42 protein-coding genes (1 of these 42 running past the window's edge) are annotated in these 50,842 nt (G+C 45.1%); 7 read left to right on the top strand and 35 right to left on the bottom strand.

All coding sequences use genetic code 11. From position 1 onward, the window contains the following. Window positions 1-186 precede the first annotated feature (186 nt). The 8 genes from M72_RS00525 to M72_RS00490 form a co-directional block, all read right to left on the bottom strand. On the bottom strand, window positions 187-1,482 hold the full coding sequence (locus M72_RS00525; protein WP_055066797.1) for an ATP-binding protein: 1,296 nt from the start codon (window positions 1,480-1,482) through the stop codon (window positions 187-189). 205 nt (window positions 1,483-1,687) lie between these two features. Further along, complete coding sequence (glgB, locus tag M72_RS00520; RefSeq protein WP_055066796.1) at window positions 1,688-3,601, bottom strand: 1,4-alpha-glucan branching protein GlgB; 1,914 nt, start codon at window positions 3,599-3,601, stop codon at window positions 1,688-1,690. A 30-nt stretch (window positions 3,602-3,631) separates the two neighbouring features. After that, window positions 3,632-6,142: a tetratricopeptide repeat protein gene (locus M72_RS00515; protein ID WP_055066795.1), complete on the bottom strand. Its 2,511-nt coding sequence runs from the start codon at window positions 6,140-6,142 to the stop codon at window positions 3,632-3,634. Between the two features lie 128 nt (window positions 6,143-6,270). Next, window positions 6,271-7,626 (bottom strand): AI-2E family transporter, encoded by a 1,356-nt coding sequence (locus tag M72_RS00510; protein ID WP_055066794.1) that lies wholly within the window; start codon window positions 7,624-7,626, stop codon window positions 6,271-6,273. Window positions 7,627-7,636: 10 nt separating this feature from the next. After that, window positions 7,637-9,922, bottom strand: a complete 2,286-nt coding sequence (locus tag M72_RS00505) for a hydratase (protein WP_055066793.1) — start codon at window positions 9,920-9,922, stop codon at window positions 7,637-7,639. 58 nt (window positions 9,923-9,980) lie between these two features. Further along, complete coding sequence (locus M72_RS00500) at window positions 9,981-11,363, bottom strand: sensor histidine kinase (RefSeq protein ID WP_055066792.1); 1,383 nt, start codon at window positions 11,361-11,363, stop codon at window positions 9,981-9,983. Window positions 11,364-11,369: 6 nt separating this feature from the next. Continuing rightward, entirely contained in the window at window positions 11,370-12,059 is a 690-nt protein-coding gene (locus M72_RS00495) for a response regulator transcription factor (RefSeq protein WP_022045940.1), read from the bottom strand. After that, window positions 12,040-12,963: a hypothetical protein gene (locus M72_RS00490; RefSeq protein WP_055066791.1), complete on the bottom strand. Its 924-nt coding sequence runs from the start codon at window positions 12,961-12,963 to the stop codon at window positions 12,040-12,042. Before M72_RS00490 ends, M72_RS00495 begins: the two co-directional genes overlap by 20 nt. A gap of 183 nt (window positions 12,964-13,146) precedes the next feature. Between M72_RS00490 and M72_RS00485 the strand changes: the two genes are divergently transcribed. From M72_RS00485 to M72_RS00475, 3 genes are all read left to right on the top strand, one after another. Continuing rightward, window positions 13,147-14,424 carry a 2-hydroxyacyl-CoA dehydratase family protein gene (locus M72_RS00485; protein ID WP_055066790.1) on the top strand — a complete coding sequence of 426 codons (1,278 nt, stop codon included), beginning with the start codon at window positions 13,147-13,149 and terminating at the stop codon, window positions 14,422-14,424. Beyond that, entirely contained in the window at window positions 14,418-16,133 is a 1,716-nt protein-coding gene (locus M72_RS00480; RefSeq protein ID WP_055066789.1) for an acyl-CoA dehydratase activase, read from the top strand. The genes M72_RS00485 and M72_RS00480 overlap by 7 nt, the downstream gene beginning before the upstream one ends. A 334-nt stretch (window positions 16,134-16,467) precedes the next feature. Then, on the top strand, window positions 16,468-17,433 hold the full coding sequence (locus M72_RS00475; protein ID WP_206541792.1) for an RpnC/YadD family protein: 966 nt from the start codon (window positions 16,468-16,470) through the stop codon (window positions 17,431-17,433). Window positions 17,434-17,490: 57 nt separating this feature from the next. Here M72_RS00475 and M72_RS00470 read toward each other — a convergent pair whose 3' ends face one another. Together M72_RS00470 and M72_RS00465 are read right to left on the bottom strand one after the other, a co-directional pair. After that, window positions 17,491-18,975 carry a flagellin N-terminal helical domain-containing protein gene (locus M72_RS00470; RefSeq protein WP_055066800.1) on the bottom strand — a complete coding sequence of 495 codons (1,485 nt, stop codon included), beginning with the start codon at window positions 18,973-18,975 and terminating at the stop codon, window positions 17,491-17,493. A 198-nt stretch (window positions 18,976-19,173) separates the two neighbouring features. Continuing rightward, a complete protein-coding gene (locus M72_RS00465; RefSeq protein ID WP_022046776.1) occupies window positions 19,174-19,470 on the bottom strand; it encodes a carbon storage regulator in 297 nt (98 codons plus the stop codon). Between the two features lie 320 nt (window positions 19,471-19,790). Here M72_RS00465 and M72_RS00460 point away from each other — a divergent pair, with 320 nt between their 5' ends. Beyond that, window positions 19,791-20,219, top strand: coding sequence for a helix-turn-helix domain-containing protein (locus M72_RS00460; protein ID WP_055066787.1), 429 nt, complete (start codon window positions 19,791-19,793; stop codon window positions 20,217-20,219). Window positions 20,220-20,310: 91 nt separating this feature from the next. Here M72_RS00460 and M72_RS00455 read toward each other — a convergent pair whose 3' ends face one another. The 5 genes from M72_RS00455 to M72_RS00435 all read right to left on the bottom strand — a co-directional run bounded on the left by M72_RS00455 (window position 20,311) and on the right by M72_RS00435 (window position 23,770). Next, window positions 20,311-20,502: a DUF951 domain-containing protein gene (locus tag M72_RS00455; protein WP_022046778.1), complete on the bottom strand. Its 192-nt coding sequence runs from the start codon at window positions 20,500-20,502 to the stop codon at window positions 20,311-20,313. An 85-nt stretch (window positions 20,503-20,587) separates the two neighbouring features. Then, on the bottom strand, window positions 20,588-21,310 hold the full coding sequence (locus tag M72_RS00450; RefSeq protein ID WP_055066786.1) for an NAD-dependent protein deacylase: 723 nt from the start codon (window positions 21,308-21,310) through the stop codon (window positions 20,588-20,590). A gap of 127 nt (window positions 21,311-21,437) precedes the next feature. Further along, window positions 21,438-22,493: a methyl-accepting chemotaxis protein gene (locus M72_RS00445; RefSeq protein WP_055066785.1), complete on the bottom strand. Its 1,056-nt coding sequence runs from the start codon at window positions 22,491-22,493 to the stop codon at window positions 21,438-21,440. Between the two features lie 171 nt (window positions 22,494-22,664). Continuing rightward, window positions 22,665-23,189 (bottom strand): spore maturation protein, encoded by a 525-nt coding sequence (locus M72_RS00440; protein WP_022046781.1) that lies wholly within the window; start codon window positions 23,187-23,189, stop codon window positions 22,665-22,667. Next, window positions 23,186-23,770 (bottom strand): hypothetical protein, encoded by a 585-nt coding sequence (locus tag M72_RS00435; protein WP_055066784.1) that lies wholly within the window; start codon window positions 23,768-23,770, stop codon window positions 23,186-23,188. Before M72_RS00435 ends, M72_RS00440 begins: the two co-directional genes overlap by 4 nt. Window positions 23,771-23,920: 150 nt before the next feature. Here M72_RS00435 and M72_RS00430 point away from each other — a divergent pair, with 150 nt between their 5' ends. Further along, the gene (locus tag M72_RS00430) at window positions 23,921-25,666 is read left to right on the top strand and encodes a DUF885 domain-containing protein (protein ID WP_055066783.1); all 1,746 of its coding nucleotides are present in this window, start codon (window positions 23,921-23,923) and stop codon (window positions 25,664-25,666) included. 16 nt (window positions 25,667-25,682) lie between these two features. Here M72_RS00430 and rsmI read toward each other — a convergent pair whose 3' ends face one another. Beyond that, window positions 25,683-26,537, bottom strand: a complete 855-nt coding sequence (gene rsmI / locus M72_RS00425) for a 16S rRNA (cytidine(1402)-2'-O)-methyltransferase (protein ID WP_055066782.1) — start codon at window positions 26,535-26,537, stop codon at window positions 25,683-25,685. Between the two features lie 247 nt (window positions 26,538-26,784). Here rsmI and M72_RS00420 point away from each other — a divergent pair, with 247 nt between their 5' ends. Further along, complete coding sequence (locus tag M72_RS00420) at window positions 26,785-28,137, top strand: MATE family efflux transporter (protein WP_055066781.1); 1,353 nt, start codon at window positions 26,785-26,787, stop codon at window positions 28,135-28,137. Here the strand turns inward: M72_RS00420 and M72_RS00415 are convergent. The 14 genes from M72_RS00415 to M72_RS00350 all read right to left on the bottom strand — a co-directional run bounded on the left by M72_RS00415 (window position 28,116) and on the right by M72_RS00350 (window position 42,512). Next, window positions 28,116-28,919 carry a DUF6033 family protein gene (locus tag M72_RS00415; protein WP_055066780.1) on the bottom strand — a complete coding sequence of 268 codons (804 nt, stop codon included), beginning with the start codon at window positions 28,917-28,919 and terminating at the stop codon, window positions 28,116-28,118. The genes M72_RS00420 and M72_RS00415 overlap by 22 nt on opposite strands. 32 nt (window positions 28,920-28,951) lie before the next feature. Next, entirely contained in the window at window positions 28,952-29,734 is a 783-nt protein-coding gene (locus M72_RS00410; protein ID WP_055066779.1) for a hypothetical protein, read from the bottom strand. Further along, window positions 29,715-30,431 carry a hypothetical protein gene (locus M72_RS00405; RefSeq protein ID WP_055066778.1) on the bottom strand — a complete coding sequence of 239 codons (717 nt, stop codon included), beginning with the start codon at window positions 30,429-30,431 and terminating at the stop codon, window positions 29,715-29,717. Before M72_RS00405 ends, M72_RS00410 begins: the two co-directional genes overlap by 20 nt. A gap of 219 nt (window positions 30,432-30,650) precedes the next feature. Continuing rightward, the gene (locus tag M72_RS00400; protein ID WP_022046786.1) at window positions 30,651-31,013 is read right to left on the bottom strand and encodes a type II toxin-antitoxin system HicB family antitoxin; all 363 of its coding nucleotides are present in this window, start codon (window positions 31,011-31,013) and stop codon (window positions 30,651-30,653) included. After that, window positions 30,997-31,254, bottom strand: coding sequence for a type II toxin-antitoxin system HicA family toxin (locus tag M72_RS00395; protein ID WP_055066777.1), 258 nt, complete (start codon window positions 31,252-31,254; stop codon window positions 30,997-30,999). Before M72_RS00395 ends, M72_RS00400 begins: the two co-directional genes overlap by 17 nt. A 49-nt stretch (window positions 31,255-31,303) precedes the next feature. Then, window positions 31,304-32,767 (bottom strand): sensor histidine kinase, encoded by a 1,464-nt coding sequence (locus M72_RS00390; RefSeq protein WP_055066776.1) that lies wholly within the window; start codon window positions 32,765-32,767, stop codon window positions 31,304-31,306. Between the two features lie 6 nt (window positions 32,768-32,773). Next, the gene (locus tag M72_RS00385) at window positions 32,774-33,487 is read right to left on the bottom strand and encodes a LytR/AlgR family response regulator transcription factor (RefSeq protein WP_070103622.1); all 714 of its coding nucleotides are present in this window, start codon (window positions 33,485-33,487) and stop codon (window positions 32,774-32,776) included. A 32-nt stretch (window positions 33,488-33,519) separates the two neighbouring features. Next, window positions 33,520-33,831 carry a hypothetical protein gene (locus M72_RS00380; RefSeq protein ID WP_055066774.1) on the bottom strand — a complete coding sequence of 104 codons (312 nt, stop codon included), beginning with the start codon at window positions 33,829-33,831 and terminating at the stop codon, window positions 33,520-33,522. A gap of 295 nt (window positions 33,832-34,126) precedes the next feature. Next, a complete protein-coding gene (locus M72_RS00375; RefSeq protein ID WP_055066799.1) occupies window positions 34,127-36,622 on the bottom strand; it encodes an excinuclease ABC subunit UvrA in 2,496 nt (831 codons plus the stop codon). Between the two features lie 193 nt (window positions 36,623-36,815). Continuing rightward, complete coding sequence (gene ptsP, locus M72_RS00370) at window positions 36,816-38,435, bottom strand: phosphoenolpyruvate--protein phosphotransferase (RefSeq protein WP_055066773.1); 1,620 nt, start codon at window positions 38,433-38,435, stop codon at window positions 36,816-36,818. 58 nt (window positions 38,436-38,493) lie between these two features. After that, window positions 38,494-38,751 (bottom strand): HPr family phosphocarrier protein, encoded by a 258-nt coding sequence (locus tag M72_RS00365; RefSeq protein WP_055066772.1) that lies wholly within the window; start codon window positions 38,749-38,751, stop codon window positions 38,494-38,496. A 54-nt stretch (window positions 38,752-38,805) separates the two neighbouring features. Continuing rightward, window positions 38,806-40,839, bottom strand: a complete 2,034-nt coding sequence (locus M72_RS00360; RefSeq protein ID WP_055066771.1) for a PTS fructose transporter subunit IIABC — start codon at window positions 40,837-40,839, stop codon at window positions 38,806-38,808. Between the two features lie 12 nt (window positions 40,840-40,851). Continuing rightward, complete coding sequence (pfkB, locus tag M72_RS00355; RefSeq protein ID WP_055066770.1) at window positions 40,852-41,766, bottom strand: 1-phosphofructokinase; 915 nt, start codon at window positions 41,764-41,766, stop codon at window positions 40,852-40,854. Further along, window positions 41,763-42,512, bottom strand: a complete 750-nt coding sequence (locus tag M72_RS00350; protein ID WP_055066769.1) for a DeoR/GlpR family DNA-binding transcription regulator — start codon at window positions 42,510-42,512, stop codon at window positions 41,763-41,765. Before M72_RS00350 ends, pfkB begins: the two co-directional genes overlap by 4 nt. A 655-nt stretch (window positions 42,513-43,167) precedes the next feature. Here M72_RS00350 and M72_RS00345 point away from each other — a divergent pair. Further along, on the top strand, window positions 43,168-44,691 hold the full coding sequence (locus M72_RS00345) for a 4Fe-4S dicluster domain-containing protein (RefSeq protein WP_055066768.1): 1,524 nt from the start codon (window positions 43,168-43,170) through the stop codon (window positions 44,689-44,691). Between the two features lie 69 nt (window positions 44,692-44,760). Here the strand turns inward: M72_RS00345 and M72_RS00340 are convergent, their stop codons facing one another. The 5 genes from M72_RS00340 to M72_RS00320 all read right to left on the bottom strand — a co-directional run. After that, a complete protein-coding gene (locus M72_RS00340; protein WP_055066767.1) occupies window positions 44,761-45,519 on the bottom strand; it encodes an NlpC/P60 family protein in 759 nt (252 codons plus the stop codon). 123 nt (window positions 45,520-45,642) lie between these two features. Further along, window positions 45,643-47,658 (bottom strand): beta-propeller domain-containing protein, encoded by a 2,016-nt coding sequence (locus M72_RS00335; protein WP_055066766.1) that lies wholly within the window; start codon window positions 47,656-47,658, stop codon window positions 45,643-45,645. Between the two features lie 4 nt (window positions 47,659-47,662). Then, window positions 47,663-48,184 (bottom strand): RNA polymerase sigma factor, encoded by a 522-nt coding sequence (locus tag M72_RS00330; protein WP_022046796.1) that lies wholly within the window; start codon window positions 48,182-48,184, stop codon window positions 47,663-47,665. 101 nt (window positions 48,185-48,285) lie between these two features. Next, the gene (locus M72_RS00325; protein WP_055066765.1) at window positions 48,286-49,101 is read right to left on the bottom strand and encodes an RNA polymerase sigma factor RpoD; all 816 of its coding nucleotides are present in this window, start codon (window positions 49,099-49,101) and stop codon (window positions 48,286-48,288) included. 1 nt (window position 49,102) lies between these two features. Further along, on the bottom strand, window positions 49,103-50,842 hold the 3' portion of the coding sequence (locus M72_RS00320; protein ID WP_055066764.1) for a diguanylate cyclase domain-containing protein. It continues 234 nt past the right edge of the window; the window shows 1,740 of its 1,974 coding nt (coding positions 235-1,974); its start codon lies off the right edge, out of view; it ends in the stop codon at window positions 49,103-49,105.

Below are 50,842 nucleotides of genomic sequence, written 5' to 3'. Positions count from 1 at the left end.
TTGGTTTCCACTGCTTTTTTATTTAGGAAAAGAAAAACTGCGTCACAGCCTTGGCAGGCCATCGCGCAGCGATTTTGTTCAACCGTAATTTATACATCCAATGATCTATGGAAAAGTTGGAGCAAGGTGCAAAATTCTGTACAGAAAGCGACATAATTTTTATCATTTTTTCATAATAATTGCATATCAGATACAAAACGCTGCATATAATGGCACAATTTTTTTACGATCTTCAAATGCAAAATTCTTTGCAGAAAGTTTGATCGCATAATCCGGCTCATAAGTATCCATATAAACCTTTAAACTTTTCGCTCTTGTATTGTCGGCAGATTTTACTTCAATCGGAATCAGTTTTCCCTCCCGCTGAATCACAAAATCAATTTCCGCACCGCGCGCAGATTCCCAATAATATGTGTGGTATCCATTGATGGATAACTGTACATTGACATAATTTTCTGCCATACCGCCTTTAAAATCATCCAGTTCTTTCACCATATAGAGTATATCGTTTGCCAACAATTCTTTTTTTGCACAGAGCAGTCCCAGATCCGACACATAAATTTTAAATGCATCAATATCCCGATAGTTTTCCAATGGCTTTTTTACCTGTTCTACCTTGTATACCTGTGATACAATCCCCGACAGGCAGAGCCACTCAATTGCATTCTCAAATTCGGAAGCCCGCCCGCCTTTTTTGATCAGCTTATATTGAAATCTTGTATTTTTCTTTGAAAGCTGAACGGTAATATTATCATAAGCCAGACGTGTTTTTTTTATTTCGCTCAGGTTATTATATTTACTCATATCATTGAGGTAACTTGCCAGAATTGTATTTTGTGTATTCCGTACAAGAATATAATCCTTTGTCTGTATAAATTGCATAACACATTCCGGCATTCCCCCCACAACCAGATACTGCCGATAAAGCTGCATGGCTGCATCATGTAGAGCTGCAGGCATCGGAGTGTCTGTCTGAAAACACTTTTTAATCAATTCCACAAGCTGCTCTTCACCCATGGCAAGCATAAATTCTTCCATATCCATAGGATACAACGTTTTCATATCTACCTTGCCGACCGGAAAAGAAAACCTGGTCCTGTTGACTGCCACACCGAGCAGACTTCCTGCCACAATAATGTGATATTCCGGAGCATCCTCACAAAAATATTTCAATGAAGTCAGGGCTCTTTCACAAAGCTGTACCTCATCAAATACAATCAATGTTTTTTCTCTTATAATCGTCTGTCCAGCAATATGGGATAAAATCGGAATCAAATAATCCGGACTGATATTTTCTGCAAAAGTTTCATTTAATTTTGGATTGGTTTCAAAATTAAAATACGCTACATTTTCATAACAGGTACGTCCAAACTCCAGAATGGAATATGTTTTTCCCACCTGTCTTGCCCCCTGCAAAATAAGAGGTTTGCGATGTTCACTACTCTTCCATTTCTTCAAATAATCCATTATTTTTCTATACATCACTTCACCTCCATGAAATGTTTACCTTTAGCATATCAATTATTCGTGTAAAAATCAACGTATTTTTCATTTGTTTTTACACTAAATCGCATGAATTATTTCTAAAATTATACATTATTTAACATGAATCCCGTATTACGATCAAATAATTAAAAAAGAAGCCGGACATCCACTTCCATGAATCTCCGGCTTCCACCATTTCTGTTTAAAATTTAAATACTGCTACTCCGTAAGGCGGCAGCTTATATCCGATCGAATAATCCCGTCCATCACAAGGCTTCTTTTCTGCCTTGTAAGACAGCGGACGCTTCGTATCTTCTGTGTCGGTTCCACCAAACTGCGGATCTGCACTGTTTAATACCAGCTTATAGGTATGTCTGCCCGGCACACCTACCCGATAATCGTCACGCTCTACTGGTGTGAAACTGATCACGAAGAGCAGGTTATTCTTTCCATCCTTACTCTTTCGCACAAAGCTGAAAATACTGCGTTCATAGTCGTTGGCATTCATCCACTCAAATCCTGCCCAGGTCGTATCCTGCTCGTACAGGCATGGATTCTTACGGTACAAATGAAGCAATGCCTTTACCCAATCCTGCATATGTTTGTGTTTCGGATCATCCAGCAGGAACCAGTCCAGTTCGCGCTTCTCGCTCCACTCACGCTCCTGCGCGAATTCCTGTCCCATAAACAGAAGTTTTTTGCCGGAATGTCCCATCATGAATGCATAGCCAGCCATAAGGTTTTTAAACTTATCCCCTTCGAGTCCGGGCATCTTGTTGAGCATGGAACATTTCAGATGTACGACCTCATCATGGGATAATACCAGAATGTACTTCTCACTCTCATTGTAACTCATGGCAAAGGTCATCTTATTGTGATTGTCCTTTCGGAAATATGGGTCAAGCTTCATATAGTCAAGGAAATCATGCATCCAGCCCATGTTCCACTTGTAGCTGAAATTAAGTCCGTCATCCTCTACCGTACCCGTCACTTTCGGCCATGCCGTTGATTCCTCTGCAATCATCACAGAACCCGGATTTCTTCCGAGAATCAGCGTATTGATGTGCTTGAAAAACTCAATGGCTTCCAGATTTTTATTTCCACCATAAATATTCGGAACCCACTGTCCATCTTCCTTCCCGTAATCCAGATACAGCATGGATGCAACTGCATCCACACGAAGTCCGTCTACGTGATAATTCTCAATCCACATCAGCGCACTTCCGATCAGGAAGTTCTTGACCTCATTCTTTCCGTAATCAAAGATTTTGGTTCCCCAGTCCGGATGCTCTCCTTTGCGCGGGTCTGCATATTCATAAGTTGCAGTACCATCAAACTCTGCCAATCCATGTGCATCTTTTGGGAAATGTGCCGGCACCCAGTCAAGGATCACGCCAATCTTGTTCTTATGGCATTCGTTGACCAGATGTGCAAAATCCTCCGGTGTTCCATAACGGGAAGTCGGTGCATAATATCCCGTTACCTGATATCCCCAGGAACCATCATACGGATACTCGGAAATCCCCATCAGCTCAATGTGGGTATACCCCATCTCCCTGACATAAGGAATCAATGTCTTTGCCAGATCGCGGTAGGAATAAAATCCATCATCGTCCCGCCCCGGATGGCGCATCCAGGAACCCGGATGTACCTCATAAATCGCCATCGGCTGCTCATATACTTCCTCTTTGGAAAGTTTTTTTCTGGCATTCATCCATTCCGTATCGGACCAGAGAAAATTGGAAATATCTGTGACAATGGAAGCGGTCTCCGGACGCAGCTGTGCATAGTTTGCATAAGGATCTGCTTTGTACAGCTTTCTTCCGTCCTGTGCGATAATCAGGAACTTATACATACAGCCAATCTGGACACCCGGTACGAACAGTTCGTATACCCCCATCGTCTCCGGTGTCACACGTTTCATCTCATGGGACGTTTCATTCCAGCCGTTAAATTCCCCAATCACGTATACACGGTCCGCATGCGGTGCCCAGACATCGAAGCATACTCCCTCTTCTCCTTCAATTGTCATTTTGTGAGCACCCATTTTGCGATAAATATCATAATGTGTTGCCTGTCCAAACAGGTAACAATCCATCTCTGTAAAATTACTCATAAATACCCTCCCTGTCTTCTCTTATCTATCTTACTCGAAATCCTTTTCCGTTAGTACAATTCTGTCATCATCCGTATAACGGCTGGCGGTCAGAATACTGATAGCTTTCTTTAACCCTCCATGTGCCTCCCGATGAATTGCTTCATCCACAATGTCTTTCACCTCTGTCAGGGTTGTAGCCTGATCCAGTCTCTGAATATTGCTGATCCGGTTATACAATGCCAGAACCGCCATATCATCAATTTTGTATCCAAGTTCCCTGGAATAAGAACGTGCAAACGTGACCAGCTCATCATTTGTAAAAATCGGAACTGAGATCTGTTCACTGAATTTTTTGGCAAATGTTTCATTCTGCGCAAATAATCTCTTGATGCCCTTGGATGTGTCTTCGAGTATAACGAAAAGACCACTCTCATCTGCGTCCAGCAATCCGGATAACTCCGACACGGTCTTTTTCTCCATATCTCCTGCCTGTTCAATAATCAGGCATCCTCCTGCCACCTTATCCAGCAGCCCGCCGACATTTTTCTGGTTCAATGCTTCCGCATGGATCTTTCCAATCTTTCCATCCAAAACCCCGGTCTCCTGCTGCAGGACTTTGATCATGCTGGTGGCAAGTGTTGTTTTTCCACTTCCCTGTCCGCCTTTAATTACGAGATTCCCCCTCGATGCAGTTTCCTTATTTTTCAGATGGGACGAAGCAACTGTCAACGCTTTGCAGAGCTGATCCTCCATGCCCTTCACCGGCATAAAATACGAAAAAATCGCTTTCTGTTCATCGGTCAGTTCTACAAGCGGGATATTCTGTTTTTCCTCTTTTCCCAGATCCACCGGTGTGTCTACCTGTGGAATATGTACTGTTTTTCCTTTCCAGGAAGAGCGATCTGTTTTTCTTCTTACAAAAGCAAACTCTTCTTCCCTCTCCTGTGCAAGTGTTGGTTTCTGTGGCAGATCCTCGATCGGAACCTCCTCAAAATCCTTTTTCTTTGTTGTATCTGATTCTGTCTTTGTTTCCATTTCTTCTACACCACGATTCTCATTTAAGTTTTTGTCATCTTCTGTCACATCGGATGTCTCTTCTGCCGGTTTCTGTGCGGCAGCTTCCGTCTTTTTTTTCTGCTGGGAACGTACCATTTCTTCTAAAGATACTCCCTCTGGCCAAAGTTCTTCGGCATCTGTATCCCTGGCAGGCTGTTCCTCTTTTTTGTTCTCTTCCTCTTCTTCCTTTCGTTCTTCCGGCTCATTCGTTGCCGGCGGTGTTTCCCTTTCCGGCGTCTGTGGCGGTGTTTCCGTCGTTTCCTCCACAATATCCGCCTTCTCTGCCAGTACCGCATCCAGTTTTGGCAATACTCCTGTCAGGCGGTCCATAATATCGCCTGCCTCCTGCAGTGCACGCGCTTTGGCGGATTCGAGTTTCCGCTTTCTGGCATCTTCTAATGCAGCTTCCGCAGCCTTGCGCATTTTCTCCCACTCACTCAGCACTTCCTCAATTGTCATCTGGCCTGTGATCTGATGCTCAATCATGTTTTTCTCATTTGTCATCATGCTCATCTGACCATCGGAGTCTTCTCCCAACAACTCTTTGAAATTTGTCTTGAGTGAACCATCAATCTCCTCATCTGTCTCAATGTGCCGTGTATTCTGTTCCGGCTGTGCCTCAGGCTTTTCTTCCTCCATCTGCATTTTCAGATAAGGAACATCTTCCACCATACGATTGATATTGTCCAGCGTATCCGTGACCGTCTCTTTTTCGGTTGCATCCATGATCTGCTGCATACCCTTTGCAATTTCCGCCTGAAGATTGACGGTATTAAACCGTTCTGTGTTTACTTCTACTTTTGGAATTGCGACCGGATCATGCACGGTCTCCCCGGCACGCGCCATCTCCTCCACATCAATGTGTGTCAAACCTGCTCTGTCATCTTTTGCCTGACAAAACGACCGATACTTTTCTTCCTGTGTTTTCGTCAATGGCTGATACAGCATTTTCAGTTCCAATGCACGCTCTACATATGGCCCATCTCCAAACCAGAGAACCAGCTCATCACATGCATCAATACACTTCTCACTCATCCCTGCTTTGTGATACAGATAAGCAAGCTCATATGCCCACTCTTCCGTATATTCCTGCTCCTTGAGTTCTTCAAGAATCGGTATCAGTTCTTCATAAGAAGCCCCCTGTGCTTTCTGTATATCATAGCGAAGTACATATTTAAGGGTGTCATGAGGCGCAATCTCCACAAACTCATCATAATAATCCTGTGCCGCCTGAAAATCTTTCATCTTGACCGCCACTTCCGCAAGACGGTAAATAATCATTCTTCCGATTGGCGAGCGATCATATGCCATCAGCAAAACTTCCCGGCTCTCCTCATAACGCTGTACTTTTTCGTACACTTCCCCAGCTTTTACCAGACCATTTACATTTTTAACCTTATTCCAATTGATAGTATCTGCAATATCTGCTGCCTCATCGTATTTCTCTTCCGCATAGCGGGATTTCATCTGATCAAGCTTCAGATTATATTCGTATTTGTCCAATTGTTATCTCCTTAAAATATCCCCAAACAGGTCTATCTGTCTATTTTCAAGTATACCATAGGCGGCAATTAGTGTCAAAAAATAATCCGAAAAAAAGAGCTGCACACAAACGCGTACAGCCCTTGAAATTACTGGTTTTTCTTTGTTTCGTCTTTCTTTCCGGAATCTTTTAAAGTTCTCTTTTTCTTTTGTTTTTCCCCGTAATATATGATCGCACCGGTTGCCTCATCTACACCGGCTGCCTCCACATATGCCTCCGTTACGGTTGTAAGGTTTTTCTTCCGTATGCTGTGGTTTACCAGTCTGCGGATAATATAGTAAATCATCGCAAACACCGGAACCCCAAGCAGCATTCCCAGAAATCCAAACAGTCCGCCTCCGATCAGAATCGAAAACATTACCCAGAACGCGGATAATCCGGTGGAATCACCTAAAATCTTCGGTCCGATAATATTTCCATCCACCTGCTGCAGAACGATAATAAATATCAGCAGATACAACGCATGCAGCGGACTCTGGATCACAACCAGAAGAAGTGACGGAATCGCACCGATAAACGGTCCAAACACCGGAATGACATTGGTTACTCCAATGATAACCGCAACCAGTATCGTATCTGGGATATGCAGAATCAGACATCCAAAATAACAGATCACACCGATGATGGCAGAATCTATAATCTTTCCAATGATGAAACCACCAAATACTTCATCTGCCTTGTGGAAAACTTCGATAATAATGTTTCCATGTTTCGATTTAAAGATCGCATACACAATCTTTTTGCTCTGTCCCACCAGGCTTTCTTTAATGGATAAGACATAAACAACGACAATGATCCCAATGATGAAGTTTAATATGGATTTGACCATCGTGATTACGCCGGAAGTAATCTGCAGCAGATATTGCTGCATCTGTGGCAGCAGATCCTTCGTTGCCCAGTTTTCCACCTGATCCGTCAGTTTTGTCAGCATATCACTGATGGTATCTGTCACTCCATAGGCTCCGAGTTTTCCACTTTTCACCATATGGATCAGGCTCTCCACATTACCAGGCAGTGCTTCCACCAGCCCGGTAACACTTGATACCACCGAAGGAACAATTGCCGCAATCAAAAGTACCAGAATCACCAGAAGAAACAGGATTGCCCCGGCAATGGACAATCCACGTGCCACTTTAGCCGCTGATTTTTCTGATTTCATTTTCTTTTTCAGAAACGGCAGCCAGTGCCGCTCCTGAAATTTCATAACCGGGTTAAGCAGATAAGCAAGTCCCAGTCCGATAATAATCGGCTGCAATGCACCTGTAATCAGATGCCAGGTATCTGCAACCCCCTTGTACCGGAGCACCAGGAAGAAAAATACGGTACAACAGGCAAAGGTGAGAAATACCATCAATCCGATTTTAATCAGAAGAACCGTCTGACGCATGCCATCCTCACTCTGTTTGATCTGTTCCATCTGTTTTTGTTTTTCCACGTCTGTCATACAAGATCTCCTATCCACGGTAATAATTGATCAGGCAGCCTTTGAGAATAATATCTTTCTCATCCGGTGTCAGTTCTCCCATACGCAGGGTAAATGGCTTTAAAGCACCATCCTTTACCACATATGCCTCAAATTCTGTTTTTCCGTCTGCGATCGCCTCACGGATCTTTGGAACAAACAGGTAATCCAGATTGTGGAACGGAAGCTCTCCCTGATCAATAACAAACGGGATCATACCCCAGTTAATCAGGTTGGAACGGTATCTCTTGGTCGCATATTCATTTGCAATGTTTGCCCATCCGCCAAGTACCTTCTGGCAGGAAGCCGCCTGCTCACGCGCAGAACCGTCTCCCGGTTTTACTGCAAAAATCGTACTTCCAAAACCAACGTTTGAGCGGTTGACATCGGAGAACGTTGCACGGATGGTATCCATAACCGGATGAATCTCCGGAAGTGCATCTCCCGGACAGGTATCTGCCTCGACAGCCTTCTGTGCCTTCTGTACTTCCTTGGCACGTCCAACATATTCCGGATCCTTTCTGGAAAGTGCAAACTCTGCCAGTCCCAGTGGGTTGGAACGGAAAGAGGATGTCTCTCCGGAAGGAATCAGCTCGTCCGTTGTGGTCACCGGATCGTGAATCTCGGAAACAACTTTCAGCACAAGATTCTCTGGAAGCGGGCTCATAGCCGGCCAGTCCTTGATATTTGGCCCAAACTGAATCTCTACGTCCGGATCTGCCACACCCTTGCTGTCAAATACACGATTTTCATAAATGGTCTTATCAAAGAAGTATTTCGGCTTGCTGTAGTTTACATCAATATCGGTAGCTGCGGTAAGGAATCCCTTATTTGCAGCGGTTGCAGCGATAGAACGCGCATCCATCAGTGCTACGGAAGCAACCTGTCCGTTCTGTACCTTAGATCCCTCACGATTCGGGAAGTTACGTGTAGAATGACGGATAGAAAATGCATTGTTCGCAGGCGTATCTCCGGCACCAAAGCATGGTCCGCAGAATGCAGTCTTGACAATAGCACCTGTCTCTAACAGATTGGCAACGGCACCGTTCTTAACCAGTTCCATATAAATCGGAGTAGACGCCGGGTATACACTCAACGTAAACTCGTCCGCTCCAATGGAAGAACCCTTTAAGATATCTGCTGCGTCGCAGATATTTTCAAATCCACCACCGGCACATCCGGCAATGATACCCTGATCTACATACAGTTTTCCGTTCTTTACTTTGCTCTTTAAGTCAAGGTCTACTTTTCCATCAAAACTTACCTGTGCACGCTTCTCGCAGTCATCAAGAATATCCATCAGGTTTGCATTTAATTCCTCGATCGTGTATGTATTGCTTGGATGGAACGGCATCGCGATCATTGGCTTAATCTCGCTTAAATCAAGTTCGATAAAACTGTCATAGTATGCAGTTTCTCCCGGATTCAGTTCCTCGAAATCTCCGGTTCTTCCGTGAATCTCATAGAATTCCTTCACCTGGTCATCAGTTCTCCAGATGGAAGACAGACAGGTTGTTTCTGTTGTCATAACATCGACACCGATACGGTAATCAACACTCAGATTGGACACGCCCGGTCCGACAAACTCCATCACTTTATTCTTTACAAATCCGTTGGCAAATACTTCACCGATAATGGCAAGTGCGATATCCTGCGGACCGACACCTTTCTGCGGGGTACCTGTCAGGTAAATGCCGACAACTCCCGGCATATCAATATCGTAAGTCTTATTCAAAAGCTGCTTTACAAGCTCCGGACCACCTTCTCCAATTGCCATGGTTCCCAGTGCTCCGTAACGGGTATGGGAGTCTGATCCAAGGATCATCTTTCCGCCGCCTGCAAGCATTTCTCTTGCGAACTGGTGAATAACTGCCTGATGAGGAGGAACATAGATTCCACCGTATTTCTTTGCACATGTCAGTCCAAACATATGGTCATCTTCGTTGATGGTTCCACCGACTGCACACAGACTGTTGTGACAGTTGGTGAGTACATAAGGAATCGGGAACTTCTCAAGACCTGATGCTCTGGCGGTCTGAATGATGCCGACAAATGTAATATCATGGGAAGTCAGCTTATCAAATTTGATCTGCAGTTTTTCCATGTTGCCGGATGTATTGTGGTTCTTTAAAATTCCGTATGCAATGGTTTGTTTCTTTGCATCTTCCGGTGTAACAGTCTTTCCTGTCTTTGCCTGGACAGCAGATGCCGCTTCCGGTGAATTAATGACAACATCCCTGCCGTTGACCAGGTATGCGCCGTTCTCATATAACTTCATAGTTTCCTCCTTGTTTTCGAAATCATGGTTAATGGTAATTATATAATAAAATGTATTTTTATGCAACGACTGCAAACGTAATGGATGCCGCAAACAGATCGCCATCTACCAGGATTGCAAACTCACCGCCCATCAGCTGTGTAAGATTCTTTGCAATGGACAGTCCAAGACCGCTTCCCTCTGTCGTGCGGGATTCCTCTCCCCTCACAAAACGCTCCGTCAGGTCTTTCCTCGCCGCTCCCTGTTCCGGCAGCGGATTTTTCGAAATATTTTTGATACGGAAAACCGCATTGTTCTCCTCTACTTCCAGATCTACATAAACCCGGGTATTTTCGAGTGCATATTTTGCCGCATTGGTATACAGATTTTCAATTGCACGGTAGAGCTGCCGTCCGTCTGCCCGGATCATCACCGAATTGTGCGGCAGTTTCGTCACAATGGTCAGCCCCCGTGCCTCAAAACGTTCATTGAACTCACCACCCGTCTGGTACAGCAGTTCTACCAGATCGATGGTCTGCATATCCAGCTGGATATTTCCGGAACTGATCTTTGATGCTTCGACCAGATCCTCCGTCAGCTGTTTCAGCCGCTGGGATTTTTCATCCAGAACCCGGATATAATTACGTGCATTTTCGTTTTCCAGGTTTTCACGTTTGAGCAGATCCACATAATTGACAATGGAAGTAAGCGGTGTTTTGATATCATGGGAAACATTCGTGATCAGGTCTGCCTTCATCCGTTCATTCCGGATCCGCTCCTGAATGGCTTCGCTCAGCCCTGCACGGATATTATTCACAGAAGCTGCAATGCCTCTTTCCTGTCCGTGAAACTGCTCCACATCCAGTGTTGTATCCAGTGCCCCTGCCGCAATTTTTTCAATTGCATGCTGGATCTCATATCTTTCGCGCGCCTTACGCGTACACAGTCTGGGATTCTGTCCGGAGATAAACACCCGTCTAAGGAAGCTTCCTGCCTGATAGATCAGACTGTGTGTCAGAAGGGTATTGTTTTTGACCCGCCGGACAATGCTCATATAAAACAGCAGGAATACAACATCGACCAGATACCCGACTGTTCCGACCGCTACCATCAGTCCGGACAGTTCAAACTGGATGTCATGGAGATTTCTCCCCAAAAAAAGCACAAGATAAATGAATGCCACAAAAAGCACCATCTGGATATCCGTATAAATTTTATCGATCCAGGTCAGGTAAATGGTTGCATCCTCCTCCGACCGGCGCCCTGCAACACCTGTCAGATAGGCAAGGAATACAAAGCTTCCGACCATGCCGATCACCATAAACAGGCTGAGAATACCCAGCCCTCCGATATGTCTGCGCAGATTGTATCCGATCCCATAGATTCCGCAAAGCATCATAATCAGAAACATCTGATGCATGACAATGGCTGCGCCCTTTTTTCCGCTGGAGAATTCTTTCATAGACAGCTACGCCCCCGCTTCGATTTTATAGCCGACACCCCAGACCACTTTCAGATACCGCGGTTCTTTCGGATTGATTTCGATTTTTTCCCGGATATGCCGGATGTGGACAGCAACTGTATTGTCTGCGCCAATTGCTTCTTCATTCCAGATTTCCTCATAAATCTGACTGATGGAAAATACTTTTCCTTTATTTTTCATGAGAAGCAGAAGAATGTTGTATTCGATCGGAGTCAGTTTGACCTCTTCCCCATCTACCGTAACTTTTTTTAATTCATCGTTAATAACCAGGCCGCCGGCTTCATAAACGGCATCACCGGAAGGGGTGCTCGAAAGTGTGGTATAACGCCGCAGCTGTGACTTCACACGGGCAACCAGTTCCAGCGGATTAAACGGCTTGGTCACATAATCGTCCGCCCCCACGTTCAGCCCCAGAATCTTATCCGCATCTTCTGTCTTGGCAGACAGGATGATAATGGGAATGCTGCTTGTTTTACGTGCCTGGAATGTCGCACGGATTCCATCCAGTTTCGGCATCATCACATCGATCACCATCAAATCAATTTTCTTTGTGCGAAGCATATCCAGAGCCTGTTCCCCATCATATGCTTTTACTACCTGGTATCCTTCCTGAATCAGGTAAATCTCAATTGCGTCTACAATTTCCTTGTCATCATCACACACCAGAATCGTCATGCGGATGTCCTCCTATCAGGTTCTTGATCTTGTTCTGAAAGCCGGCGGATTTTTCTTTTTCTTCTGCTGCTTCCTGTTCTTCCTGTTCATCTTTCCACTTAAAATAATCAGCATCCAGATTCACACGCAGTTGTTCTTCCAGCTGCTTTAACTCTTCATCGTCATCTTCTACCGTAACCGGTGCCGGAATCTCCGGCTTCGGCGACAGCTTCTTTGGTTTTTCCACCGGCTTTTCCACTGGCTTTTCTACTGGTTCTTCCGCAAGGTCTTCTACCGGTTCTTCCGGTACGGAAAGTCCCAGCTTATCCAGATATTCCTGGTTAATCTTAATATCGGTCTGCCGGTTTGCGTAAATTGCTTTTTCTTCCCGCTTCTCCTGCTCGTACTCCGGTCTTCCTTCCATCTTTTCCTTCTCAATCTCGCGGTTTCGCTCCTCGATGATCTTTAAGTACTTTTCGGTATCAACCAGATCCTGCAGCTGTCCTTTGAGTTCGGATTTGTTGGTTCTTAATTCCTGTTCTTCTTTTTCCATCTGTTCTTTAATTTCCTGATAGATGGCACCGACCTTTTTGTCCGCCTCCTGCATAATATCCTGCATACGGTTTAACGTTTCATCCATATACATGACAGATGCCGCATAAATGTCCTCTGCCTTACGGCTTGCATCCCAGATGATCTGATCTCCCTTTTTATGGAAATCGCGCTCTGCCTTGTCACGGCTTCGAATGGTCAGCTCGTATTCATCCATAATCTGATAAATACAGGTATTTAATTCTGCCAGCAGATCAATCACCTGCTGCTTATCTATGATAACTTTACTCGGCTCTTTCGGATACGGCTCACTCTTCGACAGCAAAACGTGAAGACTGCGCAGTACCTTTTCCGTATTGTCCTGTGCTCCCATGTGTCCTGATTCCTTCCATAATAGATAATTCCGTACTTTCTATTATAATCAATCCCCCTATAATACGCAATATTTTAGATTCTTAGGTTTTTCTAAATTTTATTACACAAAACTTTATTTTTTACAGACACAAGGTTATAATAATTTTTTGAAAATGAACCTGTTTAATAAAGGATATATACTATGAATATCGTCAAAACTTACGGAAATTATATTAAAAAATATGCCGGCACCCACCCGGCAGTTTCCCGCAAAATGATTGACATCGGATTACATCTCGAACAGTTTCGGACTGAACATTTTGCAGAAAAAACAATGCCGAAAGCATATCAGAAGCTGAATACGCTCGGCGTAAAAAATACGCTTCATGCGCTGGAATACCCGGAATCCACGGTCTGGTGCAATCTGTTTGCACCCGTGGAAATTTTCCAGTGCTTCGGACTCAGTGCGCTTTCCATGGAATGTCTTTCCTCGTTTCTCTCAGGATTTACGTGTGAAGACTATTTTATCGACCGCGCAGAAAGCCGGGGAATTGCCTCCACGCTCTGTTCCTATCACAAAGATTTTATCGGTGCCGTAGACTCCGGAATTATTTCACCTGCCAGACTCGGTGTGACAACTTCCATGATTTGTGACGGCAATATTAACACATTCCGCTATGTCAGCCGGCACACGGATCTTGACACTTATGTGATCGATGTGCCGATCAGCTGTTCTCCGGAAGCCGTGGAATATGTGACCATGCAGCTGAAAGAACTGATTCAGAAACTGGAAGCACTGACCGGAAAACGTCTGTCCATGGATGACCTGTCGGAAACACTTGCCCGCGAAAACCAGTCGAAAGCTTATTACAAAGAGTTTTTAAAACTGCAGGCAGAGCGCTATTATCCATCGACACTGACTCTGCAGATGTACATGCTTTTTGCCACCCACTTAAACATCGGAACACCGGAAACCCTTGATCTGTTCCGCAGTTTTGCCGAGGATATCAAACAATATCCGAAATATGACGGCACCCGGATTGTGTGGGTACATCTGCTTCCTTTTTATCAGGAAACACTCAAACACTATTTTAACCTGAACAGAGATTACCAGGTCCAGTGTACCGAAATGAACCTGGATTACATGGACGAACTGGATACCACCCACCCACTGGAAGCACTTGCCACTAAAATGCTAAACAATCTCTATAACGGTCCATACGAAAAAAAAGCAAATATGGTCGTAAAACTGGCAAAAGAAATGCATGCCGATGGCGTCATTAACTTCTGCCACTGGGGCTGTAAGCAATCTGCCGGCGGAGTATTCCAGCTTCGCGAAACACTCAAGGCCGCGGATATTCCACTGCTCGTTCTGGATGGCGATGCCATGGACCGCCGGAACAGCCATAACGGACAGATCAAAACCCGTCTGGAAGCTTTTCTGGAAATTCTGGATAAAGAGAGGAATTCATCATGTTAGGTTATGTATGTAAATATACCCCCATGGAATTATTTGAAGCCATGGACACGGAAATCACACGTCTGGAACCATCCGTTACGGATTTTAACCACGCGGACACCCTGATGCACGCCAACATCTGTTCCTATACCAAGGCCGTGCTGGAAGATGTGATGGAACATGACTATGAGGGTGTCATTCTGACTACCTGCTGCGACAGTATCCGGCGTCTGTATGACACATTAAAAAGCCAGTTCCCGGATAAATTTTTCTTTTTGCTGGATATTCCCCGCAAATTTAATGATTTCGCAGTAGCACTCTATGAGCGCCAGTTAAAACAAATGCTCACGGAGTACGAGGCTTTCTCCGGAAAAACACTGGATCTGAAACGTTTTGTTTCCATGATGCAGAACAAAGCGGCCTTGAAAAAACAGGAAAACACCCGCATGTCTGCCAGCGCAGCGTCCGAAAAAGGAAACGGACAGAAACTCAATATTGGTATCATGGGTGCCCGATGCAACAATGAAATCCGTCAGCTGCTTGTCGACCGCGGTGCCAATCTGCTGTTTGATTTAACATGCACCGGACTTGCACGTGATTTTTCCATTACAGAGGATCAGATCCTGCATTCTTATGCTGCCGCGCTGCTAAACCAGATTCCATGCATGCGCATGTTAAAAGCAGCGAACCGTGAACATTTTCTTGACGGTTTTACCGACCGCCTGGATGGAATTATATATCATACCGTCAAATTCTGTGACTCTTATTCTTACGAGTATGCGGATTTCCGCCAGCGGCTGGATCTACCGATTCTGCTGGTAGAAACCGATTCCACCAGACAATGTGCCGGACAGGTTCGGACCCGTGTGGAAGCCTTTATGGAAGAATTGAAAGTGAAAAAAGGATTGTCCTTGACCGGGGAAAAACAAATGATAAAAAGAAAGGGTGACACTGTGTATACATTAGGAATTGACAGCGGCTCTACCTCTACAAACGCCGTAATCTTAGACGAAAACAGACAGATCAAAGCATTTTCAGTTGTCCGCACCGGAGCCAAATCTTCCCAGAGTGCAGATGCCGCACTGGCAGACGTTCTGAAAAAGGCCGGACTTAACCGGGAAGATATTTCCCTGATTGTATCCACCGGTTATGGTCGTGTCAGCATTCCATTTGCGGACAAAAATGTAACCGAAATCAGCTGCCACGGAAAAGGTGCGCATCTTCTCTTCCCGGACGTTCACACGATCCTCGATATCGGCGGTCAGGATAGCAAAGCCATCCGGCTGAATGACAATGGAGAAGTTGCCGATTTTGTCATGAATGATAAATGTGCTGCCGGAACCGGCCGCTTTCTGGAAATGATGGCGCGCTCCCTCGAAATCAGTATCGACGAACTTGGCCCGGTATCCCTGCAGTCCAAAGAAAATATTGAAATCAGCAGCATGTGCAGTGTTTTTGCTGAATCGGAAGTTATCTCCCTGATCGCACAGAACAAAGAGATTGCCGATATTGCACATGGAATTCACAAGGCAATTGCCGGGAAAGCAATGTCCCTCCTGAAACGTGTCGGTCTGAATCCGGGATATATGATGACTGGCGGTGTTGCCAAGAATCCGGGTGTCGTTGCCGTGCTGGAGGAGCAGCTTGGAGAAAAACTACATATCTATGAGGAACCAGAGATTGTCGGTGCACTGGGTGCGGCATTGTATGGGCTTGAGGAGATCCTATAAACCAGAAAATAATTTTACAACAACAATCGTGATACGATTTATTTTCCAATCGTATCGCAATTGTTGTTTTTGTGTTACTGTTATAAATCATTTGACTTCTGTCCGAAAATACGATATTCTGTTTTTACTGGATTTATAAAATTATATACCACAATTACTTATGCGATACATCGCCATTGTACCGCAATCACCACTCATGGAGAGCATTTCGCTCATAAATTTCCATTAGAACCACAATTTCATAGAACTGGTCATAACAGCTCTGTTTTTTATACTTTCTATATTGTAAAAGCAGATGCTTATGATATATACTAAAGGAAAGGTAGGACACTACATGGGGAACACTGACATTTTGACAACTTCGTTGCCAAATGCCGACACAGAAAACACAACAGATCACAGCACGATTTTCGACGATGTATTCCGAACCATCGCGCAAAAAATGCCGCAGCTTCTCATCCCGCTGATCAACGAAGTTTTCCATACTTCTTACAGCGAAGAGGAACAGTTTGAACAATTGCGAAACGAACATTACGAAAAGTACGGAACCGTGATCACGGACTCCATTATCCGGATTGGTGGACATATATACCATCTGGAATGCCAGTCCTCTAAGGACAGGACAATGGTTATCCGGATGTTCGAGTACGACATTTCGATTGCACTTGAACATGCTTCTTTGGGGGAACATGCAATTTGGGAGATTGCGTTTCCTCAATCGTGCGTGCTTTATATCCGCAATCACCGTTCGCTTCCAGATTATCATGAGGCAATCGTAACGTTTGCAGATGGTCAGAAAGTACGTTACCGCGTTCCGGTTTTGCAGGCGAAAAGATACACGGTGGATCGGATTTTTGAAAAACGGCTGCTGATTCTGCTTCCGTATCATATCTTACGGTATGAACATTTTTTGAAGCACAATGGAACGAATTCGAAAAAAGTGAAGCATCTGCTGGACGATTTCCGGGAGATCAACCGAAGGTTAGAGGACGCGTCCGAAAAAGAACAAAAGTCACATCTTTATATGGATATGATTGTTTTAATTGAGAAAATCGCGGATTATATTATCCCAGAGGATAATGCTATCAGGAAAGGATTGGGTGAGATTATGGGTGGTAAGATTTTGAAGTTACGGTCTGAAGAATTGCTGGAACAGGGCGAAGCCAGAGGAGAGGCCAGAGGCAGAATCGATGCAATTCAAAATATGATTGATCTTGGTTTAACCAAAGAACAAATTTTAAAAAAATATTCTCCAGAAGAATATGAAAAAGCATTAAATTCTATGCCAGTGAAAGCATAAACACACCAAAAGGGATTCCGAGGAATCCCTTTTGATGTGTAATGACCATATTTACTTTTACTGTAACAGAGAAAGTACACCCTGATTAGACTGATTAGCCTGTGCGAGCATAGACTGTCCAGCCTGTGCAAGAATGTTGTTCTTGCTGTAGTTTACCATCTCTTTTGCCATATCTGTATCACGGATACGAGACTCAGCAGAAGATGTATTCTCGGAAATATTATCCAGGTTGTCGATGGTGTGCTCTAATCTGTTCTGTACAGCACCAAGTGCAGATCTCTGGGAAGAAACCTTAGAGATTGCATCGGAAATAGCATCGATTGCGTAGGTTGCTGCTGTACCGTTCTTGTCCGTTACGTTTAAGCCCTTGATTCCAAGGTTTGCAGAGTTCATGGTGTCAATATCAACTGTGATCTTGTTTGTCATGTCAGCATCTGCACCTACATGGAGGCTGAAACTTAATGTGTTGGCAACTTTTGCAGTTCCTGTATGAATTTCAATTGTATTAGTTGCATTTGCAAGTGTCATTGCAGTATAGTTTTTATCAATACCCACTTTTGCCTGATTCTGAGTATCACCAATCTGGTTTGCTTTCAATAATTCAGCTGCTGCAAGACTATATGCTTTTTCTTTACTGATTACATTTTTGTTGTTATCATCAACTCCATCACCATCATTATCTGCAATAAGGGACAGTTCCTTTGTACCTACTTTAACAGTTCCAGATGTTACCTTTGTACTAAATTCAGCTGCATCCGCATAATCTGCATCTGCTACAATTCCGGTACCAGTATCCGCTGGTACAACTCCGTCTTTATACCATCCAGCTGCATTTCCATCTGCCTTTGTACCAGTTGTAACTGCTGCTTTTGCAGCCACATATTTATAAGTATCTCCATTTACCACAACATCCTGGTGCTTTGTATCAATATCAGCAGTTGTCAACATGTCCTTTAATTCTTTTGTAGATGCTCCAATGGAAAACGTCTGGCCTCCGATTGAAACTTTATCTCCAGCCTTCAATGCATCCATTTTAAATGTAGCTGTTCCATCACCATTATCGGTCAGAGTTCCCTTTAATCCGGCATCATGTGCCTTCATATTAATTGTCTTCTCACCGTCATCACCCTTTAACAGGTAAATCTCATTGAATTTGGTTGTCTCAGCAACACGGTCGATCTCTGTATTTAACTGATCAATCTCGTCCTGGATAGCCTTACGGTCTGTATCCTTGGAATTTGTACCGTTTGCTGCCTGAACTGCAAGTTCATTCATACGCTGTAACATGCTGTGAACTTCTGTTAAAGCACCTTCAGCAGTCTGTACAGATGATACACCATCCTGTGCATTGGAAGATGCCTTGTCCAGTCCGCGGATCTGCTTTCTCATCTTCTCGGAAATGGTAAGTCCTGCTGCATCATCTGCTGCACGGTTGATCTTGTAACCGGAAGATAACTTCTCGGTTGACTTAGCCTGTGCTCCGGATGTGATACCAAGCATTCTGTTTGCGTTTGCTGCCTGCATGTTGTGTTGTACTACCATACTCATAATAGAATCCTCCTTGAACTCCCGCTATGCGGGGTATTATGTGTTTTCCTCTGGAAATCCTTTTCCTAAGGTGTTCTTATTGCGTCACTTTGCAGTAACGCGTCACAAGCATCTTTTGATGCTTTGCGACCTTGTATCAAATAAGCGAAGCGTCCCGGGTGTGCCCCGCCTATTACCAGAATTTAAAACAGATCAGGAGTTAAATTTATCTTTCAAACTCTCTGCATCTTTCTTTGCCTCTGCCTTCATCCTCTCGTTCCACAGGATTCTCTTAATTTCCTGCTGTGCCTCTCTGGAAATGCCCGGCTCTGCATAATAGGTTTCTCTCTTTCGTGCCGGATTTTCTTCCGTGGTACTTCTGGCAATATTGAGTTCTCTCGGGGCATCAATGAGCAGCCTTGCGTGATTACCCGAACCACCTACATAGACCACACGGATGTCATCCCCGATATTTACGTATTGTCCCTGTTTCAATGAAAGTTTCAGCATTTTTTTACCTCCATGCACGCAAAACCTTTTTTTGCTACGTTTTGTATCTTTTATATCGTCCGTTCGCTACGGTTTGTTAACCTCTATTTTTTATAATTGCTACATTTTGTTACTTTTTATCTAATTTTTCCATTCTCATTCGTTTAAAAACCGTTTATTTTTGTGCATATTTTACATTTTTATGCAACATTCTGTAACTATATGACTATTTTTTCGCTTCCTACAATAAATTAACTTCTGTTTTATCAATAGCTACTATCTGTAACATTTCATGATATGTGAAAAAATAGACTAATTTTAAGAAAAGGTGGTATTTTATTATGAGTGAAAAAAAACTTCCTCAGAAATTGAAAGAACTGAGAAAGGTAAATAATTACACGCAGGATTATGTAGCCGCGGTGCTTGGTATTGTCCGCCAGACATACAGCCATTATGAAACTGGCAGACGGACACCGGATGCCGAAGCATTATACAAATTGGCGGGTCTATACAACATTTCGATTGACGATCTCATGCATCTGACCGTTGATATTGACCGTGAAGTTTCCTATGATGCACCGGTTCCTTCCCAGTCCAGCGAAGACTTATCTGAGTTTCTTGAATTTTTTAATGATCCCGCGAATAAAAAAAAGTACATGTTTCATACGAATCTGGAAAAAGAATTGCTTTTTTATTTTAATAAGATATCCGAAGAGGATAAGAAAGAAATTATTGAATTTACAAAAATTAAGGCCCGCAAGCCTTTATAACAGAAAAATTGCTTCTCCAGATACTGTTTTTAATGGTATCTAAAGAAGCAATTTTTAATACTATGGAAATTACAATTTCACTACATGCACTTTATTCCGGCTTCCGCAAGCCTCTTGTATTCTTTTCCACAAGCTTACGTGTCACCATCATCTGATGTCCACAGCCAGTGCATTTCAGGCGGAAATCCGCGCCCACGCGCAAAATCTCCCATTCATGGCTGCCACACGGATGTGGCTTTTTTAATTTCACAATATCTCCCACTTCATACTGGTACTGATTCATAGCTGGTCTCCTTCTTTTTCTCCCCTTACAGACAATTGTAAAACCCGCGGTGGCAGGAGCCGCAATTGTCTATTATTTTTTCCGGCTAACACTCGATCTGTGAAAAGACATTTCCAAGTCCATCCTGGATAAGAAGATCCGCCCGCGCATCCATTGGAGTTGCACTCTTATTAATCAAAACAAGCTTATTTCCCCTATAATAATCAATCAGGCCGGCTGCCGGATATACGGCAAGCGAAGTTCCTCCCACAATCAGCATATCCGCATGGCTGATATAAAATACCGCATCCTGCAGTGTTTTCTGGTTCAGCCCTTCTTCATAAAGAACTACGTCAGGCTTCACCGGACCACCACAGACAGGACAGACCGGAACTCCTTCCGAGTGGAGAATATCTTCCGCGCTGACAAACTGTCCACAGCGTTCGCAGTAATTGCGCAATACGCTTCCGTGCAATTCCATGACGTTTTTACTTCCGGCTTTCTGATGCAGACCATCGATATTCTGGGTCACGACCCCTTTCAGTTTTCCTGCTTTTTCCAGCTCTGCCAGCTTGAAATGGGTGATATTTGGCTGCGCATCCAGACAGAGCATTTTGTTCCGGTAAAACCGGTAGAACTCTTCCGGATTCTGCCGGTAAAAACTATGGCTTAAAATAGTCTCCGGCGGATACTTATACTGTTGATTATACAAACCGTCCACACTACGGAAATCCGGGATTCCGCTCTCGGTCGATACCCCTGCTCCACCAAAAAATACAATGTTGCCCGATTCCTCCACCCATTGCAAAAACTGTTCCGTTGCTTCCATTTTTTCTCCTTTCTCCGAAAACAGGGAAAAAAGAGGCTGTCACCGTGTGACAACCCCTGTCTGATTTTCTGTGCTATATGGCAAATTGATATTTTTAATATTCTTATAATAAGGATGCCAGTTGCTACTATACAGCCTCTGTATTATAAAATACATCTTTCTTCATCTCTCCGGCAATTTGCTTTGCATTCTCCAGGTCATCCAGAATCTGGTATATCGGTGTTGTTGCATCTTTTAAATTTTCACGGAGTTCTGCCAGTCTCTGTGCATCCTGTTGCTGCTGCTCACACTGCTGCTGGATATGGTTCGCCTGATTTGCCATCTCATCCATGGAACTTGAAATCTCTTCGCTGACAGCTGCCAGGGAACTGATGGAATCGGAAATCTTTCCCACACTCTTCTGGTTCGCATCATTGATCTCCCATGCAGAATTAATCTTCTCGCTCATATCCCCAAGTGCCTCCACCGCGGTATTTGCACTGTCTGAACTCTTTGCTGATGCTTCTTTGATACGCTCCACGAACTCACTCATGTTGGCTGTCATGTTCTGGGTCTGTTCTGCAAGTTTACGGATCTCTTCCGCAACTACTGCAAATCCTTTTCCGGCTTCTCCTGCGCGGGCTGCCTCGATAGATGCATTCAGCGCCAGCAGATTGGTCTGGCTGGAAATGGAGTTGATCCCTTCAATGACTTCATTCATATTACTGATAATGTCAAAAAGCTTCTCCATATTCTGTTTCATGGTACTTGATTCACTGATCGTCTTATCGGACAGATCGCGGATAGCCGTCAGTTCCTGCTGTCCCTCTTCGATGTTTTTGTAAATCGCTGCGGATTCTTCCGATGCAGACAATATCGTATTGGTCAGTTCCTCATGCTGGTTGGAAACCTCCCCTGCCACGCGCGAACTTTCTGACGCAGACTGCGTAGCGTCCTCCGATGCCTGCGCAATCTCCTGTGAAACAGATTCCATCTTGGAATTATACTCTTTTACGGCATCCACAACCTCTGCGATCTGTAACGATGCGGATGCATTCTTTGCCAGGATCTGACCAAACTGGCTGCGTCCGTTCACCAGACGGGTATACAGCTGCTGTATCTCCGGATCTTTTGAATAATCTACATTTTTCAATTCCAGAACGGCCTGCAGACCGGCTCTGTCTGTCTTTTTTCCAAATGCCATATTATATACTTCCTCTCTGTTGTAACATACAAATCTCTGTATCTTCTGCTTTTTATTCTGAACTAAAATATGTTTAAAGTCAACATATTTCTATCATAATCCGGATATTTTTTGACAATTTTGCTGCTACACACAGGTTGCCATGCGAACAATAACACTATTCTTACAACTTCAGGTTTTCCACACAAGAAATACACTTGCCACAATTCCGGCAGTGGTTGCAAAAAGGGCTCCCGGAAGTGTATATCTTGTCTTTTTTACTTTTACCGACATAAAATAAACCGACATGGTATAAAAAATAGTCTCTGTGCTGCTGAGCATAACCGATGCCGCACGTCCCAGCATCGAATCTGCACCATGTGTTTTGTAGATATCCAGTAAAAGTCCCGTTGCTGCAGAGGAAGAAAACATTTTTACCACAGCAACCGGGATCAGCTCGGTCGGAAATCCTGTCGCCGCCATTACTTTCCCAAGCCACCCGGAAATAAAATCCAAAAAACCCGAAGCCCGCAAAATACCTACTGCTGCCATCAGTCCGATTAGTGTCGGCATAATCTCCACTGCTGTGCGGATTCCGCTTTTTGCCCCTTCCAGGAAATCCTCATATACATGCTGCCGGTGCATCAGGCCATTTCCCACAATGAGCAATACCAGAATCGGAATGACTGCCTCGGATAAGTACAGAATCAAATTCATTTTTCCACCCTCCCAAATGCCTGCCGGAGCTTGATGAAAATGACAGCTGCCAACGTGGAAATACTAGTGGCAATGATGGCCGGTCCTACAATTGCAGCCGGACTTACGGCTCCATACTGGCTGCGATATGCAATGATATTCACAGGTATCAGCTGCAGGGAAGAAATATTAATGATAAGAAAATCACACATCGCGTCTGTCGCCTGATTTGACATTTTCTGCAGCCGCTTTAACTCTTTCATGGCAGAAATCCCTGCCGGGGTTGCCGCCCAGCCCAGCCCCAGAAAATTGGACACCATATTCGTTGCCATATATCTGCCTGCTGTGGAATTTTCCGGAACTGACGGAAACAAAAAACGTAGTATCGGTCCCATTGCAGATGCCGCACGGTTTACCATCCCCCCTTTTTCCGCAATCTTCATAAGTCCTACCCAGAATGCCATGGCACCTGTCATTGTCAGGCAAAGGCTTACCGCTTCCTTTGCCGAAGCAAGTGCCTGGTCGGTCACTGCTCCAAGATTTCCAGTCATTGCAGCATACACCACCCCGACAAGAATCATTCCACCCCATAAATAGTTCATCCGCGCCTCCTGTTTGCGTTCTTAAATCATTGTATGGGCTTTGCTTTTTTCATATTCCTTTTGCAATTACCGGATAAACCCAAAAGGGAAGGCATAGCCCAGGCTTTCCCTGCATAAATTTTCTTAAGTTTTCTTACAGGAGTTTCTGGTATGAAACATCTTTTGAAAAAACACCGGATGCTTTCCGTGGGTATTTTTCTGGCTGCGGTGCTCTCCATTATTTATGCAGCCATCCTCTCCCCTGCCGGAAAAAGTACCGGTTCTTTTTCTGAATTTTGTACCACGCTTTTTCGCGAAGAGATGAAATCCAACACCATGAATCTGCACTTTACGCTAAAAGATCCAAAAGCTGCCGGCATTGACTCTTATGAGATCACGCTTGGCAGTCTGTCCGGTGACAGTCCTCATAACCAGGCCAGACAGCTCAAAAAACTTTCGGAAGAACTCAAAAAATATTCTCACCGCTCTCTCAAAGGAAAAGACCGCCTGACCTGCCGGCTGCTTTCCGATTATATTTCACGCCAGCAGAACCTTGCTGCCTATCCCTATTACGATGAACCTCTGACCCCTTCCGGTGGTGTCACCTCACAGCTGCCTGTGCTTCTGGCAGAGTATACTTTCCGCAATACCAGAGATATTAAAGATTATCTCGGACTGTTGTCGCAGATGGATACTTATTTTTTAGGGATTTTAGATTATGAACAAAAGAAAGCCGATGCAGGACTTTTCATGTCCGATGAAGCCTGCTTAAAAGTCATTGAAGGGTGTGAAGTTTTCACCGAACATCCCGATGACAATTTTCTGATCGATACGTTTTCCAATCGGTTAAATGCCATGGATGGGCTTACGGATACCCAAAAGAATGCTTATTTGAAGCAACATTCCAAAGTTCTGAGTGATCATGTCATTCCGGCTTACAGCCAGATGATCAAAGGACTTACCATGCTGCTGGGACGGGGACATAACAACTGGGGGCTTTGTAACTTCCCGGAAGGAAAAGCCTATTACGAGGCGGTCGTGTCTGCAGATACGGGCTGTGATGACAGCGTGGAAGATCTGTTTTCCCAGATTGCCAAAGCCCGGCGGGAAGATCTCACGTTCTGTCAGAATCTTTTGGAAAAAAATCCGAAACTTGCTTCCCAGTCTCCGAAACCCGATGCTGCCTTGAAAGAGGAAAATGCCATGCTTTCCCGGCTGCAAAAAGAAATCCTTACTGACTTCCCGGCACCACCACAGACAGAAGTGGAAATCTGCCACGTTGATCCGGCACTCAGTGAGTACTTGGCTCCCGCCTTTTATATTACGGCTCCGATTGATGATATTTCACATAACCGGATCTACATAAACGATGCTAAAAATGATACGGATATCTATTACTTTACAACGCTTGCGCATGAAGGATATCCCGGTCATCTGTACCAGACCATCTGCACCTCCTCCTATGGTGCTCCGGAAGTCCGCTCCCTCCTCAACTATCCTGGTTACACCGAAGGCTGGGCAACCTACACCGAAATGCAGGCTTTTTATTATGCCGGACTTAACCCGGATCTTGCCTCCCTGTTACAGCACAACCAGGCTGCAACACTCAGTCTCTATGCCACAGCGGATATCGGGATTCATTATTTTGGATGGGAAAAAGAAAAAACCGCCGCATTCTGGAGCGAATACGGCGTAGATGATACTGCCACGGTAAACAAAATCACGGATCTGATCCTCGAAGAACCGGGAAACTACCTAAAATATTATGTTGGCTATCTGAAATTCCGCCAGATGCGTGAACAGCTTGCGCTCGAAAACAAAAGCTTTTCGGTGTCTGCATTTCACGAAGCAATCCTTCGCACCGGTCCTTCACCTTTTTCCGTTCTCGAAGAAACCGTGCGGGATCAGTTAAAATAAAGTCCATTGATCTTTTTTATTTTAACAGTGCCTGATAGATATCGCGCTTGCTGACCCCACGGTCTTTTGCAACACGTTTCATGGCTTCCTTGCGGTCAATCCCCTGGGACTCGTAATGCGCCATGTGTTCCTCCAGGGAAAGTGCTTCCCATCCGGCCTGTTCCTCCTTTTTCATCTCTTCGCGGGAGCGGCCGGCAATGATAAGCACATACTCCCCACGTGGCTCATTGACTTCGTAATAGGATAAACTGTCCGCAAGCGTCATCTGCAGCTTTTCTTCATGCCGCTTGGTCAGTTCCCGGCAGATGGTAAGCCTGCGGTCTCCGCCGAGGGCATCCGAAAGTTCCTGCAAAGTGCGCACAAGGTGGTGTGGTGCTTCGTAGATAATAATCGTACGTGTCTCGGTCTTTAATTCTTCAAGCACCGCCTGATGCTCCTTTTTATCCTTGGGAAGAAACGCCTCAAATGCAAACCGGCGTGTCGGAAGTCCCGACATGGTCAGTGCGGTGATACAGGCGGCTGCGCCCGGCAGCGAAGTGACCGGAATCCCTTCTTCATAGCAGATGCGCACAATATCCTCCCCGGGATCGGAAATGCCCGGTGTCCCTGCATCTGTAATTAATGCAATGTTTTTACCCTCACGCATTTTTGCGACAAGCTGGTAGGCCTTATCGATTTTGTTGTATTCGTGATAGCTGGTCATCGGTGTCTTAATCTCGAAATGATTGAGCAGCCGGATGGAGTTTCTCGTATCCTCTGCTGCGATCAGATCCACTTCCTTGAGTGTCCGCAGTACACGGTATGTAATATCCTCAAGATTACCGATCGGGGTGGCACACAGATAGAGTGTGCCGGTTTTATGTTGTTCCATGGGAGTTCCTTCCTCTTCGTTTCTATACAGGCGATTGCGAAACAGGTACGAACGTTATGCGCTGCACCGGTTTCGCAATTGCCTGTATTTAAGAATAGGATGAAACTATCATACTTGTCAAGTCGCAAAATTATAACTGACTCCGCACCGCACACCGGGCAATGCAATCATTAATCGAATACTCCCTTTCCCATTGAAAAATATCGTGCTAAAATATATCTGGAAGTAAGAAAAGAGGATTTCATTTATGCACGATAACACACAGCATTTATATAACAATTTGGACTTACGAAAGCTGCTGATCCCGATTATTGTGGAACAACTGCTTTCTTCTTTAATGGGGACCGCCGATACCATGATGGTCAGCAATGTCGGCTCTGCCGCAATTTCTGCCGTTTCCCTGGTGGACTCCATCAATATTCTTGTCATTCAGGCACTGTCTGCCTTATCTGCCGGGGGCGCGATCCTGTGCTCCCAGTATCTCGGCAGCCAGAACAAAAAAAATGCCAACCGTTCTGCTCGGCAGGTTTTGTTTGTCATGGTCATTCTGTCTGTAACTTTATCCGTTTTCTGTCTGATATTCCGTGATCCGCTGCTTCATGTAATCTTTGGGAAAGTAGAACGCGATGTCATGACCAATTCCCGGATTTATTTCTTCTTTACTCTGTTATCGTTTCCGTTTATCGGACTGTACGATGCCGGTGCTTCGATTATGCGCTCCCAGAACAACAGCCGCAATCCGATGATCATCTCGGTTATTTCCAATTTTATGAACATTGGCGGAAATGCGATTTTGATCTTTGTACTTGGCATGGGCGTCGAAGGTGCGGCGATATCCACTCTGGTATCACGTATTTTCTGTGCCATCGTCGTTATCTGGCAGCTGCGCAATGACAATGCCCCGATCTGTATCCGCAATTATTTTTCCATCCGCCCCGACTGGTATCTGATTAAAAAAATCCTGTTTATCGGAATTCCGTCCGGTATTGAAAACAGTATGTTCCAGTTCGGTAAACTTGCCATCCAGTCTACGGTTTCCACACTTGGAACCGTAGCGATTGCCGCGCAGGCAATGACCAATATTCTGGAAAACTTAAACGGTATTGCTGCCATAGGCATCGGAATCGGACTGATGACCGTGGTCGGTCAGTGCCTGGGTGCAGGGCGCAAAGATGAGGCCATCTATTATATTAAGAAATTGTCCTGGCTGTCAGAGGCAGTCATCATCGCAAGCTGCCTGCTCGTTTTTGCACTGACCAAACCGATTACCATGCTTGCCGGAATGGAACCTGCCAGCGCGAAACTGTGCTTTTTCATGATAAGCTTCATCACGATCGTAAAGCCAGTTTCCTGGGTACTTTCCTTTATCCCACCCTATGGCATGCGCGCTGCAGGTGACGTAAAATTCTCCATGATTACCTCCTGCTGCACCATGTGGCTGTGCCGGGTAAGCCTGTGCATTTATCTCTGCCGGGTATGGGGATTTGGTCCGATTGCTGTCTGGATCGGTATGTTTTCCGACTGGACGCTGCGCGCGATCATTTTCTCCATCCGTTTCCACTCCCGGAAATGGTTAAATCATCGCGTCATTGAAAAATGATGATATTCCGTTTTGTGATCTTCCTTTGCATATTTTTCTTCGATGCTGTTTTTCATTTTATCGTATGCGGCAGCCATTCTGTTTACATGCTGGTCAAAACTGTCTGATTTTACGGCATCTGCATTACCATCTTTTTCATATACTTCTGACACTTCACTCTCAAAGCGGTTCACGTAGTCCTGATAACTGACCGAGGATAGCTGGTTGTAACTGTCCATTCCTGCCTGCGACAAAAAAAGATTGTCCGCGTACGATTTCATCTCCGTCCCGTTCATCTGCTCCTGCAGCCGTGCCACTGCCTCTTTCCTTGCTTTTTCACTTTTTGCTTTCTGTTTTTCATGGATTTTATCAGCCCAGGTGTCTTTCTTATCCTTGTCCAGTTTGGTGCTGTTTCGCGTCTGCCCGCCATCATCATCTTCCGCAATTGACCAGCCACCGACACTGCCATCCGCATTGATGACCGTTCCTGCCGCTTTTATATGGTAGCCCATACCTCCCTGGCTCATTTTTCCGCTGTATACCAGCTGCGCACAATCATAAATCAAAGCCTCATATTCCACACGTTTGTCGGGATCATTTTGCATCTGCACCAGAATATTCGGTGCGATCTGAATATTGTTTGTGCCTTTCTGTGAAAAGTTCTGTGTGTTTGTTGTAAAATTCACGCCCGGATACCGGTCCGAAAGCGCTTTTAGCGATACGGACGTGCCGCTGCCGGATTTTGCTTTCGCATATGTCAGTGCCATTTCCGACACCCAACTGTTTCCTACTTTTACTGCCATAATCTTATCTCTCCTTTTCACCCCAAAATATATTATCTGTAAAACAGTTTGTTAATTTTTGCACTCCAGTCCGCACCAATCCCCAGATCCACCGGGTAATCCTGAAACGAGGAAACTTTCTGCCGCTGCATATTTTTTTCATCCACTGCATTGTGCCACGATTCCATTACTTTCTTCTGCAGTTCATCTATAAAACCTTCCCCGTAATTTCCACCATGAAAGGTCTCGTCGATCTCTGCCATAACTTTTGCAGATGCAGCCGCAAATTCCGCTCTGGAGTTGTACGCCTTGTTTAAAGCGTCGATACGATCCTGTTTTGTTTCCTCCACAAGTGTTCCGTCCTCCTGTCTGATCCAGGTCGGGTCCCGGTCCGGATCGGAAAATTCTTCATCAATACGGTCATAAATGACCTGATAGGCTTTCGCCATGACGGTAAGAAATTCCTCCTGCGACCGCGAATGATCACCAAGTCCATTTTCTTTCTGGATCTGGTCTGCAACTTCCCCGAGTTCACAGTTGAACATACTTGCCGTGTCGATATTGTTTACCGTATTCAGTTCCTTATAAAGTTCCTCTTTTGGATTTACACCTGTGTGGGATATATTTTCATTGTCTTTTGTGTATTCTCGCCAGTCCTTCGCCTTTGCAAGACCTTCGTCGGAAATTGTTACAGTATCCACTCCGGTTGCTTCTTTTACTGATTTTCCAGGTGTACTTGCCGTGTATTTCTGCGTATCCAGCAAATTTGGTATTTCCGGTCTTTTGTAGTGATAACGTCCTGCGTAAATTTGTGAACTAGAAATATTCAGTGCCATTTTTTCCTCCCATCATGCTCTCTGTGAATATGTCAATATTTTCTTCGTATATATCTGTCACGTTTCTTCGTTCCTGCGCCCGTTTTAATGCTGTTTTCTGTTGTCTTTTCATCAGTTCTTTCATTCTTTTCTGACGCTTACTCCACCATGATTCGTCCTTTTTCCCAGACTTTTTCGGGCTTTCCGTATTCATTGGAATCCCTTCTCCATGATGTTCCTCGATCGATGCGCCGAATTTTTCTACGTTCAGAAATGATGCCTGAAACGGAAAGTGCACCGAACGGTTTTCTATCGTATAGCCAAGCACCCAGGCTTCATACTCCGGGTCATTTTTCATCTGCTCCCAGCCATCTTCGGTGATTGACCACATTTCCTTACAGTTTGCCTGTGAACTGTCAAAAGAGACGCCATCCATCAGGTTCTTAAAAAAAGCTTTATACTCATCCATTGTCATATCGCTTCTGGATATCTCATCGCCACCGCAGTTTTTCATATAGTTTTTGCCTGCCTGGACCTGCTGGTTCACATGAGATGCGGAATCCGGATGCTTCTGCTTATACTCTTTGACAACATTTTTGTATTCCTTTTGCGTCTGCTTCTCACAAGTATTCTCATTCGAAACATCCTTCTTTTGGGATACGCCTGTTTTTATATTTGTATAAGTATAACCCATAGCTGCTGTTGCACTTATATTCATTTCACAACCATCTCCTTTGCCATATTTTACTAATGTTTATATCGCCCTTTTTCTTTTTTTCTTCCAATCAAATGTAACGAATCGCCCTTTTCATGTAACGAAAAAATCAGCGGGCATATTGTACCCGCTGATTTGCTGATTTCTGTTTCTTATCTGCAATCTATATTCATCAATTCACGCAACTGAAAAGCATTTCATTTACATTTTTGCTGCATCATCTTATTTTGAAAACACCGCATCATTTTTGGAAAGAAGATATACACAATACTGATTCATGCTGATTCCTTCTCTCTGGGAATGTTCTGCCAACGATCTGTGCAGACTTCGTGGAATTCTCAATTTGAATTGCCCGGAATAATCCTCCAGACTATCTGGCTCATGAATCTCTACACCATCTTCTAATGCAGCTTCAAGCCATGCCTTTTTTGCATCTAACGCATTTTCTACTGCACTTTCTACAGTTTCTCCACAGGTAATGCACCCTGGCAGATCCGGATAAGAAACCACAAATCCACCCTCATCCTTATCTTCTATAATTTCCATACGATAGGACATTGCCATATAATCATTCAGCGTCTTCATCATTCTCCGCCTCGCTTTCTACAATCTGCCTTACCATTTCTACATATACTTTTTTGATCGGTTCATGTTTTGGTATTGTGATAGGCGCACATCCCTGCTTTCTGAACGTGTAATGACTGCTTCCACTTCTTGGTGCATTCATTTCGTACCCGCAGCTTTCCAATACTTTCCGTAACTCATCAAACCGGAGGTCTTTTGATAAATTGCATATACGTGTTATGAGTTTATCCCATTTTGACATTGTTATACCCTCCTGCTTATATTATACATGGTATCGTATATGGTGTCAATTATTCTATTCGTTCCTGAAGCATAACCGCCAGTTCAAACTCATCCTCCCGAACGGTAACTTCCGTTTTTCCATAATATTTTTCCGCACAAACTTCAATATTCCGAAGCCCCAATCCATGATTTTTGGAATCCGGTTTTGTCGTGAGCAGTCTGCCATCGCTCCGGCTTCTGACAAGTTTCCCGTCAAAACTGTTTTTAACGATAATAAAAAACATATTCTGGCGCCGGTACGCACTCAGTTCGATAAATTTTCTGCCCTCTTTTTGCCGCCTGCAGGCCTCTAACGCATTATTCAAAGCATTGTTTATGATAATGCTCAGGTCAAAAGCATCCATATTCATACTGGAAGGGAAAAGAAAGTCCGCCTGAAACGCAATGTCATAGTTTTTTGCCAGCTGCACATATCTTTGCATAATGACATCGGTCACCGGATTGCCGGTATTGTATTTCATATCCAGCTGTTCCACGGATGCCTGCAGGGAATCCAGATACTGCCGGAACGCAGTGGGGTTTCCTGTTTCCTCCTGCATCAATGCCTCCATATCCGCGATATAATTTTTCATGTCATGTTTCATCCCGCGGATTCCGGCATAAAGGTTTTCGATATCTCCGATATGCTGCTCCATTTCCCGGATCCGTTCCTGATAAATACTGATTTCGATTTTCTGGTTGCTTTCAACGATTAGTTTGTGCAGCATTTTTGCGGTAAAAATAATCATCACAATACACAACAGGGAAGTACATGGAACCATAAGATTCATCTCCGGCCGGCTGTCAAACAGCGAATGAATATCATTGTCCTCCATCGAGAACATCATGCTGCGGATCATCAGACATAACAATAGTCCGGTCACGCTTGGAAATAACACAAAAATCAATTGTGAATTTTCATAGTTTTCTTTCATTTCAAGGTACTTTTTCATCCAGACAATGATCCTGTATGTGAAGACAAGAAGCACCAGAACGTAGCTCAGATTCCAGAACATTTCAATTCCGGAATTCACTTCAAAAAACATGGTTTCTCCATACATCTGCCTGTCCAGAAATAAATATTGATTCAGATCTACCAGCTTTGTAAGCAGCCACAGAAAAAGAGGATAAATGGCAAATTTTAAGAGTTCCATTACGGAATAAAAGGTCACAACATAGTAAATGATTTTGAGTCTGCTTTCGTTGAACAAAAAAATGCCTGCCACACAGGTAACCAGCATGCTGATCAGTACCGGCAGGATACTCTGGCGGCTGTTATTCATGACCATGCTTTTCCCATAGAGCAGACTTTTTATAAAGACAGAATAGTGCAGAAAAATCTGGACTGCCACATACTGTCCCAGCAGTATCGCAGCACTATGATATTTTTTGAATGGAAAACGTGGCTGTGTTTCTTTCAACAAATTAACCAGCAACATTCCCTGCACAAAATAGCTTATGATATCGAAAACGTTGTACACAATATCTCTCATTGCAGTTTATGCCTTTCTCAGATAATTCATATAGGCAGTTACAAAATCGTTATATTTTTGTTTTGCCAGAAACACTCTATCGCCATTTTTCAGTTCAATATTGGCATTGTCATAGCGGACCACTTCCTGCAGATTCACCAAAAATCCCCGGTGCGATCGGAAAAAATGATCTCCCAGTTTCTGCTCTAACACTTCCATTTTTTCGTAAAAACTGTAGGTTTCTTCCTTCATGTTTTTCGTGTGCAGAACGATTTTTCTCGCTTCATTTTCCGCATAAATAATATTGTTGACCGGTATCTTAATGTAATTGCCATCCATTCGGATAATGAGCGGCTGTGTATTCTTTTCCTTTTTGATCTGACTGATCGCCTTGTCCATGACTTCCATGAATTTCTGTTCATCGACCGGCTTTAAGAGATAATGAAATGCCCCTACATCATAGCCTTCAAACACATATTCCTTTAAGGCAGTCACAAAAATAATGATCACATCGGAGGTTTCCCTGATTTTCTTTGCGACTTCCATGCCGTTTGGTTTGCCACTGTCCGGCTTCCGATTCAGGGAAATATCAAGCAGAATGATATCATATACGGTCGGATCGGATAACAACTCTTCCCCATTTGCAAAGACATGGACCTGTGCATCCGTGCATTTCTCTGTCAGTTTTTTTAGGTAATCTCTAATTGGCTGTTCATCATCACATATTGCAATTTTCAGCATGCTTTCATTATTCAAAATCTACGACCTCTTTCTTACCATAAAGAAATGTCCGACAACAGATTCTGAATGGATACATTATTTTCCTGCCCATTCTTTACAAACTTATCCCGAAACATCGCCCCTGCTTTGATCACATTCTCTGAAAAATGTTCTGGCAGATTTTCCGGATTTTCTTTTTTCTTATCCTGCGCCGCTAAAAACTGCTGAGCCCTCTGACTTGAATTTTTCCAGACAGAACTTCTTCTAATCGCATCCTCAAGCATCTGTGCGGACTGATCCTGCTGCTTTGTTCTCCCTTCCAATGATTTCGCATGATCTTCAAAAGATTCCGTAAGTTTTTGCAATGCTTCCCTGCTTATATTGTATCGGCGCCTATCGTATATTTCTTTAACATCTATTATTTGAATCTCTTTAGCCTGCAGATCTGGTTGTATGATCCTTATTGATTTTATTTTAAAATCGGATCGTTTATGATCTGGACTTAGTTTCATGTAACGAAATGTCTTTTTTATGTAACGAATTTTTTTGCACAAGCTCAATATTCACCCGATATTCATTATTTTTAGACAATAAGCCATAAAAACAGCCATGCATATTCCCCAAAATACACATGGCTGATTTACTCTACAAAAGCAAATTTCACAGATACCGTCCCGTAACGCTATCTTCATTTCCCACAATCTCCTCCGGTGTCCCAGTTGCAATCACCCGGCCGCCGTCATCTCCGCCGCCCGGCCCCATATCAATGATATAATCGGCGTTGCGGATCACATCGAGATCGTGCTCAATGACCAGCACCGTCGCCCCATTGTCAACCAGCGCATCAAACACGCTAAGCAGCGTCTGCACATCCAGCGGATGCAGCCCGATCGTCGGCTCATCAAACACAAACACCGAATCCGACTGTCCTTTTCCCATTTCGCTGGCAAGTTTCAGCCGCTGTGCCTCTCCGCCGGAAAGGCTCGGCGTTTCCTCGCCCAGCGTCAGATAGCCCAGTCCCAGATTTTTGAGCACTTCCAGCCGCTGATGCACAACCTTTAAATCCGCGGTTGCCTGCAAAGCGGTATTTACATCCATCTCCATCAATTCCGGCAGGGAATAGCGGTTTCCCTGTTTGTTTTCATAGCCGATCTCCCATGCCTCTTTTGCATACCGAGAACCATTGCACTCTGGACACGGCACATCCACATCCGGCAGAAACTGCACATCGAGGCTGATCTGTCCGGTTCCGTCACAGACCGGACACTTTAATTTTCCGGTATTATAGGAAAAATCGCCCGCCTTGTATTTCCGGTTTTTCGCATCCGCGGTCCGGGCAAAAATCTTCCGGAGTTCGTCGTGTACATTCGCATAGGTTGCGACCGTGGAACGGACATTGATTCCAATCGGTGACGCATCAATCAGCTTCACATGGGCGATGCCCTCTGCCGAAAGATCTTTCACATGTTTCGGCAGATGCTCTCCGTTCAGTTGCGCCTGCAGCCCCGGAATCAGGCTTTCGAGAACCATCGTGGTCTTTCCGGAACCGGATACCCCGGTCACCACGGTAAGCCTGCCCTTAGGGATGTCCACCTCCAGCGGCTTTACCGTATGGATGCGGTCGGTGGAAAGATGCAGTTTTCCAAGGGCAAACAGTTCCTCCGGTGCGATCGGCTGACGGATGCGCAGATCCTTTGTCTTTGCGAGAAATGGTCCGATCATGGAGTTTTTATTGGCAATGATCTGTGGAATACTGCCCTCTGCGATCACATATCCACCGCCCGCTCCGGCTTCCGGTCCCATCTCAATCACCCAGTCCGCCTCCGATAAAATCTGCGTATCGTGATCGACCAAAAGCACTGAGTTTCCATCTTTGATCAGATCATGCATCACGGCATTCAGTCCCACGATATTTGACGGGTGCAGACCGATCGACGGCTCATCGAGCACATACAACACGCCTGTCGTGCGGTTCCGCACCGCCCGCGCAAGCTGCATGCGCTGCCGTTCCCCGGTTGAAAGCGTTGCCGCCGCCCGGTCGAGGGAAAGATAAGAAAGTCCCAGATCCATGAGCCTTTTTGCAACGGTCTTAAACGACTCGCAGATGGATTCCGCCATCGGACGCATCTCTTTCGGCAGGGATTCCGGCACATGCGCCACCCATTCGACCAGCTCTTTCAGCGTCATTTTGCAGGCTTCCGCCAGTCCGATCCCACAAAGTTTCGGTGCACGGGCTGCCTCCGACAGCCTGCTTCCGCCGCACTCCGGGCAGACTTCCTCCTTCAAAAACTTCTCCACCCGCTTCATGCCCTTTTCGTCTTTTACTTTTGCCAGAGCATTTTCTACGGTGTATACCGCATTGTAATAGGTAAAATCCAACTCTCCTGCCTGATTGGATTTCTTTGCTTTGTAAAAAATATGCTTTTTCTCCGCCGGACCGTGATAGACGATATCCTTTTCTTCATCGGTCAGATCTTTAAACGGAATGTCGGTGCGCACGCCCATCTCCCGGCAGACGTCAGTCATTAACGACCACATCAGGCTGTTCCACGGTGCAACCGCACCCTCATCAATACTGATCGAATCGTCCGGTACAAGCGAATCCAGATCCACCGTCCGGACACTTCCCGTACCGCCACACTTCGGGCAGGCTCCCTGTGAATTAAAGGCAAGCTGCTCCGCACTCGGCGCATGGACACGTTCGCCACACTCCGGACAGATGATCTCCTGTTCTGCCGCAACTTTCAGTGTCGGCGGAACATAATGCCCGTTCGGGCACCGGTGCGACGCGAGCCGCGAATACATCAGCCGCAGGCTGTTTAACAGTTCGGTTCCCGTTCCAAACGTGCTGCGGATGCCCGGAATGCCCGGACGCTGATGCAGGGCCAGCGCCGCCGGGACATACAGCACTTCGTCGACCTGTGCTTTTGCCGCTCTGGTCATGCGCCTTCTGGTGTAAGTCGAAAGCGACTCCAGATACCGTCTGGAGCCTTCTGCATACAACACGCCAAGTGCTAACGACGATTTTCCGGAGCCGGATACGCCTGCAATCCCGACAATCTGATGCAGAGGGACATTTACATTTACGTTTTTTAAGTTGTGGACACACGCGCCCCTTACTTCTATGTATTTTGGTTCGTTGTGACTGTTTTCCATAAAGACATTACCCGTGTATGAATTATCTTGCGTATTATCTTGCGTACTTTCTTCCTCAATTATACAGAAAAACATGCGAAATTCCAATAGTGTTCCAGACAGAAAAAAGCCGGTGCATCCCAGACGATGCACCGGTTTTTCCGTTTACTATATAAAATACTCCCTTGTATCGGCTGTTAAGTCAGCCACCCTTTTAAGCTTTCAGATCCAGTGAACGGATCTCCTGCCGAACCTTTAAAATCATGGACGGGCTGACAGAAAGCTCATCATATCCCATACTAAGAAATGTCTCGGTCAGTGTCGTGTCTGCCCCAAGCTCGCCACAGATACCAACCCAGCAGCCACCCTTATGACCGTTGTCCACAATCATCTTAAGCATCTTAAGGATTGCCGGATGATGGGAATCATAAATGTTGTCAAGCTTTGGATTCTGCCGGTCGATCGCCAGTGTATACTGTGTCAGATCATTCGTTCCGACAGAGAAGAAATCCACTTCCTGTGCCAGTTCTTCGGACATCATGACAGCTGCCGGAGTCTCGATCATAATACCAAGCTCGACATCCTTGTACGGAATCTTTTCCTCATCCAGTTCTTTTTTCACTTCCTCGATGATCTTCTTTATGGTCTGTACCTCTGTGACAGAAATGATCATCGGGAACATGATGGCGATGGTTCCGTAATAGCTTGCCCGATACAGTGCACGAAGCTGTGTCTTGAATACCTCGCGGCGGTCAAGACAGATACGGATCGCACGGTAACCCATTGCCGGATTATCTTCTTTGTCGAGTCCGAAATAATCCACCTGCTTGTCCGCACCGATATCGAGTGTACGGATGATGACTTTCTTTCCTGCCATTGCCTCGGCTACCTTGCGGTATGCTGCAAACTGTTCTTCCTCGGTTGGATAATCCCTGCTCTCCAGATAAAGGAATTCGCTTCGGAACAGTCCGATGCCGCCGGCATCATTTGCCAGTACCGATGCCACATCCCCAACGCTTCCGATATTTGCATACAGGTTGATCTTTGTTCCGTCCTTTGTGATATTCTCCTTGCCCTTGAGTTCCTGCAGCAGACGTTTTTTCTCTTCATCCTCTGCTTTCTTCTTCTGGTAAGCTTCCATAACGGAGACCGGTGGATCAATGATGATCTTACCCTCGTATCCATCGACGATACCCATTTTTCCATCGACATCTTCCGGAAAATCGACACCGATCAGTGCCGGGATATTCATGGTACGGGCCAGAATCGCGGTATGGGAATTGGTGGAACCGTGACGGGTGACAAAGGAAAGCACCTTCGATTTATCAAGCTGTACGGTCTCACTTGGTGCCAGATCATCGGCAAGTAAAATCACCGGCTCATCGGCATTCAGGTCATTTCCTCCGTTGCCCTGCAGGATGGAAACTACGCGGTTTGACACATCCCTGACATCGGCTGCACGCTCACGCATATAATCATCATCCATTGCCGCAAACATCTCGGAAAATGTATCTCCGGTCGTTGCCACGGCATATTCGGCATTCACCTGCTGGCCTTCAATCATATTTGTGATGGATTCGATATAATCAAGGTCATTCAGCATCATCTGATGTACTTCAAAGATTGCTGCATTGACTTCACCGACTTCTTTTAATGCCTTATCATAAAGCCCGGCAAGCTGCTGTTTTGCGGTATCTTTGGCATCTTCAAACCGTTTTACCTCTTTTGCGGTATCTGCGATTTTCTCCCGCTTTACCTGATTTTCTGATTTGCGGTATATGGCAAGGCGGCCGATGGCCACCCCGCTGTATACGCTTTTACCCTGAATTGTCATAGCGTCACCTCATCCTTTTGCTGATTCATTCTCCGTAAACGGTTGCCGGAACGGTTTCTTACAGTTTCTCCTCTAAGAATTTGCCAAGTGCTGCGATTGCTTCCTCTTCCTGATCTCCATCCGTCTTTAATACAATTTCCTGTCCGCATTTAACACCAAGACCCATAACTCCGAGGATTCTCTTTGCGTCTACTTCCTTGCCATCCTTGCTGATGGTTACTTTACATGGATATGCAGCGGCTGCTTTTACCAGCTCGCCTGCCGGTCTTGCGTGGATTCCCTGCTCGTCTTTGATGGTATAAGTAATTTCTTTCATGATCATTCTCCTTTTCAAATTTTGTTTCTTTACCAATGTTACTGTTTACAAATTTTATTTAACATCCTTTTTGATCAGTCCGAGCAATACGGCTGTAATGACAGCGCCGACTGCCCATGCAAGGATGTATAAAAGCGGATGTCCTACGGTTGCAAATACGAAGATTCCACCGTGAGGAGCCATCAGTGTGCACTTAAACAGTGCGGATAAAAATCCTGCAACTCCGGCACCAATTAAGGTACATGGAATTACGTGAAGCGGATCTGCTGCTGCAAACGGGATCGCACCCTCGGTGATGAAGGAAGCACCCATTACAAAGTTGGATACCTTGGATCCACGTTCTTCCTTTGTAAATTTCTTCGGGAAGAACTGGCAGGCAAGCGCGATTCCGATCGGAGGAACCATACCACCGACCATGATCGCTGCCATGGCAATGTAACATGCCTGAACAGCCGGGTCGCCTGGCTGTGCACCTTTTTCAATCATCTGGCTTGCAGTTGCCAGTACACCGGTACCAAATACATAAGCGGCTTTGTTGATTGGACCACCCATGTCGATCGCCATCATTGCTCCGAGGATCAGTCCGAGTACGGTGATGTATCCCGCATCAGAGATTGCGGTCAGTCCGTTGCTCAGTCCGGTATTGATCAGTCCGATCAATGGGTTAAAGATGAAGCACATTAAAATACTGATAATTAAAATTCCAAGCAACGGATAAATCAGAGTCGGCTTGATTCCGTCTAAGGAAGCCGGCAGTTTTGAAAACGCTTTTTTCAGGAACAGTACAATAAATCCGGCAAGGAATCCGGCTAAGATTCCGCCAAGGAAACCGGAAACGGTGTTACCACCGTTGGCACCCTGGAATGCAAAGTCTGCGATAAATTTCTGGAAACCGGTTGTGGAATCCGCCCAGTTGTAACCGGTAACTAATGCGTTACCACTCGAGGCTAACAAACCGCCCGTAAAACCAACTGCAAGTCCCGGCCGGTCTGCAATCGAGTATGCAATGTAACCTGCAAGCACCGGAACCATCAGTCCCATTGCCAGTCCTCCGGCATACTTGAAGAATGCCGATAACGGCGTACAGGAACCAAATGCCGATCCACCGGTCGCACCATAGCCCATCAGGGTATCGATCAGAAATGCAATCGCTGTCATGATGCCGCCGCCGATAACGAACGGAAGCATGTGGGATACCCCACTCATCAGGTGCGTGTAAATCATGTGTGCAGTGGAGCCACCCTCTGCTTTTTCTTCTTTTCTGCTGCCCTCTGCCGCATGGTAGACAGGTGCATCCCCGGCCACGGCACGGTTTAACAGCTGCTCTGCCTTGTTGATGCCGTCTGCAACCTTGCACTCGATGACTTTCTTTCCATCGAAGCGGTCCATCGGAACTTTGGTGTCGGCTGCAACGATGATTGCGGTCGCTCCTGCGATCTCTTCATCGGTAAGCACATGCTTGGCTCCGCCGGAACCTCTGGTCTCTACCTTAATCGTGATTTCCATCTCAGCTGCATGCTTCTCTAAGCTTTCCGCTGCCATATAAGTATGTGCGATTCCGGTCGGGCATCCGGTTACGGCAAGTACCTTGTATTTTGCCCCAGTTTCGTCTTCTTTTTCGTCCTCATCTTTTGCGCTTTCCGCATCATCGATGACTTTTAAGAATTCGTCTACGGTCTTTGCATTTTTCAGTCCGTTGGTAAAATTCTCGTCCATCAGAAGTACGGAAAGTTTGCTGAGCACCTCCAGATGTACATTATCCTCGGTGTTTGGAGCTGCAATCAGAAACAGTAAATTGACTGGTGCTCCATCTAACGCGTCAAACTCTACACCATCCTTTACTACCATAGCTGCCAGTCCCGGTGCTTTCACAGCATCTGACTTGCAGTGTGGGATCGCAATTCCTTCTCCGATTCCGGTTGTTCCTTCTTCTTCTCTTGCAAAAACCCCCTTGCGGTAAGTTTCCACATCGCGGATTTTTCCGCTTTTTGCCATGAGATCAACCATTTTGTTTAAAACATCCTGTTTTCCGGCTGCAGAACCGTTCAGTTCAATGCTCTCGGCTGCAAGCAAATCTCTGATTCTCATAGTATACCCTCCTTAAAATAATTTTTGATTTGCATCCATCAATGCAATTACTTCCTTTTTTGTTGCCAGTTCTTCGGAAAAAGCGCTGGCACTTCCGGTACATACACCATAGCGGAATGCATCTGCATAGCTGCCACCATTTAAATATCCATATATAAAACCAGCCACCATGGAATCTCCGGCGCCTACCGAATTGACGAGCTTTCCTTTCGGTGCCTCAGCCCGGAACTCCTGACCGTCTTCCGTCACAAGGACGGCCCCGTCACCTGCCATGGAAACAAGAACATTTCTTGCACCTTTTTCCTGCATGCGTTTTGCATATGTGACAACATCATCCTTATCATTGATTACCGTGTGGAAAATCTCTCCCAGCTCATGATTGTTTGGTTTGATCAAAAACGGATGATAAGCAAGTACATTCATCAGCAGATCTCTGGTCGCGTCTACTACAATATTGAGTTTCTTGTTCTGCAGATGCTCCATGATATCCATATACATGGATTCCGGCATTGTGTCCGGGATGCTTCCGGCAAGTACCAGTGTATCGCCATCCTGCAATGCATCCAGTTTTCCGTAAAGCTTCCGAATATCTTCTGATGCAATCTTTGGTCCCTGTCCGTTGATTTCCGTCTCGGTCTGTGCCCGGAGTTTTACGTTGATACGGGACAATCCTTCGGTAACGTGAATAAAATCTGCAGTAACACCTTTCTCCTGAAGAAGCCGTGTGATGGCATCTCCGGTAAATCCTGCCATAAATCCAAGTGCTGTGCTTTCTTCCCCAAGATTTTTCAGTACCATTGAAACATTGATTCCTTTCCCACCCGGAAAAATAATTTCCTTGCTGGTACGGTTGACCACACCGGTCATAAAGTTGTCCACATTTACAATGTAATCAATGGATGGGTTAAATGTTACGGTATAGATCATTCTTTCACCTCCACAATATTTTTGTATTTTTTAAGTGCCGGCTTGTGCAGCTCCGTTGTTAAGATGGTTGCCTGTTCAAAATCAGCAAATTTCACACTGGAAAGCTGGTCAAACTTGCTGGCATCTGCCAGAATATAGCAGCGTTTGCAATTCTTCATGGAATATTTCTTTACCATGGCTTCCTTGATCTCCGGGGTGGAATATCCTTTGCTGACGCTGATTCCATTCGTTCCCCAGAATCCTTTGGTAAAATTATACTTGGAAAGCATCTCCATGGCTTCCTCCCCGACGATCGCCTCTGTCTGGGATTTGAATTCGCCTCCCAGCAGATAAACACGGCAGCCCTTTTCCGCCAGAAGCTTTGCATGGCTGATGGCATTTGTCACAAACACCGCCTGTGTCTCCTTAATAAAAGGGATCATCGCCTCGGTGGATGTTCCGGCATCCAAATAAACAAAATCATCCGGGCGGATGAGGGATGCTGCATACTTTGCAATTGCATTCTTTTGTTCCGCATTCATCGTCTTACGGTTTCTGACATCCTCATCATGTGTACTCACACTCGGCCGTCTGGCGATTGCACCGCCATGTACCTTGGTCAGAAGACCATTCTCATCCATTGTGATTAAGTCCCGGCGGACGGTTGATTCTGAAGCGTCAAGTGCAGTCATAAGTTCCTGTATTGTGGCACTTCCCTCCGCTTCTATTATGGACAGTATCCTTGAAAATCGTTCTTCTGCAAGCATATGCCTCACTCCTTTGTTTTCTTTTTCGTTCACAATCTTTCAAAATCGTTCATTTGACGGTTCTTATTATAGTTACATTTTCTGTCATCGTCAATCACTTTCCGTCAAAATCATTCACAAAAACAGAACTGGGATTTTGTGCATAATGTCATGTTATTGAACAAGGCGGCTATGGCTCGAAAGGACAGGGGAGGGGGGACACCAATGGCAATCCGGCTCATGCTCCTTGCAATTAAGAGGCTGTAGGAATTTTTATTTCAATTATTATCAGGCGGACGCAACCGGTGGTCATTCGCCTTCCGGGCTCAGTGACCACCTGCCTCGTACATCCATGTACGAGGCTTGCTGAAAATCGAAAAAATTCCAACAGCCTCTAAAATGCAGGAGAAATCGCCGGGTTGCCATTGGTGTCCCCCTCCCCTCCCCTGTTCTTTCTACCTAGCAGTTTACAGTACAATTGTTTCACACCATGTCAAAAGCCTATTATGTTTTGTAAAAAGAACAGCATACTTATTGAGAGTATGTGTATTATTTGCTACAATATCCCCGGAATATGACAAAACAGGTTTTTCTGTGAGTTTCTTGGTATTATCTTATAGAAATGCAGAAAATTTTATTTTACAATGATCCATTACAAACACAAGGAGGAATTATCATGAGAGGCGTCGAAACCCGAATTCAGGAAATCCGTCACAAAATTTTTACAGAAGTAGCCCGTATGGCTTATCATACCGAATGGCCTGTAAAGGAACGTATGGAAGAACTTCCATATAAGATTATTCCGGGAGAAACCGGAAATTTCAGAAACGATGTATTTTTGGAGCGTGCAATTGTAGGCGAACGCCTGCGTCTGGCAATGGGTCTGCCAAACCGCAGTGCTGCAGAGCATGCCCCGGTATCCGATGGCATTGAAGCTGCTGACCAGGCAGAAACTTACTATACTCCGCCTCTCATTAATGTCATTAAATTTGCCTGCAATGCCTGTCCCACAAAACGTGTGCACGTAACAGACGGCTGTCAGGGATGTCTGGCACATCCCTGTATGGAAGTATGCCCGAAAGGAGCTGTTTCCTTAGACCGTACCACCGGCAGATCTATCATTGACCAGGAGAAATGTATCAAGTGCGGCCGCTGTGCAAGTGTCTGCTCCTATAACGCCATTATCATTCAGGAACGTCCATGTGCCAAAGCATGCGGTATGGATGCCATTACTTCAGATGAAAACGGCAAAGCCAATATCGATTATGACAAGTGTGTTTCCTGCGGTCAGTGTCTGGTAAACTGCCCGTTCGGTGCCATTGCTGACAAATCCCAGATTTTCCAGACAATCCGTGCCATCCAGTCCGGTGAAAAGGTTTATGCAGCTGTCGCTCCTGCATTTGTCGGTCAGTTCGGACCAAAGGTTACCCCTGGCAAGCTGCGTGCTGCCATGAAAGAACTCGGGTTTGCAGACGTTTTTGAGGTAGCAATCGGTGCGGATCTGTGTGCAAAGCAGGAAGCAGAAGATTTCTTAAAAGAAGTGCCGGATGAACTTCCATTCATGGCAACTTCCTGCTGTCCGGCATGGTCTGTTATGGCAAAGAAATTATTCCCGGATCACGCCAACTGTATTTCCATGGCACTGACTCCGATGACATTAACTGCACGTCTTATCAAAAAGCATAACCCAAATGCAAAGGTTGTCTTTATTGGACCATGTGCGGCTAAAAAACTCGAAGCAATGCGCCGCAGCGTCCGCAGTGAAGTAGATTTCGTGCTCACCTTTGAAGAAATGGCCGGTATTTTTGATGCAAAACATGTGGATCTGGAAAACATGGAAGAAGATCCGGATGGTGTAAGTGACGCTTCCACCGACGGAAGAAACTTTGCCGTTGCCGGTGGCGTTGCTCAGGCTGTCGTAGATGTCATCAAACGGGATCATCCGGAACAGGAGATCAAGGTGGCAAATGCCGAGGGATTAAAGGAATGCCGTCAGCTTTTAAAACTTGCCACATTAGGCAAATATCCGGGCTATCTGCTCGAAGGCATGGCCTGTCCTGGTGGATGCGTCGCCGGAGCCGGAACCATGCAGGCAATCAAGAAATCCCAAACAGCGGTCGGTCTGTATGCCAAGAAAGCAAACCATCAGTTCTCAAGCGAAACCGAATACATCAAAGAACTGGATAAACTGGTGGATTAAGTATCTGCCATATAAAAAAGCCCTGCGCTTTCGGAAATTCCGAAAACGCAGGGCTTTTTATCTGTTCTTTTATTCTACTTCAATTCCCGTATCAAAGGTCCATTTCCACTGACCAAAGGAAGATGTGTATCTGCTGGTTCCTGCAATATCATTATCAATCATGATTCCGCTGCATGTAGAATGAATCCGCCAGTACCTACTGTTTCCATACTTATGCACAATCGTGCGGCCACTGTAACTGTACTTATCTCCTGCAGATCTCTTAATCGTTCCTTTCGCATAGACACCAATATCTTCCAGATAATCCTTTACCGCTTCCATCGAAGAAAATTCTCCGAAATATATGGCTATATGGGAGGAAGAACCGCCCTTGCCATAAACAACAACATCTCCAAGTTCCAACTGGGAAAGGCTTTTCCCACTGCTTTTTCTTCCAATAGACTTCTTTGTGCCGGAATTCCACTGGATCGCACCCTTTGTTGCAACCCCTGTTGTATACGAAATACTCGATCCGCTTACCCAGTCTCTGGTACAATGTGCTCCAACACTGACATTTTTCAGTGCAGTCCCTTTCCGTCCCTTACTCTCCAGACGATTCAGAGCTGCCCGTGTGTAACCACTGCAGTCACAGCGGATTCCATCAACCACACTGCCATAACTCTTTCCCAGAAATCCCTTACACAATGTTTTCCGGTAATTATCCTGTGCCACAACCGCGGTACTTTTCTTTCCTGCTGCTTCTGCCGGTGCTGCAGTACCCCCTACTACAACTGCCGCCAGCAAAATACCTGCGATCAGCTTCTTACCCCATGTAACCTTAAACTTCAATGCCTATCCTCCAATTTGTTACAACTTTGTTACTTAACTATAACATATAGTAACAAAAATCAGAGGCTTTTTCAAGAAAAATGTGCAAAAAAGTTTCATTTTTATCTCATTTTTTATGTATTTTTAATATTTTTTGGTCTCAATCTCCTGGAAATCATTTTTCATATCATACGAAATAAGTGAAAAATCATCCCGTTCCACATGAAGCACATAAAAACAGTCACCCGAAGAAAGTCCCCTCATCTGTTCTGCACCAGTCCACGTATCCATTTTCTGCTGTGTTTTCTTTAAGGAAATTTTCTTTACAAAAGACGTTCCATCCCACTGAAACAGCATATACCTGTTATAATTGGTTTTGGTCCAGGTCTCTGTCGCAAATCCGACCAGTCCACGTCCGGTATCTACAAATGCACACTTGTAATTCTCTGCGGCACTGCAGAAATCTTCGTTTATCGTCACAGAATCCAAAATCCTGAGGTTTATCGGATCGGAGATATCAAACATTGTCAGTTTTACCCCTGTCTTCTCGCTTGTCTTAGCATCGGTTTCATAGCCGATGCCAAGCAACAGTCCATCTCCAAACGGGTGCAGATAATCGGAATATCCTGTCATCTTCACATTTCCCAGCGGCTTCGGATGTGCCGGATCGGAAATATCTACTGCAAACAACGGGTCGGTATTATGATAAGTAATGAAATATGCTATATTTCCCAGATACCGTGCCGCATAAATCTCTTCTCCCTTTGCAATATTTTCCAGCAATCCCTCTTTTTTCAGGTCCGCATCCAGCAGATACAGGCGGTTTTCGGATAAAGAATTTTGGGAATCTGTTGTCAGAATACGAAGTTCTCCCCCACTTTCTGAAATAGCAAACGTATCCCAGATCGCCCCCTTTACGGTTGTTTCTGCAATTGCTGAAAACATTCCATTCTTATAAGAAAACTTGGCGATCTTTGTCTTTTCTCCACGCTCATATTCCATCTGATACAGATAGATTGCATCCGTTCCCATATAAACCTGTCGTCCGCTGTCGAGAAGCACCATATGGTCTGCAGCCTTCGATGGCTCTTTAAGATTTACAGATGCCATAATGACTTCTGTTGTCCCATTCTTCTGCACATAAAAACATCCGGCATCTGCTTTTTTCCCGGCAATCTCCGGAATGACCTGAGCCTTCCAGTTCTTTCCGTCTCTGGACACCCAACGGTCAGTAAACAGATAAATAAAATTTCCAACCTTACGGGAACTCTGGTATGCTCCATCCATTTTCATGGTTGCACTTAATACCGGATTTGCGCGTTCGGAAATGTCATACGTCAAAAGAACTGTACTCACATTTCCGTCCGGTTCATAAGCGATATCTTTGTAACATCTGATAAAACCGGAATCATTGTCAGCCTCCGTGCTGTCGGACTGAATCTCCTCCTGTTGTGTTTCCCATCCCTGCTTGATAACATACAGCCGGTCATTATCCACGTATAGCTGCAAAAGGATGTCATTTTCCGTCAGTTCCGGCCGTATTTCCGACAGCTTACGCATATTTTTGTCCCGAATATCCACAATGGTCACCCGGTCATCATTCAGCACATACAGATAATTTCCGTCATTTTTGACGATGTCCCCCTCGTCCACACCGTTTACCTGCAAATTGGTGTCAGAATGGGTACCGGATGACTCTTTTTTCGCCTCGGCAGAACCGGTATCTTCCACGAAAAACGAATCATCCACTGTGCCTTCTGCCAACTCCTTTTGTGAATTGGATTTTTTCTGTACCGCTGCATATACATCCTGGTAACTTTTTGCCAGAGTAAATGCACCGATTTGTTCTTTCTTTTCTGTATCCTGCGTACTGTCGACAGTTTCTGTTACGGAAAGAGCAGCCTTTTTCGGTTGCGCATCATCGGTTCCATACTTATTCCATCCATAGGTTCCGACCGCAATCACCAGCACCGCAACTGCCGCAGCAATTCCGGCAAATCTCCGGTAATGTCTGTGTTCTTTCCTGCCTGCGGATGTCCGGTTTTTCCGCTCCTCCAGCATCTGCTGCACAGCCCCGGGTGTCAGAGTATCCGGCACGGTAATCTGCTCTGCGGATCTGTCTATTTTCTCTTTCCATTCTTCCAGGTTCTGTTCCTGCATATTCTCACCTCAATCCCTTCAGCTGTTTTTCCATCCGCTGCAACGCCCGATGTTCTCTCGACCGCACAGTATTCTCATTCATTGCAAGAATCTGTGCAATCTCCCGCGTCTTATATCCACCGAAGACATGCATTCCCACAATCATGCGGTCCTCCTCATCCATCGTAAGAAATGCACGCCGGACTTCTATATATTCCTCACGGGTATCACCCCATACATAGCCGTCCCAGCCACCGTTTTCTTCCGTCAGTTCTTCTCCCCGTTGATAGTATTCCCGCATTTTCTGTTTGCACATATTTGCCACGATACGATACATCCAGGCGGAAAAAGCATCTTCCTTCCGCAATTTCCCGATATTTTCAAATGCTTCCATCACAGCGGCACTGACCACATCCTCCGCATCCTGTGTATTTCCAAGCGTATACAGCGCAAACTGATACAGCCTCTTATAAATTGTCCCATACAATTCGGCAAACGCTGCGGTATCCCCGCGCTTTGCCCTTTTTACTAATAAACGTTCATCCATGGAAGGCCCTCCTATCTATACAGTGTATCGGAGGTGTATTTTTGTTGCAAGAAAATAAAAAAAGCCCTCCCGTCAAATAGGAGGGCTGTTTCGTTCCTCGATCAGGAATCTTTTTTCGCCTTATCAATCATATAAAGAATATCTGCAAGCTCATCTTCCGGAATTTTGACATAATCCGCAAGTTCTTTCTGCGTTGGCTGTGCACCGTTCTGTTTTTTCAGATAGTTCACCGCTTCACTTACCAGCGCTACTTTTCCAACCACGGAATTTTCATTCTCATCCTCACCGGTCTGTTCCCGGATGCAGGATTTCATCGCTTCTTCCACCGCGGTAAGAAGTTCCTCTTCCACATCCACTTTTTCGTGGCTGCCGCACAGCTCGCTCAGGCGCAGGAAAAGTGCCATATTTCCTTCCTGCACAATATCCTCAAATCCTTCCGTGGAAACCGCCAGTTTCTTTGCTACTTCCAGTACGTTGCGCAGCCATGCATTGGATATCGCGTGTACCATGCTCTCTTCCCCTGCCAGCAGCTTCTTATACATATCAATCTGCTGCTCCTTGGTATACTCCGGGATATCTTTCAGTTCCTCCAGATACATCTGAAACATGGGAGAAGTGGAAATGTTGTCTGTGACGGAATCTTTTGCGGATTCCTTTTTCGCAGAAGATTCTTTGGTTTCTTCTTTCTCTGCGGTCTCCTCATATTCCGCTTCCTTTGTTTCCGGTTCGTTCTCTTCCGGCTGCGGATCATCATGTGGTGTTGACAGAAACTCTAACACCATCTCTTCCTGCTGTGCATTCAAATCCATATCCTTAAAATAGGAAAGGATCTCCTCTCTTGTCATCGGCTCCGCCGAAGTGCGGATAATATCCTGTACCGCACGTATGGTTTCTGTAAATGTATTCTGGTCTAACATATCAGGTCTCCTGTTCCTCATCATAACATTCGCTTCTGATCCGCGAACTGATCTCCTGCAGACATTCTATGAGGATCGGATTAAACTGTCCGCATTCCCCATGCAGGATCATTTCCAGTACCTTTTCATGCGGTACTGCTTTCTTATAAACACGCTCACTCGCCAGCGCATCGTACACATCCGCTACAGAAACTACCTGTGCGGAAATCGGGATTTCATCTCCCACAAGTCCATCCGGATAGCCTTTTCCATCGTAGCGCTCATGATGCCAGCGGCAGATCTGGTGTGCGATCTTTACCAGTGGCTCGTTCTGATAAATGCCAAGCTGTTCCAGCATTTCTGCACCGATGACGGTATGCGTTTTCATAATCTCAAATTCTTCTTTTGTCAGTTTTCCCGGTTTATTCAGGATTTTTTCATCCACACCGATTTTTCCGATATCATGCAAAGAAGAAGCAAGTGCGATCATGGCTCTGGTATCCCCATCCAGATGATACTTTTCGGTTTTCTGCGCCAGTCTCTCCAGAAGCATCTCCGTAAGTTTGTGAATGTGAAGCACATGGCTTCCGCTCTCTCCGTTTCTAAACTCCACAATATGACTGAGAATATGAATCAGCATCTCGCTGTTTTTCTCTTTTTCGTTGATCTGCGCAGTAATCAGGGAAGTCAGCCGACGCTGCTTCGCATATAATTTCATGGTGTTCGTCACACGCTGATAAACGATCTGTGCATCGCATGGCTTGCTGACAAAATCCACTGCACCAAGTGCATATGCCCGCTTCACAGCCTCCGGGGCATCGGCTCCGGACATCATAATAACCGGAATATCCTCAATCCAGTGATTTTTATTCATATATGTCAGGACATCAAATCCATCCATCTTCGGCAATACCACATCCAGCAGAACCAAAGAAATACTATTGACCTGCTGTTCCAGTATTTCTATGCATTTTTCTCCGCTCTCCGCCTGCAGGACATGATAATCCTTGGAAAAAATCATATCCAGAAGCGTCCGGTTGACCTCCTCATCATCCACTACAAGGATCTCCGGAATCATCTTTTCCGGTTGCTTCTGTGCGTGTATCTTTCCCTCATGATCAATCATGTTATTCTCGGTGATGGCCATGTTTTTCTTATTTTTTGCCTGATACATCAGTTTATCTGCGCGAAGCATTGCATGCTCAACAGATTCGTTCTGCGAAATCACGGCACCCATACTGACAGAAATCTGAATATTGGAATACCCCGGAATCACTGTATTCTGGATCTTTTCCTGAATCTCCTGCAGTTTTTCTACCAGACCATCTTCCTTTATCTCCGGCAGCACAAGAACAAATTCATCTCCACCATAGCGCACAAGCGTATCCTCTCTGCGGATACAACGCCAGATCACACCAGCAACCGCCGCAAGTGCCATATCTCCGGTCAGATGTCCGTATGTATCATTGCAAAGCTTGAAATCATCCACATCAATCACAACAATTCCGGCATTTCCCGTCCACATTTTTATCTCTTCCTCAAAATACAGACGATTATAAACTCCGGTCAGGACATCCTTATATAATTTTTCATTATATCCGGTCAGTTTATTGATCAGCTTTTCTCTGCAGGATATGTCGATTAAGGTGTCGTCCTCCAGATGATTGATCAATTCCATGACGTATGGCTGTCCATCAATTTCCATATACCGGGAGATTACCTGATAGACTTCTGATTCAAGGAATTCCAGCTTAATCATCTG

This window comes from Roseburia faecis (assembly GCF_001406815.1).
Classification (GTDB): Bacteria; Bacillota; Clostridia; order Lachnospirales; family Lachnospiraceae; genus Roseburia; species Roseburia faecis.
The sequence above is the reverse complement of the archived record's forward strand: the minus strand, read 5'-3'. Positions and strand labels throughout refer to the sequence as shown.

Bases quoted from the DNA above. Each gene is read 5' to 3' on its own strand.
- M72_RS00525 (WP_055066797.1), bottom strand. From the start codon at position 1,482: ATGTATAGAAAAATAATGGATTATTTGAAGAAATGGAAGAGTAGTGAA.
- glgB (WP_055066796.1), bottom strand. From the start codon at position 3,601: ATGAGTAATTTTACAGAGATGGATTGTTACCTGTTTGGACAGGCAACA.
- M72_RS00510 (WP_055066794.1), bottom strand. From the start codon at position 7,626: ATGACAGACGTGGAAAAACAAAAACAGATGGAACAGATCAAACAGAGT.
- M72_RS00505 (WP_055066793.1), bottom strand. From the start codon at position 9,922: ATGAAGTTATATGAGAACGGCGCATACCTGGTCAACGGCAGGGATGTT.
- M72_RS00500 (WP_055066792.1), bottom strand. From the start codon at position 11,363: ATGAAAGAATTCTCCAGCGGAAAAAAGGGCGCAGCCATTGTCATGCAT.
- M72_RS00495 (WP_022045940.1), bottom strand. From the start codon at position 12,059: ATGACGATTCTGGTGTGTGATGATGACAAGGAAATTGTAGACGCAATT.
- M72_RS00490 (WP_055066791.1), bottom strand. From the start codon at position 12,963: ATGGGAGCACAGGACAATACGGAAAAGGTACTGCGCAGTCTTCACGTT.
- M72_RS00485 (WP_055066790.1), top strand. From the start codon at position 13,147: ATGAATATCGTCAAAACTTACGGAAATTATATTAAAAAATATGCCGGC.
- M72_RS00480 (WP_055066789.1), top strand. From the start codon at position 14,418: ATGTTAGGTTATGTATGTAAATATACCCCCATGGAATTATTTGAAGCC.
- M72_RS00475 (WP_206541792.1), top strand. From the start codon at position 16,468: ATGGGGAACACTGACATTTTGACAACTTCGTTGCCAAATGCCGACACA.
- M72_RS00470 (WP_055066800.1), bottom strand. From the start codon at position 18,975: ATGGTAGTACAACACAACATGCAGGCAGCAAACGCAAACAGAATGCTT.
- M72_RS00465 (WP_022046776.1), bottom strand. From the start codon at position 19,470: ATGCTGAAACTTTCATTGAAACAGGGACAATACGTAAATATCGGGGAT.
- M72_RS00460 (WP_055066787.1), top strand. From the start codon at position 19,791: ATGAGTGAAAAAAAACTTCCTCAGAAATTGAAAGAACTGAGAAAGGTA.
- M72_RS00455 (WP_022046778.1), bottom strand. From the start codon at position 20,502: ATGAATCAGTACCAGTATGAAGTGGGAGATATTGTGAAATTAAAAAAG.
- M72_RS00450 (WP_055066786.1), bottom strand. From the start codon at position 21,310: ATGGAAGCAACGGAACAGTTTTTGCAATGGGTGGAGGAATCGGGCAAC.
- M72_RS00445 (WP_055066785.1), bottom strand. From the start codon at position 22,493: ATGGCATTTGGAAAAAAGACAGACAGAGCCGGTCTGCAGGCCGTTCTG.
- M72_RS00440 (WP_022046781.1), bottom strand. From the start codon at position 23,189: ATGAATTTGATTCTGTACTTATCCGAGGCAGTCATTCCGATTCTGGTA.
- M72_RS00435 (WP_055066784.1), bottom strand. From the start codon at position 23,770: ATGAACTATTTATGGGGTGGAATGATTCTTGTCGGGGTGGTGTATGCT.
- M72_RS00430 (WP_055066783.1), top strand. From the start codon at position 23,921: ATGAAACATCTTTTGAAAAAACACCGGATGCTTTCCGTGGGTATTTTT.
- rsmI (WP_055066782.1), bottom strand. From the start codon at position 26,537: ATGGAACAACATAAAACCGGCACACTCTATCTGTGTGCCACCCCGATC.
- M72_RS00420 (WP_055066781.1), top strand. From the start codon at position 26,785: ATGCACGATAACACACAGCATTTATATAACAATTTGGACTTACGAAAG.
- M72_RS00415 (WP_055066780.1), bottom strand. From the start codon at position 28,919: ATGGCAGTAAAAGTAGGAAACAGTTGGGTGTCGGAAATGGCACTGACA.
- M72_RS00410 (WP_055066779.1), bottom strand. From the start codon at position 29,734: ATGGCACTGAATATTTCTAGTTCACAAATTTACGCAGGACGTTATCAC.
- M72_RS00405 (WP_055066778.1), bottom strand. From the start codon at position 30,431: ATGAATATAAGTGCAACAGCAGCTATGGGTTATACTTATACAAATATA.
- M72_RS00400 (WP_022046786.1), bottom strand. From the start codon at position 31,013: ATGAAGACGCTGAATGATTATATGGCAATGTCCTATCGTATGGAAATT.
- M72_RS00395 (WP_055066777.1), bottom strand. From the start codon at position 31,254: ATGTCAAAATGGGATAAACTCATAACACGTATATGCAATTTATCAAAA.
- M72_RS00390 (WP_055066776.1), bottom strand. From the start codon at position 32,767: ATGAGAGATATTGTGTACAACGTTTTCGATATCATAAGCTATTTTGTG.
- M72_RS00385 (WP_070103622.1), bottom strand. From the start codon at position 33,487: ATGCTGAAAATTGCAATATGTGATGATGAACAGCCAATTAGAGATTAC.
- M72_RS00375 (WP_055066799.1), bottom strand. From the start codon at position 36,622: ATGGAAAACAGTCACAACGAACCAAAATACATAGAAGTAAGGGGCGCG.
- ptsP (WP_055066773.1), bottom strand. From the start codon at position 38,435: ATGACAATTCAGGGTAAAAGCGTATACAGCGGGGTGGCCATCGGCCGC.
- M72_RS00365 (WP_055066772.1), bottom strand. From the start codon at position 38,751: ATGAAAGAAATTACTTATACCATCAAAGACGAGCAGGGAATCCACGCA.
- M72_RS00360 (WP_055066771.1), bottom strand. From the start codon at position 40,839: ATGAGAATCAGAGATTTGCTTGCAGCCGAGAGCATTGAACTGAACGGT.
- pfkB (WP_055066770.1), bottom strand. From the start codon at position 41,766: ATGATCTATACCGTAACATTTAACCCATCCATTGATTACATTGTAAAT.
- M72_RS00350 (WP_055066769.1), bottom strand. From the start codon at position 42,512: ATGCTTGCAGAAGAACGATTTTCAAGGATACTGTCCATAATAGAAGCG.
- M72_RS00345 (WP_055066768.1), top strand. From the start codon at position 43,168: ATGAGAGGCGTCGAAACCCGAATTCAGGAAATCCGTCACAAAATTTTT.
- M72_RS00335 (WP_055066766.1), bottom strand. From the start codon at position 47,658: ATGCAGGAACAGAACCTGGAAGAATGGAAAGAGAAAATAGACAGATCC.
- M72_RS00330 (WP_022046796.1), bottom strand. From the start codon at position 48,184: ATGGATGAACGTTTATTAGTAAAAAGGGCAAAGCGCGGGGATACCGCA.
- M72_RS00325 (WP_055066765.1), bottom strand. From the start codon at position 49,101: ATGTTAGACCAGAATACATTTACAGAAACCATACGTGCGGTACAGGAT.